The sequence below is a fragment of the Serratia sp. CY47280 genome (assembly GCF_052168655.1).
Lineage (GTDB): Bacteria > Pseudomonadota > Gammaproteobacteria > Enterobacterales > Enterobacteriaceae > Serratia > Serratia bockelmannii.
Genome location: NZ_JBJNMG010000001.1, coordinates 906275 through 962190, shown reverse-complemented (window position 1 = coordinate 962190; position 55916 = coordinate 906275). Strand labels below are relative to the sequence as shown.

The following is a 55916-nucleotide window of genomic DNA, read 5'->3' as shown; positions in this document are numbered from 1 at the left end:
CCAATAAAATAACAGTATTGCGTTGCAACCCACAGCGGCGACATGAAACCCGATCCCAATTGTATTTTTACGCGCGAATTCTAGGAGCTTGGCGGGGGATAATCAATGACCAAAGGCCGTTTATTCAAACCTTTATTCATAAGGACGCATAATTCATTTCTATAAAGAACGTGGGGTTATTAACGGCTTTACGTTTATTACCAAAAGAAATCAACAGCATAGTTACCGGTAACACTCTGCGTCAGGCAAGCCATCGTTTTGGAGGAACTCCGCTGAGCAGTAAAAGGGCCTGTGAGGGGGAGAAACGCGATGAGTCTATAATTCATAAAAATTAATGATGTATTTGCGGCAAAAAGGCTGAGGTGAAGTGCCGTTGTCCGTTCGCGAGCCCTTTAAGCGTCGGTTTTAGCGCATCGTAACGATGCGCCGCTGACGAGTAGGGAAGAGGGATTGTTGTCGTTGTAGGTTTAATGAATGTTAAGACCGTAGACGAACAGCCACGAAAACAGCAGCGCCAGCAGGCATGCCATAAAAACGATGGAGATCATTTCCTTCACAACTTCATTCCTTTTCCCGTGAGTCAAATTTACTTCTCTTTGTTTTTGCGCGAAATTTTAGATCGTCATGGGTAAAAATCCTAGTTTTAATCCCGTTTTTTTCTCTGGCATTGCGGCGTAAGCCGCGTCGATAGGCCGTGGCGACGCCGGAAAAGCAGGGGACGTTAACTCGTCGTAGCTATTGCTGAACGCTGTGGGGCTGACTATATAAAATAGGGACTGTGTGACGTCGAAGGCAGCCAGGCGTGTCTCTTAAGGGGGGCCGTTCATCTGTCTACGGCGCTTTCCTATGAGATGAGGAGTCGGCAATGAGCACAAAACCCACTATCGTGCTGGTACATGGATTCTGGGGCGGCGCCGCGCACTGGAGTAAGGTTATCATCGAGTTGTCACGCAGGGGCTATTCGGCGATTCATGCGGTAGAAATGCCGTTGACCTCGTTGGCTGAGGATGCGGAACGTACGCGTAAGATGGTCGCGCAGCAAGCGGGACCGGTAGTGTTGGTAGGGCACTCTTACGGTGGTGCCGTGATCACGGAAATGGGCAACCAGCCTAACGTGGTTGGCTTGGTCTACATCGCCGCGTTTGCGCCGGATGCCGGTGAAAGTGCCGGCGGTATTACGCAAGCGCATCCTCCTGCGGCAGTCGAGAATTTGACCCCGGACAGCGACGGTTATCTGTGGATCAAAACCGACAAGTTTCACGAAAGCTTTTGCCAGGATCTGACCGCCGACGAGGCGCTGGTGATGGCGGTGGCGCAGAAGGCTCCGCTGGCTGATACCTTTGGTAACACCCTCGGTGAACCTGCCTGGAAACATAAACCGTCATGGTATCAACTCTCCAGCGACGATCGCATGATAGCCCCGGAGAATCAGCGACGTATGGCGCAGCGGCTGCAGCCTAAGAAAGTGATGGTACTCAATGCCAGCCACGCCTCGCTGGTCTCTCACGCCGAGGAGGTGGCGAGTTTGATTGACGAAGCGGCCGGTTCGCAATAAAGCAAGAGCCGAAAGGTTCTTCGGAATAAAAGGTGACAGACTATTCCTCCGCTGCCTATTACGCCGGGCTAAAGAGCCGGCGTAATAGGGGCCCATTAAGGATAAACGCTGATATCGCTATCGATATTAATGATTAACAGCATCATCAGCACGACGGCGGTGGCAATAATGGCGTAGATGTCTGCCTTACGCATATCGCCTTAACGCCCGTTAACCCCGATCATTTCTATTGCCGCACGATGCAGCCTCTGAAAATAATCATCGGGCTGTTTTTCTATCTCCTGGATAAGGCTGGCGAGCAGGTTCTGTTTGGTTATCGGCTTGTTGGCGGTCAGCACCAGAAGCACGTTTTTGCCGAGCAGGCAGCATATTTGCTTATGGTATTCATCAACGTCGTGTTTGTTGAGGCCATAGAGGGTGTAGTCGATCATGATGTTTAACCTGCTGACAGGTAAATGCCCGCCGCAGCGGGCTGAGAAGCCATAGAAAAATAAAATGAGGAAAATTTCGCTTAGGAAAGGTCCCAAGCGATGGGATAACGATAACTGAATGGGAATATTCCTATCAAGCCGTGTGGACGTGGAAGTGAATGTTTAGGAATAACCTCAGAAGAACAAATAATAGAGAGGGCCGTTCTGGGGAACGCGACTTATTATTGACATTGTTATTGTGTAAAAAACAAACACGGATGATGTAAATATAATGCGGAAAAGAAACAGCCGGAAAACGGCGTTTTCCGGCTGTGGTGACATTCACGCGATGTTATTCACACGGTCTGCTTGCGAAACAGTTCGCGGAATACCGGATAGATATCGTCCGGTTCGCGGATATGCTGCATGGCGAAGTTGTCGAACTTCGCCTGCAGATCCTCATATTCACGCCACAGCGTTTGGTGAGCGCGGCGAGTGATCTCTATGTAGCTATAATAACGCACCATCGGCAGGATCTTCTTCGCCAACAGTTCATGGCACAGCGGTGAATCGTCGGCCCAGTTGTCGCCGTCCGAGGCTTGCGCGGCGTAGATATTCCATTGCGCCGGGTCATAACGTTCTTCGACGACGTCGTTCATCAATTTCAGCGCACTGGAGACGATGGTGCCGCCGGTTTCCTGTGAATAGAAGAACTCCTGTTCATCCACCTCTTTTGCCTGGGTGTGATGGCGAATATAGACCACCTCAACGTTTTTGTAGGTTCGGCTCAGGAACAGATAAAGCAGAATGTAAAAACGCTTGGCCATGTCTTTGGTCGCCTGATCCATCGAACCGGACACGTCCATCAGGCAGAACATCACCGCCTGGCTCGAGGGCTCCGGCCGGCGCTCATAGTTTTTGTAGCGCAGGTCGAAGGTATCGATAAACGGCACGCTTTCGATTTTCTTGCGCAGTTCGGCAATTTCTTTGCGCAGCCGCTCCTCTTCCAGCAATTGCACGGGTTCGGTGTTTTCCAACTGGGTCAGCGCGTCTTCCAACTCGTGCAACGCGCGTCTTTTACCGGCGGTCATGGCGGTACGCCGCGCCAGCGAGTTCTGCAGCGAACGCACGACGCTGATGTTGGCCGGCACGCCGTTGGCGGTATAGCCGGCGCGATGGGTTTTGAACTCGGTCAATTGCTTGTACTGATTCTTCTTCAAGTTGGGCAGGGCGAGATCCTCGAACAAAAGATCGAGATACTCATCTTTGGATATCTGGAAGACGAATTCATCCTGGCCCTCACCGTCCTGACTGGCGTTCCCTTGGCCGCCGCCACCGCCTGCGCCGCCCTGAGGCCGCTCAACGCGATCGTTCTGCACGAAGTGGTCATTGCCCGGGTGAACGCGATGGCGAGTGCCGCCGCGCCCCTGATGAAACATCGGTTCGTTGATATCGTCAGTGGGGATGGAGACCGACTCCCCGCTGTCTACGTCGGTGACCGAACGCTTGTTGATGGCTTCGGCAATCGACTGTTTGATTTGCGACTTGTAACGGCGCAAGAAGCGCTGGCGGTTCACCATGCTCTTGTTTTTGCCGTTCAGCCGTCGGTCAATGAAATAGGCCATACTTCCCCCAAACGACGTTGCCAACTCTTCATGTCCCGGCCGCGGCAGCGCAATGTGCCAGCCCCTCCGTGGGCTGCGCTGCAACGTCCATGACTGTGGACATGGCCCTGATAATGCCGCTTACCTGAGGCGTTATGAGGATTTTCTGACCCGCAGATACCATTCACACAGCAGGCGCACCTGCTTGCGGGTATAGCCTTTCTCCATCATGCGGTCAACGAAGTCGTCGTGTTTTTTCTGCTCGTCCGTCGACGTTTTGGCGTTGAACGAAATCACCGGCAACAGCTCTTCGGTATTGGAGAACATTTTTTTCTCGATCACGGTGCGCAGCTTCTCGTAGCTGGTCCAGTTCGGATTGCGGCCGTTGTTGTTGGCACGAGCGCGCAGCACGAAGTTCACGATTTCGTTACGGAAATCTTTCGGGTTGCTGATACCGGCCGGTTTTTCAATTTTTTCCAGTTCGGCGTTCAAAGACTCACGATCGAACAGCTGACCGGTATCGGGATCGCGATACTCCTGATCCTGGATCCAGAAGTCCGCGTAGGTCACATAACGGTCAAAAATGTTCTGTCCGTATTCCGAGTAGGATTCCAGATAGGCGGTCTGGATCTCTTTGCCGATAAACTCGGCGTATTTCGGGATCAGATAGCCTTTCAGGTGTTCCAGGTATTTCTCGGCCAAATCCTGCGGGAACTGTTCGCGTTCGATCTGCTGCTCCAGCACATAGAACAGGTGTACCGGGTTGGCCGCCACCTCTGCGTGATCGAAGTTGAATACCCGCGAGAGGATTTTAAAGGCGAAACGGGTGGAGAGGCCGTTCATGCCTTCGTCAACCCCAGCGTAGTCGCGGTACTCCTGATAGGACTTGGCTTTCGGATCGGTATCCTTGAGACTTTCGCCGTCATACACGCGCATTTTCGAGTAAATGCTCGAGTTTTCCGGCTCTTTCAACCGCGACAGCACGCTGAACCGCGCCAATGTTTCGAGGGTGCCCGGTGCGCAGGGCGCGTGGGTCAGCTCACTGTGATCCAGCAGCTTGTCGTAAATTTTGATCTCTTCAGACACGCGCAGGCAGTAAGGTACTTTGACGATGTACACGCGGTCGAGGAACGCTTCGTTGTTCTTGTTGTTGCGGAAGGTCACCCACTCGGATTCGTTGGAGTGCGCCAGAATAATGCCGCTGAACGGCAGGGCGGAGATGCCTTCAGTGCCGTTGTAGTTGCCTTCCTGGGTCGCGGTCAGCAGCGGATGCAGCACCTTGATCGGCGCTTTGAACATCTCGACGAACTCCATAATCCCCTGGTTGGCGCGGCACAGGGCGCCGGAGTAACCGTAAGCGTCCGGATCGTTCTGCGCGTGGTTCTCCAGTTTACGGATATCCACTTTACCGACCAGCGCCGAGATGTCCTGGTTGTTTTCATCGCCCGGTTCGGTTTTGGCGATGGCGATCTGTTCCAGAATGGAAGGGCGCACCTTCACGACTTTAAATTTGGTGATGTCGCCGCCGAACTCATGCAGGCGTTTCGCCGCCCACGGCGACATGATAGTGCCGAGGTAGCGACTCGGGATGTTGAACTCTTTCTCCAGGATCGAGGCATCTTCCTGCGGGTTGAACAGGCACAGCGGATGATCGTTGACCGGGCTGCGCTCGCCATTGGCGCTGAGGGTGTAGATGGGCACGCGCTGCATCAACGCCTTAAGACGTTCTGCCAGCGAGGACTTACCGCCGCCCACCGGGCCCAGCAGGTAAAGGATCTGTTTCTTCTCTTCCAGGCCCTGCGCGGCGTGTTTCAGGTAAGAGACGATCTGTTCGATGGCCTCTTCCATGCCATAGAATTCCTCGAAGGCCGGATAGCGTGCGATCACGCGATTGGAGAACAGGCGCGACAGGCGTGATTCTAGCGCAGTGTCGACCATCACAGGTTCACCGATAGCCATCAGCAGACGTTCGGCCGCGTTGGCATAGGCACTGCGATCTTGCCGGCAAATGGTAAGAAATTCCTGCAGTGTGAACTCTTCGTCCTTGGCAGCTTCGTAGCGCTGGCGATAGTGGTCAAATATGTTCATGATGCCCGTCCTTTCGTTATTAGCACAGGTTAAAGAGAGCGTGTGATAGTGTTCTGGCCCCCAGAAGATGAGAATACGCCTGAGTACAGCAACCCGTATGCCAACTTGGTGCGCTTATTATCGCGAGTTGCGCTGTATGCCACTGGGCCCAGGATAAATTCGCCTTCTGATTTAAGCTTAGTTTGCTTGCCGGAAAATTTCCTGCCGCAGAAAAAGCTTTTTTTAAGTCATATCAATGACTCAGTTATTACCGTGTTAGCCAAATGCCTTGTCTGGCGCGGCCTGCGGGATAAAACGTCATCGTTCCGCCATGATTAATTCATAATTCCGCTATAAGTTATTCGATCTTGGTCGTTTTCTATTGTAAAGATTAGGCGCGCAACTAAATTTTCACATAAACTATTGCGGCTATTAACCCTGTAATTTATGGAAAAAGAACCAGTGAAGATTTCAAAACTCAAAACGCTAGCAATTATCGCTTCCGCAATGGTTTGTGCGCAAAGTGCTCAGGCGGGGACCTGGTCACTTGGCGCTGCCGCGCTGGTTAGCCCGGACGCGTATCGCGGTTATCAGGACCGCGTTTATCCGGTGCCCGTCATCGACTATGAAGGTGATGACTTCTACTTCCGTACTCTGACCGCCGGTTACTACCTGTGGAAAGATCAAGAAAACCAGCTGAGCATCATGGGTTACTACACGCCATGGGGCTACCGTCCGGGCGACAGCGACGACGATCGCATGAAGCGCCTCGACAAGCGTCGCGGCACGCTGATGGCCGGCCTGGCCTATTCGCACAACGCGGAGTGGGGCACTATCCGTACTACTTTCACCGGCGACACGCTGAACAACAGCAACGGGCTGGTGGGCGATGTGGCTTACCTGTACAAGTTTGATCTGGACGCATTGACGCTGGTCCCGGGCGTGGGCGTAATGTGGAACAGCAAGAACCAGAACAAATATTACTACGGCGTCAGCGCCAATGAATCCCGCCGCAGCGGCCTGGATAGCTACACCCCAGGCGATAGCTGGGCACCGTATCTCGAGCTGAGCGCCAATTACCAGATCAACAAGAGCTGGAACGCTTTCTTCGTCGGCCGCTATGTGAAGCTGTCGGATGAAGTAAAAGACAGTCCGATGGTGGATAAATCCTACACCGGTTTGTTGATGACGGGTGTGAGCTACACCTTCTAATCACGCATTGCACGATTATCGTGCATGGCGTGCATTAAAAAGGGGCGCAAGCGCCCCTTTTGCACATCTGCAGTGCGCTGCCGCGCACGATCCCCTCAGGCTTTTTTACGGCTGCGGAAGGTGACTCCCAAACGGGCGGGTTGCTCGCCGGCGGCGATCAGCGGTTTGCTGACGCGCCCGGTCTCGATACAAACCATGGTCTTGTAACCGTCGTTCGGCATATCCCCCATGCTGCAGGAGAGTTCTGCGCCGGGGTTCCAGGCGATGACGTCGCTCATATGATGGTGGTGAACCTCGATGGTGCGTGCGAGCGCCGGATCGCGGATCTGGCTGAAGGCCTCCGGGCGAGTATAGACACGGTCGGTTTGGCCGACGAAGGTCACTTCACCTGCCTGACGTGCCTCTGCACCGCCCGCCACCTTGTCGATATAAGGCTCGCCCAGACCCGCCACGCTGACCCGTTCGATGTCGCCGACCTGGAAGTAGCTATGTAGCGCCGCCGTGGCCTGATAATCGCCGTGCGATTCCAGTTCGATCTCGCACTCTGCACCCAGTTTGAAGCGGGCAATCAGCGTGAAGGCGTGCGGCCACAGTTTTCGGGTCTGCTCATTGTCTTTCAGCGTGAAGGTCAGAATGACGCCGTTGTCATCTTCATCGTGCGCCGTCAGGCTCCAGGGTTGGTTACGGGCAAAGCCGTGGGAGGGTTGCGCCACTGGACCGAACCACGGCCAGCAGATCGGTACCCCACCGCGGATGGCCTTGCCTTTGGCAAACGGGGTATTGTTGCTGAGCCAAATTACCGGCTGCTCACCGCTGGGCTGCCAGGCCAGCAAATGGGCGCCCTGCAGCGCGACGGCCGCGCGCACTTTCGGGTGCGAGACCACCACCACGCCCAGCTCATCGAGCTGACGTTGGCTGATGTAAGGTGAAATCTGTTCGGAAACGGGCAGGGTGAAAATTTTCTCGTTCATTTCATGACCTATTGTTTGCCGGAGAGACAAATAAAAAAGGGCGACAAAAATGTCGCCCTCATTATCAGCTTAACATCATGCCATTACTTGGAGATGTGAGCGATCAGATCCAAAACCTTGTTGGAATAACCGGTTTCGTTGTCGTACCAGGAAACCAGCTTCACGAAGTTGTCGTTCAGTGCGATACCGGCTTTGGCATCGAACACGGAAGTCAGCACTTCGCCGTTGAAATCGGTGGAAACCACGTCGTCTTCAACGTAGCCCAGAACGCCTTTCATAGAACCTTCAGCGGCGTCTTTGATGGCTTTCTTGATTTCTTCGTAGGTAGCCGCTTTTTCCAGACGTACGGTCAGGTCAACAACGGATACGTTAGGCGTCGGTACGCGGAACGCCATACCGGTCAGTTTGCCTTTCAGCTCTGGCAGAACCACGCCAACCGCTTTCGCTGCGCCGGTAGAAGAAGGGATGATGTTCTGGGATGCGCCGCGGCCGCCGCGCCAGTCTTTGTGGGACGGGCCATCAACGGTTTTCTGAGTAGCGGTGGTCGCGTGAACGGTGGTCATCAGACCTTCAACGATACCGAAGTTGTCGTTGATGACTTTAGCCAGTGGCGCCAGGCAGTTGGTGGTGCAAGAGGCGTTGGACACGATGTCCTGGCCGGCATATTTGTCAAAGTTAGCGCCGCGCACGAACATTGGGGTCGCATCTTTGGATGGGCCAGTCAGAACCACTTTTTTAGCGCCGGCGGTGATGTGTTTACGCGCGGTTTCGTCGGTCAGGAAGATACCGGTCGCTTCAGCAACCACGTCAACGCCTACTTCGTTCCACTTCAGGTTAGCCGGGTCTTTCTCTGCGGTAACACGGATGGTTTTGCCGTTAACAACCAGGTGGCCGTCTTTAACTTCTACCGTACCGTTGAAACGGCCGTGAGTAGAGTCATACTTCAGCATGTAAGCCATGTACTCTGCGTCCAACAGGTCGTTGATTGCAACGATCTCGATGTCAGAACGCTCTTGAGCAGCACGGAAAACAATGCGACCGATACGGCCAAAACCGTTGATACCTACTTTGATAGTCATATATTCCACCAGCTATTTGTTAGTGAATAAAAGGTTGGTTGTAAAATTACAAAAACCTTACCCAGCGTCAAGCGGAATCGTGTCAATTCTTGCGGCAAGTCAAACCAGAAGGGTGGTTTTGCACGCTTATTGCACAGTCCATTTGCGCTTGGCCTCATCCGTTATATGGGGACAAGCCGCCAAGTATAAAGTCAGCATACGCAAGATGTGTGATCGCTATCACATATCATCGTGACGTAGCCTTTATGGGCTACAGTTTAGGCCAAAAACCCCTGCAGCGGTGTTAATTTTTTGTTATTATTAATCATTGTTTTCGTTGACATTATCCACATTCAGAGATAAGCACAAATGGCTAAAGAGACAACCCCCGGTCATCCGGTCACGGAACTGAATGAAATCCAACGTTATGTGACGCAACAGCGTGGTACCGAAGCGCCGTTCAGCGGCAAATTGCTGCACAACAAGCGCGAGGGCGTGTACCATTGCCTGTGCTGCAACCAGCCGCTGTTCTATTCCGAAACCAAATACGATTCCGGCTGCGGTTGGCCGAGTTTTTATGAGCCGGTTTCCGCCGATGCAATCCGCTATCTTGATGATAATTCGCATAATATGCATCGTGTTGAAATCCGCTGCGGCCACTGCGACGCGCACCTGGGGCACGTTTTCCCCGATGGCCCGCAGCCGACAGGCGACCGCTACTGCGTCAACTCCGCCTCGCTGAGTTTCACCGATGGCGAAAATGGCGACCAAACGGCCGGTTAAGTGGTAATTTAACTAACAAAATCGATTCAGCTAATTATTCATCCGTAAGCGAGAAGGGCTCTGATGGACGTGAAAGATCTGATTGCGGCGATGACGCCCGAGATATACCAGCGCCTGGTACTGGCGGTTGAGCTGGGTAAATGGCCGGACGGCGTGGCGCTGACGCCGGAACAGAAAGAAAATAGCTTGCAGGCGGTGATGCTGTGGCAGTCGATGCACAACGTCGATCCGCAGCACATGAGCATCGGTACCGACGGGCAGATTGTGATGAAGAGCAAGCAAGAGCTGAAACAGCAGTTCGTTGCCGAGCCGCTGGCCAAACTCAAACCGCAGTAACGCGACCCTAAAGCGGGGCGATGTCGCCATCGCCCCGTCGACTCACCGTTTTTCGCCCTTTATGCCCAGCGATTCCGCCAGCTGCTGCGCCAGCCTGTTGTTGTCGTCCGCGCCGTATTCCCAGAACATCGCACCGCCTAATCCCTGGCTTTTGATGTATTCGGCCTTGATGGCCACCGAACGCGGGTTCTCGTAGGAGATGGCAAACAGCGGCTTGCCTTCGGCGGATTGCAGCGTCAAGTATGGCACTTTGGCGTCGTCATCCCAGTGTTCGCGAAAACGATGCTGCGGATCGTTGAGCAATTTGCTGACGATATCGTGGTATTTAAAGTAAGTGTCTTTGCTGAGATCCAGCCCCAGCGCGTTGAACAGGGCGGTTTCGCGCGCGCTGAAGTCAGGCTGCGTCACCGGATGCTTGGCGGCGTCCGGTTTGTCCCAGTCGATGCCCGCCTCGGTCGCCCGTTTCGGCACCCGGCCGTAGAAACCGATGCCCAGGTTCATCTGTGCCGGTTTCAGTCCGGCAGCCAGATAATGCTTTACCACGAAATCGGCGCTGTAGCGGTCGGCGGCCGCCACGGTTGGCCAACGCGTTGAATCGTACAGGTTGGCATTGAAGTACTGTGTGCCGTAAGCCATGTCGTAAGTCATCAGATTGATGTAGTCGAGGTAAGGGGCAATGCTTTTCACATCGACCCATTCCTGTGGGCTTTTGACGTTGGCCCCGACGGCGATGGTTAACAGCTTGCCTTGCCCCAGCGCTTGGTGAAGCTCTTTCAGCAGCAGGGTGAAGTTATCGCGATCCGCCGGTTGGCTTTCCACCAGCCCCCAGGCGCCGTTCACCGGGTATTCCCAGTCCAGATCGATCCCATCCAGCCGGTACTGTGCGATCACCTGCAGCGCGGAGCGAATGAATATCGCCCGGTTTTCCGCGGTAGCGGCGGCGGCGGAGAAACCGCGTGCGCCCCAGCCACCGACCGACAGCAGCACTTTCAGCTCGGGGTTCTGTTTGCGCAGCACCGGCAGCCGTTGCAGATCGGCCGTGACTTTCGGCGACAGGTAGATCTGGTGGCGGCGAGCGGGGTCTTTCAGCGCCGCATTGGTTTCGTCTTTCTCGCCGTTGTAGATCAGGCCGAACGAATAGTTGAGGTGGGTGATTTGCGTGACGTCCAGCTTATCGATATCGCCACCGGGGCCGGCGGTGACGTCGCCGCCGCCGTTGAAGTAGCCGACGGAGAGATAGGCCGCCTGGGCCGTGCTTGCGCCAGCCATAGCCAATTGCACCGCCGCCAGCAAAGGCAGCAGTTTTCGGGTTATTTTCATGTCAGTCTCCTTGTGGTCGGCAAGGCCGACCGTACCGCCAGGGGCGGGCACAATAAAGCCGGGCTCAGTGGGCCCCGGATGCGTATAACCGATTGACGCCAAAAGCGTCGCAGTCATAACAGCAAAAGCGCCTGCCGGTCACAAGCCGTTGGGGAAGAAGAAAGGCGGTATTGTGAGCAGCGTCGATAATTTCGCCGCCGCGCAGAGAGGGCGCCGGTGGCGCCCGAGCGGATTTAGTTGGCGAGAAACTGTGACAGGGTAACTAGCTGCGCGCCGGCGCGCGCCATGTCCTGCAGCGCTCGCTCACTGTCGTCCGGCTGCAGATTCACGCCGCGGCAGCCGTCGACGATCACTTGCGTCGGATAGCCGGCAGCCAGCGCATCCAGCACGCTGAACTTCACACAATAGTCGGTCGCCAGGCCCATGACAGCCAACCGCCGGACGCCCTGCGATTGCAGCCAGCCGTGGAGTTCGGTTTGCGCACGGTGGCCGTTATCGAAGAACGCGCTGTAGCTGTCGATGTTCGTATCTTGCCCTTTGCGAAAGACGGCATTGATGTGTTGCCGCTGTAACTGGGGATGAAAATCGGCGCCGTGGCTCCCTTGCACGCAGTGCACCGGCCACCATACCTGCGGCAGGCCTTCCAGCTCACCGAGGGTGCCGACCTGCGCATCGGAGTTCACCGCAAAGCTGCGGTGATTGGCGGGGTGCCAGTCCTGGCTGGCCACCACCGGCTCGCCCCGCGCCAGGCAGGCGGCGATCGCCTGATTGGCGACCGGGATGACGGCGTCGCCCGCCGTGACCGCCAGCGCGCCGCCGGGGCAGAAGTCGTTTTGCAGATCGATCAACAACAGGGCCGTTTTCATCGCCGCTCCAGAGTTCAGTCGATTAACCGTTGATGCTCAGCTCGCCGCGCAGATCTTGCTGCATCAGGGCGCGGATTTGTTCCGGCGTCAGCGGCTGGCTCAACAGATAGTGCAGCTTGGTCAGGGCGGCTTCCACCGTCATGTCGAAACCGCTGATAACCCCGGCGTGCGCCAGCGCGTTGCCGGTGGCGTAGCCTTCCATATTGACGCGCCCGGAGATGCACTGCGTCAGGTTGACCACCACGATGCCGCGTTCGGAGGCCGCACGCAACTCGTCGATCAGCTCGGCCTTCTGCGGCGCGTTGCCGACGCCGTAGGAACGCAGGATCAGCGCCTTGACCGGCTGCAGCAGGAAGTTACGCACCACCGCGCCGGAAATGCCCGGATAGATAGTGACCACGCCGATCGGCTGCGGCGTGATGTCGTGCACTCGTAACCCGCCGTTGCAAGTCGGGCTGTCGATGCCGTGCTGGCGACGAATGTGGATACCGGCTTCCAGCAGCGGCGGCAGGTTGGGTGAAGCGAAAGCGTCGAAGCCGTCGGCGTGCGCCTTGGTGGTGCGGTTGCCGCGGAACAGCTTGTTGTTGAAGAACAGGCTGACTTCGTTCACCGGATGGTTGGCTGCCAGGTACAATGCATTCAGCAGATTGGTTTGGCCATCGGAGCGCAGCTCCGCCAGCGGAATCTGCGAGCCGGTGACGATCACCGGCTTAGCCAGGTTCTCCAGCATGAAGGAAAGCGCCGAGGCGGTGAACGCCATGGTGTCGGTGCCGTGCAGGATCACGAAGCCGTCGTAGCGATCGTAGTTCTGCTTGATGTCGTCGGCGATGTGCTGCCAGTCTTCCGGCGTCATGTCCGAAGAGTCAATCAATGGCGCGTATTCATGAATGGTGAAATCCGGCATTTCCGGCCGATGGAATTCCGGCATCAGCGCCAGTTGGCGCTGCAGGTGGCCGGAAACCGGGATATAGCCGTGATCGGAGCGCTGCATGCCGATGGTGCCGCCGGTGTAGGCGACGTAAATGGATTTCTTTTGCATGGTCATGATTTTAACAAAGATAAGATGGGCTGAATTATAGGGGCATGGCGGCAGAAAAAAAGCCCGGCGATGGCCGGGCTGTAGAATTATTTGTTAGCGGACTTCTCCGCAGGTCAGACAGATCGCGTAACGGTTCTGCGGATCGTTCAAGTTATTGAACAAACCCGGCTGCTCTTTCACCGCATTGGCGACCGAGGCCAGCGGGGCAGGCAGCATGGCCTGAATCGCCGCCGGCAGCATGGCGTGAATGGAAACGCCGAACTGGCTGAGCACCATATCGCTCAGGCTCGGGGTATCGACGAACCAGTCAAGCTGCCACTGCTGCAGCTTCGCCAGCTCAGCGGCTTTCTTCACCGCGTCGTCGAAATCGCCCAACTGATCGACCAGGCCGTTGGCCTTGGCGTCGCTGCCGAGCCACACATGGCCCTGCGCGATTTGGTCAACCTGCTGCGGGGTCATCTTGCGTGATTTGGCGACCAGATCGAGGAAGTTCTTATACCCGTTTTCGATATTCAGCTGCATCATCTGTGAGAACTCCTGCGGCAACGCCTTGGTGACCGCGATATCGGCCAGCGGCGAGGTCGCCACGCCGTCGGTGTGCACGCCCAGCGTATCCAGGGTTTTCTCGTAGGTATTGATGATGCCGAAAATACCGATGGAGCCGGTCAGCGTGCTCGGGCTGGCGATGATGTAGTCGGCCGGCGTCGAGACCCAGTAACCGCCCGACGCGGCCATGCCGCCCATCGACACCACCACCGGTTTGCCGGCGGCGCGCACGGCGGCCAGCTCGGAGCGGATCACTTCGGACGCGCTGACGCTGCCGCCAGGGCTGTTGACGCGGAACACCACGGCTTTGACGGCCGGATCCAGACGGGCCTGACGCAGCTCGGCGGCGGTGGTGTCGCCCCCAACGTTGCCCGGCGTCTGCGGGCCGTCCATGATGGCGCCGTTGGCGAACACCACGGCGATCTTGCCACCCTGGTTGGCGTCCGGCTTCGGCTGGTAGTCGTAGATGCTGATGGCGTTGAAATCGTTCGCCTGTTTGTCCCAGCCGAAGGTTTTGACCAGCTGATTTTCGATCGCGGTGCGCGACGCCAGCTCGTCCACCAGCTTATTGTCCAGCGCATAGCGGGCGGTGTCGCCGCCTGCCGCCTGCAGGCCGCTCAGCACGCCGGCGGCGCCGGGGAACAGCTGCTGCGGCGTCAGCTGCCGGTTGGCCGCCACGGTTTCCAGATAGTTCTGCCACAGGCCGCCAATCCAGCGGCTGTCCGCTTCACGCGCCGCCGGGGACATGTCGTCGCGGATCAGCGGTTCGACCGCCGATTTATAGGTGCCGACGCGGAAGATATTGGTGGTGACCTTGAGCATGTCCAGCAACGACTTGTAATACAAGTTGTTGGTGGCGAAACCGTGCAGATCGACCGCGCCCTGCGGCGACAGGTAGACCTTGTTGGCGTAGCTGGCCAGGTAGTATTGCGTTTGATTGTAACTGTCGCCGATGGCGAAGATCGGTTTGCCGCTGTCGCGGAACTCGCGCAGCGCTTTGCCGATATAGCGCAGCGACGGCTGATCGGCACCGGCAAAGTCATTCAGCTGCAACACCATGCCGGTAATGTTTTTGTCGTCTTTGGCCTTGCGGATGCTGTCGACTACGTCGAACAGCGAGTTTTCCTGCAGGCGGCTGCTGGAGGCGCCCAACAGTTCGCGGCCCCATTGCCGCACTCGGTTGTTTACCGAAGGCTGATCGACCACCACGCCGCTTAAATCGACCAGCAGCGCGCCGCGCGCCGGGGCCGTCGAGGTGGAGGAACTTTGGAAGGACAGATAGATGCCGACCCCAACCAGGATCAGCAAGACCAGGAACAGGTTAAGGATCAGTTCCCTGATAAAATTCAGCAGACGCCATGTCCACCGGAAAATGCCGGCAATAATTTGCCACAATGTGCGCATGTGCTCTCCAACAAGAGTCGAGAATGTTCCGCTATCCTAATGAGCGGCCGGGTAAATGTCAGCTTTAAATCGTGGCACACAGACGCTATCGCCGAGGCTGTAACTCGTCGTTTAGCTATGTTAACGTGGCCGGAATGAAAATTGTTATCAGGAGTTTACGATGGATGCTCTGGATCTTTTATTGAATCGTCGCTCGGCTTCGCGCCTGGCGGAACCGGCGCCGGCGGGGGAAGTGCGCCAAAATATCATCAACGCGGGCCTGCGTGCACCCGATCACGGCGCGCTGCAGCCGTGGCGTTTCGTGATGATCGAGAATCAGGGCCTGGAACGCTTCAGTCAGCTGCTGCAGGCGGCGGCGAAGCAGGATCAGCTGGACGAGGCGGCGATCGAAAAAGCCACCAAGGCGCCGTTCCGCGCACCGCTGATCATCACCGTCATCGCGCACTGCACGGAAGAGACCAAAGTGCCGCGCTGGGAGCAGGTGGTTTCCGCCGGTTGCGCCGTGCAGGCGATGCAGATGGCGGCGCTGGCGCAGGGCTTTAACGGCATCTGGCGCACCGGCGCCTGGACCGAGCATGCGCTGGTGCGTGAAGCCTTCGGTTGCCGCGAGCAGGACGAGATCGTCGGCTTCCTCTATCTGGGGACGCCGCAGCTGAAGGCTGCCACCAAGGTGACGCCGCCGGACAGCACGCCTTTCGTCAGCTATTTCTGAGTTTTTTCCAACGGGGCGCGGTGAAAATGCGCCAAACCCCGCAAAATTGCATGGTTTCTGAGCAGGCCGTTCGCTTATCGGCGGCCCGCTCTTATCAATCCCCTCGGCAAGCGCTACCCTATGTTATCTTGAGTGCCGTTACCGAAGGGAGTGGACTATGACATCGCCAGCGATCCGTTTAACCCAGTACAGCCATGGCGCTGGCTGCGGCTGCAAAATCTCACCGAAAGTTCTCGAAACCATCCTGCATAGCGAGCGGGAAAAGTTTGTCGATCCGCGCCTGCTGGTCGGCAATGAAACCCGCGACGATGCGGCGGTGTACGACATTGGCAACGGCGTCGGTATCATCAGCACCACCGACTTCTTCATGCCGATCGTCGACGATCCATTCGATTTCGGCCGCATTGCGGCTGCCAACGCCATCAGCGACGTGTACGCCATGGGCGGCAAACCGATCATGGCGATCGCCATTCTCGGCTGGCCGATCGCCAAGCTGCCGCCGGAGGTGGCGCAGCAGGTGATCGACGGCGGCCGTTTCGCCTGCCAGCAGGCGGGGATCGCGCTGGCCGGTGGCCATTCCATCGATGCACCGGAACCTATTTTCGGCCTGGCGGTGACCGGCGTGGTCAATACCGAGCGGGTGAAGAAAAACAGCGCGGCACAGGCCGGATCAAAACTTTATCTGACCAAGCCGTTGGGCATCGGTGTGCTGACGACCGCCGAGAAGCAAAGCAAGCTGCGCCCTGAGCATCAGGGCCTGGCGACTGAAGTGATGTGTCGCCTGAATAAACCGGGTGCTGATTTTGCCGAGGTGGCGGGCGTCACAGCGATGACCGACATCACCGGCTTTGGCCTGCTGGGTCACCTGAGCGAGGTATGCCAGGGCTCCGGTCTGCAGGCGACGGTCTGGTTTGATCGGGTGCCGAAACTGCCGGACGTCGAGGCGTATATCGCCGAGGGCTGTGTGCCGGGCGGCACCGGGCGCAACTTCGACAGCTATGGCCATCTGGTGGGCGAGATGAGCGATTTGCAGCGCCAGCTGCTGTGCGATCCGCAAACCTCCGGCGGCTTGCTGTTGGCGGTATTGCCGGAGGCGGAAGCGCAGGTGCTGGCGATTGCCGAACAGCACGGTATCACGCTCAACGCTATCGGTGAATTGCATGTGGCATCGGCCGATAAGCCGCTGATCGAGGTCGCGTAGTGTCCAACATGCAAGGAAGGGCGGACAGCGACGATTACCAACGCATTTTCCTGCAGGACGTGCCGCTGATTGACGTGCGCGCACCGATCGAGTTTCAGCAGGGCGCCTTCGCTCAGGCACTGAATCTGCCGCTGATGATCGACAGCGAACGCCAGGCGGTCGGCACCTGCTATAAGCAGCATGGGCAACAAGCGGCGATCGCGCTCGGCCACAGCCTGGTGAACGGCAAACTGCGCGAACAGCGCACCGCCGCCTGGCTGGCGGCCTGCGCAGAGCGGCCCGAAGGCTATATTTACTGCTTCCGCGGCGGGCTGCGCTCGCAGCTGGTGCAGCAATGGCTGCATGAGGCCGGCGTCGAGTACCCGCGTATCATTGGCGGTTATAAGGCGCTGCGCAATTATTTGCTCGGCGTGCTGGCGCAAAGCGCGGCATTGCCGATGGCCCTGGTGGGCGGCAATACCGGCAGCGGCAAGACGTTGCTGGTCAACGAACTGGCCGACGGCGTCGATCTGGAAGGCGTGGCGCGCCATCGCGGTTCATCTTTTGGTCGAACGCTGGCGGGCCAGAGCTCGCAGATCGATTTTGAGAATCGTCTGGCTGTGTTATTGCTGAAAAAACAGCATGGTGGCAGCCGCCGTTGGGTGCTGGAAGACGAAGGGCGGATCATCGGCAGCAACAATCTGCCGCTGCCGCTGTTCAATGGGATGCAGCAGGCGCCGGTGGCGGTGATCGACGATCCGTTCGACATTCGTCTGGCGCGTCTGCAGGCGGAATATATCGACGGCATGCGCGAACAGTTCGAACAGGCCTATGGTGTGGAAGACGGCTGGCGACAGTACGACGACTATCTGCACCACGGCCTGTTCGCCATACGCCGCCGCCTGGGGCTGGAACGCTTCCAGCAGCTGACGCAACGACTGGAAGCGGCGCTGCGGGCACAGCGGCTCAGCGGCCAGGGCGAGGCGCACCGCGAGTGGCTGGCGCCCCTGTTGCAGCAGTACTACGATCCGATGTATTGCTATCAGTTGGAAAAGAAAGCCCAGCGGATTGTCTTCCGTGGGAACTATGCAGAAGTAAGAGAATTCTTGATGACGTTCAGCCAGAAAAACGGTGAATAATGCGACTGTTCATAGCCGAGAAACCGAGTTTGGCGCGCGCCATTGCCGACGTCTTGCCCAAGCCGCATCGCCGCGGCGACGGGTATATCGCCTGTGGCAACAACGACGTGGTGACCTGGTGCGTCGGCCACCTGTTGGAGCAGGCTCAGCCTGACGCTTATGACAGCCGCTATGCGCGCTGGTCGTTGGCGGATCTGCCGATCATTCCCGAAAAATGGCGGTTGCAGCCGCGGCCTTCGGTCAGTAAACAGCTCAACGCCATTAAAAAGTTGCTGCTTGAAGCCGATGAAGTGGTTCACGCCGGCGACCCGGATCGCGAAGGGCAACTGCTGGTGGATGAGGTGCTGGACTACCTGGATTTGACGGCGGAGAAGCGCCAGAACGTGCGCCGCTGTCTGATCAACGATCTCAACCCGCAGGCAGTGGAGCGCGCGGTCGAGCGTCTGCGTGACAACCGAGACTTTATCCCGCTGTGCGTGTCTGCGCTGGCACGTTCGCGCGCCGACTGGCTGTACGGCATCAATATGACCCGCGCTTATACGCTGCTGGGCCGCAACGCCGGTTACGACGGCGTGCTGTCGGTGGGCAGGGTGCAGACGCCGGTGCTGGGATTGGTGGTGCGGCGCGATGAAGAGATCGAAAACTTCGTGCCGAAAGACTTCTTTGAGGTCAAGGCGCACATCGTTACGCCGAAAGAAGAACGCTTCGTGGCGCTGTGGCAACCCAGCGACTCCTGTGAGCCTTATCAGGACGAAGAGGGGCGTTTGCTGCACCGGCCGTTGGCGGAGCACGTGGTCAAGCGCATCGAGGGCCAGCCGGCGCTGGTCACGTCCTATAACGATAAACGGGAATCAGATACTGCGCCGCTGCCGTTTTCGCTCTCCACGCTGCAGATCGAAGCGGCCCGGCGTTATAACCTCAGCGCCCAACAGGTGCTGGACGTTTGCCAGCGGCTGTACGAAACCCATAAATTGATCACCTATCCGCGTTCCGACTGTCGCTACCTGCCGGAAGAACATTTCGCTGGCCGCCATGCGGTGCTGAACGCCATCAGCGTGCACCAGCCTGAACTGTACCCGCAGCCGGTGATCGACAGCGATCGCCGCAACCGCTGCTGGGACGACAAAAAGGTCGATGCGCACCACGCTATCATTCCTACCGCCCGTGCCGGCAAGATTAACCTGACGCAGGATGAACGGAACGTGTATGGGCTGGTGGCGCGCCAGTATCTGATGCAGTTTTGTCCGGATGCGGTGTTCCGCAAATGCGTGATCGAGCTGGATATCGCCGGCGGCAAATTCATCGCCAAGGCGCGTTTCCTGGCGGAGGCCGGTTGGCGTACGCTGCTGGGCAGCAAGGAACGCGACGAGGAAAATGAGGGCGCACCGTTGCCGGTGGTGGCTAAAGATGATGAGCTGCTGTGTGAGCGCGGTGAAGTGGTGGAGCGCCAGACGCAGCCCCCGCGGCCGTTTACCGACGCCAGCCTGTTGTCGGCCATGACCGGCATCGCGCGGTTCGTACAAGATAAAGCGCTAAAGAAAATCCTGCGAGCGACCGATGGTTTAGGTACGGAAGCGACGCGAGCGGGGATCATCGAATTGCTGTTCAAACGGGCGTTTCTGTACAAGAAGGGACGCTATATTCACTCCAGCGAAACCGGGCGCGCGTTGATTCACTCGCTGCCGGATCTTGCTGCGCGTCCTGATATGACGGCAAACTGGGAAGCCACGCTGACGCAAATCAGCGAGAAATCCTGCCGCTATCAGGACTTTATGCAGCCGTTGGTCGGCACGCTGCAAGAGCTGATTTATCAGGCCAAGCAGAGCCGGGCGAGCATGGCGTTTCGTGGATTGCCGCCGCCGCCCTCCAGCGGGGGCAAAAAACGCAGGAAAAGCGCCGGCAAGGCGCAGGAGAAAAGTGAATGAAGCGTGGACTCAATGGGGTGCTGGCTGCCGCTGCCCTGGCGTATTGCGGCCTGGCGGCCGCCAACCGGGGCGATGTGGACGTGGTGTTGCCGGTTTCGCCGGAGATTTGGGGCACGGCCAAAAGCGGCGTCAACCCGCCGCCGGCGCAGCCCTGCAACCGCTGTTGCGTCTACCAGAACCAGAACTATTCCGAGGGCGCGGTGCTTAAAGTGGAAGGGGAAGTGCTGCAGTGCGTGCGTGAGCCTAACACCATCGGCACCAACCCCTTGATTTGGGTGCGATTGAAGAAGTGACGATGTAACCTATCGCCGCGCTCAGCGTACATCGCCTTGCGCGGCGATATAGCCCGCCAGCAGTGGAACGTCAGCGGGTGCCAGAGCGTATTCCTGCGCCTGTTGCGGCGTGACCCAGACCAGCGCCGAGTGGCAGCGCTGTTGCAGTTCACCGGAGAACTCCGCGACTTGCCAGGCGTGCAGCCGGATGAGGAGTTCGCCTTGCTGCCACTGATTGCTGCCCACATAGTTGCCGATACGGGCGCAAATTCCCAATTCTTCATCCAGCTCGCGCGCCAGCGCCTCTGGCTGGCTTTCGCCGGCTTCAACCTTGCCGCCGGGGAATTCCCACAGACCGGCCTGGTCGCTGCCTGCGCCGCGCTGGGCCAGCAAAATGCGGCCATTTTTTTCCAGAATGGCGGCCACCACGTCGATAATTTTCATTGGCTTCACAGAGTAAAACCCCGGCGAGCGCCGGGGTGATGGGGTTACAGCGTAAATTCCGCCCAGACCGGTGCATGGTCGGAAGGTTTCTCCATACCACGGGTTTGGTAATCGATGCCGGTGGCGATGCAGCGCGAAGCTAGCGGGGTGCTGGCGAGCAGCAGATCGATACGCAGGCCGCGGTTGTCGTCGAACCCTTTGGAGCGGTAGTCGAACCACGAGAATTCGTCGCTGCGCCCCGGGTTGGCGTGGCGGTAGGTATCCACCAGGCCCCAGTTCAGCAGGCGGTCCATCCATTCACGTTCTTCCGGCAGGAAGGAGCATTTACCGGTACGCAGCCAGCGTTTGCGGTTGTCTTCGCCGATGCCGATATCGTAATCGCTGGGGCTGATATTCATGTCGCCCATGATCAGCACCGGGGATTCTGCCGACAGCTGTTGCTCCAGGTAATTTTGCAGGTCCTGATAAAACCGCGTTTTAGCCGGGAATTTGATCGGATGGTCGCGGCTTTCACCTTGCGGGAAGTAGCCGTTGATCACCGTCAGCGTGCCCTGTGGCGTAGCCAGATCGGCCATGATGATGCGACGCTGCGCATCTTCTTCATCGGTCGGGAAACCGCGGCGCACGGCCAGAGGCTCCGCTTTGGTCAGCAGCGCCACGCCGTAATGGCCTTTTTGCCCGTGATAGAATACGTGGTAGCCGTGTTGGCTGACGTCTTCCAATGGGAACATGTCATCGTGAACTTTGGTTTCCTGCAGACCGATCACGTCGGGCTGGTGCTGTTCGATAATTGCCGCCAGCTGATGCGGACGCGCGCGCAGTCCATTGATATTAAAAGAGACAAACTTCATGAGCGGTGCCGTTTTCACGAGAAAAATGTGCTGTGATAGTAGCAGAGTTTGGCGGGAAATGTAACGCAGACAGCGGCGGGACCGCTGACTGCGCAGCGGGTTTATTTCGCCCAGCGGTCGTAATTTTTAGGTTGATAGTCGTCAAACTGTTGCAGCAGCGTTTGTGCCGATTCACTGATGTGCAGGGTACCGAGATAGTCGTGGCGCATGAAACCCTGATCGGCGACGTGCTCGAGGAACTGGCTCAGTGGGCGGTAGAATCCGTTGACGTTCAGCAGGCCGACCGGCTTGTTGTGATAGCCGATTTGCCCCCAGGTCCAGATTTCAAACAGCTCTTCCAGCGTGCCGATGCCGCCGGGCAGGGCGATAAAACTGTCCGCCAGCGCCGCCATACGGGCTTTGCGCGTATGCATATCGGGTACCACTTCCAGTTCGGTCAGGCCGCGATGCGCCGTTTCCGCTTCCACCAGGCGCTCGGGGATAATGCCGACAGCTTCACCGCCCGCTGCCAACACCGCGTCTGCCACGATCCCCATCAATCCTTTTTTGCCGCCGCCGTAGATTAAACGGCGCCCCTGAGCGGCCAGCAGCTGCCCCAGTTGACGAGCCTGCTCGGCATAAGCGGGATTGACGCCCTCACTGGCGCCACAAAAAACGCAAATATTGTTTCGCATCCACCTGTTCCTTACTGCACTAAAGAAGCCAGTGGTATAGCGAATTGTCGGCCGGAGTTCAAGTTACGGGCGGAGGAGAGAAATAAAACGTCTGGATAGAAGCGGTTAATAAGGGGAGATAACTTGATTTATTGATACGAGAACATTGGATGCAACGAGTTTTAAGTAGGGTTTGGATTTTTCTGCAGGAGATGGTGGTGGGGGAAGGATGATTCGTCGCTGTGCGACTCACCCTGCGGGCCGCGCTGAAGCGCGTTGTCTCACTGCGTGAGACTCGAACCTTGGTCGAAGCTTCTCATCCTTCCCCAATACGGAACATTATGGAGGCGATGTGTTTTTAATTTGGTTTGGGGATTTTTGCAAGAGATGGTGGTGGGGGAAGGATTCGAACCTTCGAAGTCTGTGACGGCAGATTTACAGTCTGCTCCCTTTGGCCGCTCGGGAACCCCACCATGGTATTCATGGATTTACTGATTTTTTAAGGAATGGGCTAAATTCCTATTGTGTGCTTCTAAGGATTACCGCGCTAAAGCGCGTTGTCTCGCTACGCTCGGCTCGAACCTTGTCGAAGCTTCTCATCCTCCCCCTCGGCGTTTAATGAGATTTCAGCTTTCGCTTCAAGTTCATCAACAAAGAGAAGATGGTGGTGGGGGAAGGATTCGAACCTTCGAAGTCAGTGACGGCAGATTTACAGTCTGCTCCCTTTGGCCGCTCGGGAACCCCACCATATACATGGCTATTTAACTGGCCTTGCTTGCGAGAGCGCTGTCTCGGTAAGCGGGGCGCATCATATCAAATGAAGCGGATGTGTAAAGCATTGAAATGCAGAAAATGAATCGTTTGCCGTTTTTTTATTCTTGGCGGTGCATCCCTGAACGAAATGCACCGATTTATTGAGCGATTACAGAATAACGGTGCGGTTGCCGTAGACGAAGACGCGCTGCGCCAACACCTGATAAAGCGCGCGGCTGAGCACGTTTTTCTCTACGTCGCGGCCGGCGCGCATCATATCCTCGGCGGAATAGGTGTGATCGACGTGGATCACGTCCTGCATGATGATCGGGCCTTCGTCGAGATTGTCGTTAACGTAGTGGGCGGTGGCGCCGATGATTTTTACCCCGCGCTCATAGGCCTGGTGATAAGGGCGTGCGCCGATAAACGCCGGCAGGAACGAATGGTGAATGTTGATCACCTGGTTCGGATAATGTTGCACGAAGGCCGGCGTCAGCACGCGCATATATTTGGCCAACACCACGTAATCCGGCTGATATTGATCGATCTTGGCCGTCATTTCGCGGTCATGCTGCTCCCGCGTCAAGCCTTCGTGGCTCACCAGATGGAAAGGAATATCGAAACGCTCCACCAGCGTTTGCAGCGTGTCGTGGTTGCCGATCACGGCGGCAATTTCAACGTCGAGGCCACCATAGGCGCTTTTCATCAACAGATCGCCCAGGCAGTGGGCCTCTTTGGTGACCAGCACCACGATGCGCCGGCGCCCGGTGCTGTGCAGCTCGCGCAGCGAACCTTCCGGCAGCGCGCTGTCCAGATCGGCCAGCAACGTGTTGTCGTTGAAAATGCCTTCCAGCTCGGTGCGCATAAAGAAACGCCCGGTGCGGTGATCGACGAACTCATTATTCTGGACGATATTGAGTTCGTGCTTGTAACAGATGTTGGTGATCTTGGCGATCAGCCCTTTGGCGTCCGGGCAGATGGTGCGTAACACTTTTCGTTGTACATTTTGGTGTGGCATGGGTTTGAGGATCCTGTCTGATACTGAACGGCCTGTCTGCGCAGGCGTAAACGTGAAGCGCCGGCCGGTTAGCGCCCGCAGCACTTCTTATATTTTTTCCCTGAGCCACAGGGACACATCGCATTTCTGCCGGGCTGGGGTTTGGTACCGTCGATATAATACCAACGTTGATCGCGACGAAGGAAGCGTGAGCGCTCATGCATCGCTTGCGGTTCGCCGCTTTCGCCATCGGTAAAACGGGCGATGAATTCGACGAAGCCTTCATCCGGCTCATGACCGGCTTTCTCTTCCACGACCGTCAGGCCCAGCCATTCGGTATTCTTAAAACTGTCGACGATTGCATTGCGCCACGCTTCGGCACCGCAGTCGGGGTGCCAGGTGGCGATCAGATAGTCGACGTTATGACTCACGTAGGCGGTGAAGCGTGAACGCATCAGCTGGCCGGGCGTCGGCGCTGGCTGATTGCCGCTGATAAAAGGGGCGCAGCACGCGTTATACGCCAGTCCGCTGCCGCATGGGCATAATTCGGGCAAAATAACTCCTGAGAACACGAGGCAGAAAATGAATTTAGCGCATATGTTACCTAACAATATTCGTCAGTGACAATCTACCCTGAAAGCAGAGAACACCTTTCACCCTGAGGATGGCGCGATGCGGCAAATCAAGATCGGACTGGCGCTGGGAGCGGGCTCGGCCAAAGGCTGGGCGCACATCGGCGTGATCAATGCGATAAAGAAACTGGGGATTGAGGTTGATGTCGTTGCTGGCTGCTCTGTCGGCGCGTTGGTGGGCGCGGCGTTCGCCAGCCATCGTCTGCCGGCGATGGAGCAGTGGGTGCGATCGTTCAGCTATTGGGACGTCATTCGCCTGATGGATTTTTCCTGGCAGCGCGGCGGCCTGTTGCGCGGCGAGCGGGTGTTTAACGCCGTCGGACAGCTGCTGAGGATCAATGATATCGCCGATTGCGCGTTGAAGTTCGGTGCCGTGACCACCAATCTCAGCACCGGGCGCGAGCTGTGGCTGACCGAAGGCGATATTCATCAGGCGATACGCGCCTCCTGCAGCATGCCTGGCCTGTTGGCGCCAGTATGGGCCGACGGCTATTGGCTGGTGGATGGCGCGGTGGTCAATCCTGTGCCGGTGTCGCTTTGCCGCGCCATGGGCGCCGATATCGTCATCGCGGTCGATCTGCAGCATGATGCGCATCTGATGCAGCAGGATCTGTTCTCGATACGTATCGAGGAAGAAAGCCCGGGCGATGCGCCTGCGGCGACCTGGCGCGGGCGTCTGCGGGAACGCATCGGCAAAATGCGACAGCGCAAACCGGCGACGGCGCCGACGGCGATGGAGATCATGAGCACCTCGATTCAAATGCTGGAAAATCGTTTGAAGCGTAATCGGATGGCGAGCGATCCGCCGGATGTGTTGATTCAACCTTTTTGTCCGCAAATCTCGACGCTGGATTTCCACCGCGCCGATGAAGCGATCGCAGCGGGGTTGCTGGCGGTGGAAAAACAACTGGATCGGTTGTTGCCGTTGATAAAAAATAGATAATTCTCGGTTCTCGGTTGGCAATGCGCGGTCAGTCTGTTTCAGACGAGCATAAGTGACCTTTTTGAGCCACTATTACACTATGGAAAGGGACGAGGCTCGGCTGATGGCATTACCACTTACTCACAAGCGCATCTTGATCGTTGAGGACGAACAGGTTTTTCGTTCAGTGCTGGTCGGTTATTTGGCCTCACTGGGTGCTGAAACCGGCGAGGCGACCAACGGTATACAGGCGCTGGGTGCCGTCGATGACTTCAAGCCGGATCTGATCCTGTGCGATCTCGCGATGCCGGAAATGGGGGGGATCGAATTCGTAGAGCACCTGCGTTTGCAGGGGCTGCAAATCCCGGTGCTGGTGATCTCGGCCACCGACAAGATGGCTGACATCGCCAAGGTGCTGAGGTTGGGCGTGCAGGATGTGCTGCTCAAGCCGCTGACCGATCTCAATCGCCTGCGTGAAGCGGTGTTGGCATGCTTATACCCCAATATGTTCACTTCCCAGGCGATTGAAGAGGTTGAACTGTTTCAGGACTGGGATGCGTTGAGCAAAAATCCCTCCGAAGCCGTCAAACTGCTTAAACAATTGCAACCGCCGGTACAGCAGACTATTGCGCATTGCCGGATCAACTATCGGCAGTTAACCACCGGCGAAAATCCTGGCCTGGTGCTGGATATCGCCGCTTTGTCAGAAAAGGATCTGGCATTCTATTGCCTGGACGTCACGCGCGCCGGCGATAATGGCGTATTGGCGGCATTGCTGTTGCGTGCATTATTTAATGGGCTGCTGCAAGACCATCTGGCTAATCAACAGCATCGTCTGCCGCAAATGTCGGCATTGTTAAAGCAGGTTAATCAATTATTGCGGCAGGGGAAATTAGACGGTCAATTCCCGCTGTTGCTGGGATATTATCACGCCGAAAATAAAAACCTGATTCTGGTTTCTGCCGGGCTGCATGCCAACGTCAATACCGGTGACAATCAAATCCAGCTGAGCAATGGCGTGCCACTGGGGACGCTGGGGGCCACCTACATGAATCAGATCAGCCAGCGCTGCACTGCCTGGCAGTGTCAGGTATGGGGAAGCGGTGGTCGGTTGCGACTGATGCTCAGCGCTGAATAACAGGCAACGAACGGCGAGATCTTAAGCTATTCACTTATCGGTAATTAAACCGTTTATTTATTCTCCCGATTATCCGAACGGGTAATAGTCCTAAATGTTTTCTATTTGTGTTCTGGTTAATGCCAGGCGCGCATAAGCTGGTATACTCCGAAGGTTTTTTATATTGAGCCCAAGCTCATAAAATGAGCGCTTTAGCTTCAAGAGAGGAAATAATGCCTGCTGTAAATCGCAAAGTCAGAAAAGCCGTGATCCCGGTTGCAGGCTTGGGTACGCGGATGTTGCCGGCCACCAAAGCCATTCCGAAAGAAATGCTGCCGCTGGTTGATAAACCGCTGATCCAATACGTCGTTAATGAGTGCATTGCGGCGGGGATTAACGAGATTGTGCTGGTCACCCACTCCTCCAAGAACTCGATCGAAAACCATTTTGATACCAGTTTCGAACTTGAAGCGATGCTGGAAAAACGCGTCAAGCGGCAATTGCTGGATGAAGTGCAGTCGATCTGCCCGAAAGGCGTTACCGTGATGCAGGTTCGTCAGGGCAATGCCAAAGGCCTGGGGCACGCGATTATGTGTGCCTACCCGATGGTGGGCGATGAACCGGTGGCGGTGGTGTTGCCGGACGTGATCCTCGACGAATACAGCGCCGATCCGAAAAAAGACAACCTCCGCGAAATGCTGCAGCGCTTCGAAACTACCGGCGTCAGCCAGATCATGGTTGAACCCGTGCCGCATAAAGATGTCGGAAACTACGGCGTAGCCGACTGTAAGGGCGTTGCTTTGCAACCGGGCGAAAGTGCGCCGATGGTGAGTGTGGTTGAGAAACCTTCGCCGGATAAAGCCCCTTCCAACCTGGCGATTGTCGGTCGTTACGTGTTATCCGCCGATATTTGGCCGCTGTTGGCTAAAACGCCCCCTGGCGCCGGCGACGAAATTCAGCTGACTGACAGTATCGAAATGTTGATGCAGCAGGAAACGGTGGAAGCGTATCACCTGAAGGGCGTAAGCCATGACTGTGGTAACAAGCTGGGATACATGCAGGCTTTTGTAGAGTACGGCATGCGTCATGCCAGCCTGGGCAAAGAATTTTCTCAGTGGCTGCAACAGGTTGTTGCCGCTGACAAGAAGTAATTTGATCTTTCGTCTTAATTTGAAAAACTAGGATTTTCACATGAAAGTAACAGTTTTTGGTATTGGCTATGTAGGGCTGGTGCAGGCCGCCGTACTGGCTGAAGTTGGCCATGACGTTATGTGCATTGACGTCGATGAGCGAAAAGTCGAAAACCTGAAAAAGGGCAATATTCCGATTTTTGAACCGGGCTTGACGCCGCTGGTGCAGAAAAACTATGAGGCTGGGCGCCTGCATTTCACCACCGATGCCAAAGCGGGCGTGGCGCACGGGAATATCCAGTTTATCGCCGTCGGCACGCCGCCGGATGAGGACGGCTCCGCCGATCTGAAATATGTCACCGCGGTTGCACGTACCATCGCTGAACACATGATCGATCGCAAAGTGGTGATCGATAAATCCACCGTGCCGGTCGGTACGGCGGACAAGGTGCGTCAGGTGATGGCGGAAACGCTGGCTAAACGCGGCAGCAACGTGGCGTTCGACGTGGTATCCAACCCTGAATTCCTGAAGGAAGGCGCTGCGGTAGCTGACTGCATGCGCCCTGAACGCATCGTGATCGGTACCGATAATAAAGAGGTAATCGAACCGATTCGCGAACTGTACGAGCCGTTTAACCGCAATCACGATCGTATGATCATGATGGATATCCGCAGCGCAGAGCTGACCAAATACGCCGCCAACTGCATGCTGGCGACCAAAATCAGCTTTATGAACGAAATGTCCAATCTGGCGGAAATGCTGGGTGCGGACATCGAGAAAGTGCGTCAGGGCATCGGTTCCGACTCACGCATCGGTTATCACTTTATCTACCCTGGCTGCGGCTACGGTGGTTCTTGCTTCCCGAAAGATGTCCAGGCGTTGATCCGCACGGCGGAGCAGATCGGTTACCAACCGAAGCTGCTGCAGGCGGTAGAGCAGGTCAACTACCAACAGAAAGATAAGTTGAACAGCTTTATCAAAGATTACTTCGGCAGCGATCTGAAGGGGAAAACCTTTGCGCTGTGGGGCCTGGCGTTCAAGCCGAATACCGATGACATGCGTGAAGCGTCCAGCCGCGTGCTGATGGAGCAATTGTGGGCTGCCGGCGCCACCGTTCAAGCCTACGATCCTGAAGCGATGAACGAAGTTCAGCGCATCTATGGCCAGCGCGACGACTTGAAGCTGATGGGGACCAAAGAGGCTGCATTGCACGGCGCCGATGCTCTGGTGATCTGCACCGAATGGCAGAATTTCCGCGCACCGGACTTCGATGTGATCAAGAGTGCGTTGAAGCAGCCGGTGATCTTCGATGGACGTAACCTGTACGATCCGGAGCGTTTGGAGAATCGCGGCTTTATCTATTACGCGATTGGCCGCGGCGCCTCGATTAAACCGGTTATTTAAGGAGTGGGCATGAAATTCCTGGTTACAGGCGCCGCAGGGTTTATTGGTTATCACGTTGCAGAGCGTTTGTTGACCGCCGGGCATCAGGTTGTCGGCATCGATAACCTGAATGACTATTATGACGTGGGCCTGAAAATGGCCCGTCTGGACAGACTGGCGGATAAGCCGGGATTCCGCTTTATCAAGCTGGATTTGGCCGATCGTGAAGGGATGGCGGCATTGTTCGCCGAGCATCAGTTCCAACGAGTCATTCATTTGGGGGCACAAGCCGGCGTGCGTTATTCGTTGGTTAACCCGTTGGCTTATGCGGACGCCAACCTGATCGGCCATTTGAACGTTCTGGAAGGCTGCCGCCATAATAAGGTCGAGCATTTACTTTATGCTTCCTCCAGCTCTGTTTATGGCCTCAATCGCAAGTTGCCGTTTGCTACCGAAGATTCTGTCGATCACCCTGTGTCACTGTATGCGGCCACCAAAAAAGCCAATGAGCTGATGTCACACAGCTACTCTCATTTATACGGTCTCCCGACGACGGGGTTACGCTTCTTTACCGTATATGGTCCCTGGGGGCGTCCGGATATGGCGCTGTTCAAGTTTACCAAGGCCATATTGGCGGGGGAGAGCATCGATGTATATAACCACGGTGAAATGCACCGTGACTTTACCTACATCGATGATATCACCGAGGCGATTGTGCGGCTGCAGGCGGTTATTCCGCAGGCAGATCCGTCATGGAGCGTTGAACAGGGATCGCCAGCGACCAGTTCCGCACCGTATCATGTTTATAATATCGGCAATAACACCCCTGTTAAACTGATGGAATATATCACGGCACTGGAGCAGGCTTTGGGGGTAACTGCCCGCAAGAATATGCTGCCGATGCAACCTGGCGACGTGATGGATACCAGTGCGGACACCGCAGAGCTTTATCGTGACATTGGTTTTAAACCGGAAACCAGCGTTGAAGAGGGTGTAAAGCGCTTTGTTGATTGGTATAAGGCATTCTACCAGGTTCAATAATTGAACGAGGGTAAATGCGATAAAGGGGCCTTAGGGCCCCTTTTTTTCATTGGGGCTCCATGCAGGGAAGAAAATGCGAATTAGGATATTTACTAAAAGGAGAGGGGTGAGGTGGGATCACGTCGATAAGCTTTAAAATGAAAAGGCCCCCCAGAGGGAGCCTTTCAGATACGGACTGAATCGCTATTACAGCAGGAAATCGTCCAGAGATTTACCTTGCTCTTCGATAGCTTTCTTAATCACCGCAGGCGTACGGCCTTGGCCGGTCCAGGTTTTCAGTTCGCCATTTTCATCTTTATATTGGTATTTAGCAGGACGTGCTGCACGCTTTGCTTTGCCGGCAGCCTTGTTGGCAGCCATGGTTTGCAGCAGCTCATTTGGATCGATACCATCAGCAATCAGCATTTCGCGGTATTGCTGCAGTTTACGAGTGCGTTCTTCGATTTCTGCTTGAGCCTGGCTGTCTTCTTCGCGACGTTCGTTCACAACAACTTCCAGTTTCTCGAGCATTTCTTCCAGCGTTTCCAGTGTGCATTCTCTTGCCTGGGCGCGCAGAGTGCGGATGTTGTTCAAAATCTTTAATGCTTCGCTCATTGTCCTAGTCTCAAATTATATTGGTGGGGGGCGTCTCGATAATAATAGAGTGCTATTTTCTTTTCTGCAATAGCCAAATTGACTTGAATACTCAAATTTACCTTTTAAAAAACCGTTAATCGGATCTGTCCGACTAATATAGGAAGGGCTGTTAACTATTATCCTCACCGCACTTAAGTCAAAATTTCAGCAGGCATGCTTTAAAAGGCGCGTGTCGCAAGGCTTTCATCGATAAGTTATCGTCGTAATTTATATCAATATTACAATGAGTTCTGTGGGCTTAATCACGCCATGGTAAGGCAGACATTGTAAACAATAGGGGTATATAGGTAAAGGTTGCGTCAGGAAACGTCGGGGGGATAGCGAAGGTGATTAAATGCCCTGTATTGGCCTCACGTATAATAGACAAGCACTCTCCCGCGGCTGCGGTGCCTGCCGCAGTGAAAGAGGTTATGCATTAATGGGCAAATGTTCGGGGTTAACCATTAGCAAGAATTAATAGTGATGACAGGCATACATTATCCTGTAAATAGCTGTAAAAAGAACGGGCCGACAGAACGATATGTTTCGCTTGAAAGCGCATTATTACGGCGAACGCAATATTCGTTCGCTTTGGGCTGAGCCGGGGGGCGGCTTATGGTACACTTACCGTCCTAATCAACATTTGAATATTTCTTATACCATCGGAGTTGCGGGGCCATGGCTCAACTTTATTTTTATTACTCTGCGATGAATGCCGGCAAGTCCACCGCGCTGCTACAGTCTTCATATAACTATCAAGAACGTGGTATGCGCACGCTGGTGTTCACCGCGGAGATCGATCACCGCTTTGGCGTCGGTAAAGTCAGCTCGCGCATCGGTTTATCCTCGCAGGCCCAGCTCTATAACAACGACTCGATGCTGTACGCCATGATTCAGCAAGAGCATCAACAGCAGCCGGTGCATTGTGTGCTGCTGGATGAAAGCCAGTTCCTGACCAAGGCGCAGGTTGAGCAATTGTGCGATGTGGTGGACCAACTGGACATTCCCGTATTGTGCTACGGCCTGCGTACCGATTTTCTCGGTGAGCTGTTTACCGGCAGCCAATATTTGCTGGCCTGGGCCGATAAGCTGGTGGAATTGAAAACCATCTGTCACTGTGGGCGCAAAGCCAACATGGTGTTGCGGTTGGATGAAAACGGCCAGGCGATGCACGCTGGTGAACAGGTGGTGATTGGCGGTAACGAGAGCTATGTCTCCGTCTGTCGCAAGCATTATAAAGAGGCGATTCACTCCTTGGAGTAGGAGCGAAAATGCCGCCAGCGCCCGCTGAGGCGTTTTGGCGGCGGGATAAGAAAAACCGCGCGCCAGGCGCAATAAAAAACCCGCCGTTTGGCGGGTTTTTTTATCGGTTCACGGAACCGTTATTTCTTGGGCTTCTTTACCGCGGTTTTGGCTGCAGCCGGAGCCGCCGCTTCCTCGTCGACCGCTTCGCTGAATTCGCGGCCGTAGAAGGTATCCAGCATGATTTGCTTCAGTTCGGCAATCAGCGGGTAGCGCGGGTTGGCGCCGGTGCATTGGTCGTCGAATGCGTCTTCCGACAGCTTGTCGACTTTCGCTAGGAAGTCCGCCTCCTGCACACCCGCCTCACGGATGGAGGTTGGGATGCCCAACTCGGTTTTCAGCTCGTCCAGCCAGGCCAGCAGTTTCTCAATCTTCTGCGCGGTGCGGTCGCCCGGTGCGCTCAGGCCGAGGTGGTCGGCGATTTCAGCGTAGCGGCGGCGCGCCTGAGGGCGGTCGTACTGGCTGAAGGCCGTTTGCTTGGTCGGGTTGTCGTTCGCGTTGTAGCGAATGACGTTGGAAATCAGCATTGCGTTGGCCAGGCCGTGCGGAATGTGGAACTCCGAACCCAGCTTGTGCGCCATGGAGTGACAAACCCCGAGGAAGGCGTTGGCGAAAGCGATACCGGCGATGGTGGCGGCGTTGTGCACGCGTTCACGGGCAACCGGGTTTTTCGCGCCTTCTTTATAGCTGGCCGGCAGATACTCTTTCAACAGTTTCAGCGCCTGCAGCGCCTGGCCGTCGGAGTATTCGTTCGCCAGCACCGACACGTAGGCTTCCAGCGCGTGGGTTACCGCATCCAGACCGCCGAAGGCGCACAGGGATTTTGGCATGTTCATCACCAGGTTGGCGTCGACAATCGCCATGTCCGGGGTCAGCGCATAGTCGGCCAGCGGGTATTTCTGTCCGGTGGTGTCGTCGGTCACGACGGCGAATGGCGTGACTTCCGAACCGGTGCCTGAGGTGGTGGTGATGGCGATCATCTTCGCTTTCACGCCCATTTTCGGGAACTTGTAGATACGCTTGCGGATGTCCATGAAGCGCAGCGCCAGATCCTCGAAGTGGGTTTCAGGATGTTCGTACAGCACCCACATGATTTTCGCGGCGTCCATCGGCGAACCGCCGCCCAGCGCGATGATGACGTCCGGTTTGAAGGAGTTCATCTGCTCGGCGCCTTTGCGCACGATGCTCAGCGTCGGATCGGCTTCCACTTCAAAGAACACTTCAGTTTCGATACCGTGAGACTTCAGAACCTTGGTGATCTGGTCGGCATAGCCGTTGTTGAACAGGAAACGGTCGGTCACGATGAAGGCGCGTTTCGCCCCGTCGGTCGCCACTTCTTCCAGCGCGATAGGCAGTGAGCCACGGCGGAAGTAGATCGATTTCGGAAGTTTATGCCACAACATGTTTTCTGCTCGCTTCGCTACAGTTTTCTTGTTGATCAGGTGTTTAGGTCCGACGTTTTCAGAGATGGAGTTACCACCCCAGGAACCGCAACCCAGCGTCAGCGAAGGCGCAAGTTTGAAGTTGTACAGGTCGCCGATACCGCCCTGAGAAGCCGGGGTGTTGATCAGAATGCGAGCCGTTTTCATTTTATCGCCGAAGTAGGCGATGCGAGCCGTTTGGTTATCCTGGTCGGTGTACAGGCAGGACGTGTGGCCGATACCGCCCATGGCGACCAGTTTTTCGGCTTTGGCGACGGCGTCTTCGAAGTCTTTGGCACGGTACATCGCCAGGGTAGGCGACAGTTTTTCATGTGCGAAAGGTTCAGACTCGTCGACCAGCTTCACTTCACCGATCAGCACTTTGGTGTTGGCCGGCACTTTGATGCCGGCCATTTCGGCGATTTTCGGTGCGGATTGCCCGACGATGGCCGCGTTCAGGCCGCCGTTTTTCAGGATGATGTCCTGCACCGCTTTCAGTTCTTTACCCTGCAGCAGATAGCCGCCGTGGGAAGCGAAGCGCTCGCGTACCGCATCATAGATAGCGTCAACGACGATGACCGACTGTTCGGAAGCGCAGATAACGCCGCTGTCGAAGGTTTTGGACATCAGGATAGAGGCGACCACGCGTTTGATATCTGCGGTTTCGTCTACCACGACCGGCGTATTGCCGGCGCCGACGCCGATTGCCGGTTTGCCGGAACTGTAGGCGGCTTTCACCATGCCCGGACCACCGGTGGCGAGGATCAGGTTGATGTCAGGGTGGTGCATCAGCTGGTTGGACAGTTCGACGGTAGGTTGGTCGATCCAACCGATAATGTCTTTCGGCGCACCGGCGGCGATAGCGGCTTGCAGCACGATATCGGCGGCTTTGTTGGTGGCATTCTTCGCACGCGGGTGCGGCGAGAAGATGATGCCATTGCGGGTTTTCAGGCTGATCAGCGCTTTGAAGATCGCGGTAGAAGTTGGGTTGGTGGTAGGCACGATACCGCAAATCAGGCCGATAGGTTCGGCGATGGTGATGGTACCGAAAGTGTCATCTTCAGACAGGATGCCACAGGTTTTTTCATCTTTATAGGCGTTGTAGATGTACTCGGAAGCGAAGTGGTTTTTGATCACTTTGTCTTCGACGATACCCATTCCGGATTCTTCCACGGCCATTTTGGCCAATGGGATACGGGCATCAGCAGCGGCGAGGGCGGCAGCGCGGAAGATTTTATCCACTTGCTCTTGAGTGAAGTTGGCATATTCGCGCTGGGCTTTTTTGACACGTGCGACAAGCTCGTTCAGTTCAGCGACATTCGTTACAGCCATAATGCTCTCCTGATAATGTTAAACTCTTTCAGTAAATAAGCCGTGCGAGCCACTAGTATAGTCGTAACGGGGATAAGCGGTGATGAGAATACCGGGGTCTTCCCGCGTTATTTCTTCGCATGCTGCTGATTTGCTTAAAGAGCTTCACCCTACGCCAACCGGAGGGGCAGGCAGTGAGGAGAAGGGAACCGGCGATGCTGCTGCCGACTTTGTTCTACTCCCTGACTACGACTAAGAGCTTACCCACTGTTGGGTAGTTGATTTGTGATCTAAATCATGAAAACTGCAAGCTGACACCTTTCAGCTTGCTGGTGTTGGGAATTATTCTCGATAACTGTGAGCGGTGACTCTTTTTTCAACATAAAAAATCAAAAGGCCATACATCACTTTAACAAAGGGCATTTGTTTTGTTGCATAACCTGCTGGTAGTCAAAAATGCTGCTCTGGCCGGATGGATTACCCGCGGCAATTCCATTACATTAGCGCGCATAGGCAGCACACCTTTTTATAGTACTTAATGCGGAGCCATCTGTGGGCCAATCTCTGTTGGATCTTTCCGGCTTTATCAAGTTCTTTGTCGGTCTGTTTGCGCTGGTCAACCCGGTGGGCATCTTGCCGGTGTTTATCAGTATGACCAGTTATCAGGCGGAAGCGGGGCGCAACAAAACCAACCTGACCGCCAACCTGTCGGTCGCCATCATTCTGTGGACCTCGCTGTTCCTGGGCGAAGGGATCCTGCGGATGTTCGGCATCTCTATCGATTCGTTCCGCATCGCCGGCGGTATTCTGGTGGTGACCATCGCCATGTCGATGATCAGCGGCAAGCTGGGGGAAGACAAACAGAACAAACAGGAGAAGTCGGAGAGCGCGATCCGCGAAAGCATCGGCGTGGTGCCGTTAGCGCTGCCGCTGATGGCGGGGCCGGGGGCGATCAGTTCTACCATCGTCTGGAGTTCACGTTATCACAACTGGCAAAGCCTGCTCGGTTTTACGGTGGCGATCGCCTTGTTCGCCTTTTGCTGCTGGCTGTTGTTCCGCGCCGCGCCGCTGTTGGTGCGTTTGCTTGGGCAGACCGGCATCAACGTGATCACCCGAATCATGGGCCTGTTGCTGATGGCGCTCGGGATCGAGTTTATCGTTACCGGCATTAAGGCGATATTCCCCGGCCTGTTGTAATACCCTTTGTTTAGCCGCGCACCTTTCGCGTTGGCGCGGCTAAAATTAATTTTAAAATTTAAATTATTTATTGGTTCGCATTATTATAGTGCAGAGGATGAATAAAATTTATTCGGTTGCACCCTTATGTTGCATAAATCTCATCTTGCTGTGCAAAAAAAACGCTAAGCATTATTTCAGACACTTTTCCTCCCCCATTTCCGCGCGTTTTGTCCCCGTTCAACGGTAAAGCTGTTGTTAAATTAATCACATCATTCTGTGGGGCTTGTCTCACTTTCATCCAGGTGTTATTAGTGATTAACCGACCATAGGCAGGTGTTTGTTCTTTGAATGGCTGGATTGTTAACTGAATGTTTCTTTGTGCGGCGGTGAGATGACGCTGACGGTTTCAAACGAAATGATTTTGGTTTTTTTATCTTTAAAATCAAAGTGATGATTTTGTTTTTTCGGTGCCCCGCTCTCGGGGAGCGGATCGGGCTTCGTGCGATAAAAGAGAATTGCTTAACATTTTCGTAAAATTTATTGGCTATGGAATTTGGCTTCTGCTAATTTCCGAGCAACTTTCCCGTGGTCAATTAACTGAAATGCGCCATAAAAACGGGAATGATTTTTGCTGGTATCCGTTTATTTAGAATTCTTATAAACACTTCACAAACTTCGATAAGCGATGCTTGTCGGTGAAAAGGAGCCTCGATTATGCAGCAAACCCTGAAGCGTACTTCTTTGACCTTGTTGATTAGCGGCGCGCTGAGCGTCGGCGTCATAAATAACAGTTTGGCGGCGGAAGTGCCGGCCGGCGTTCAGTTGGCGCAGCAACAGAATATTGTGATCAACAACGGCAGCGAAGTGGCTTCATTGGATCCGCATAAGGTCGAGGGGGTACCGGAAAGCAATATCATTCTTAACCTACTTGAAGGGCTGGTGAGCACCGACGCCAACGGGCATGTGGTGCCGGCGGCGGCGGCGAGCTGGGAAAACCAGAATTATCAGCAATGGACCTTCCACCTGCGCCCCGGCGCGGTGTGGAGCGACGGCACCCCGGTGACCGCGCAAGACTTCGTCTACAGCTGGCAGCGCCTGGCCGATCCGAAAATCGCCTCGCCTTACGCCAGCTATCTGCAATACACCAAAGTCGACAATATCGACGACATCCTGACCGGCAAGAAGCCTCCGCAGACCCTCGGCGTCAAGGCGCTGGACGACCAGACGCTGCAGGTGACGCTGAGCGAACCGGTGCCGTATTTCATCAGCATGCTGAGCCACACGTCGCTCAAACCGGTCAAACGGGCGGTGGTGGAGAAATTCGGCGATAAATGGACGCTACCCGCCAACTACGTCGGCAACGGCGCTTACCGCCTGAAAGAGTGGGTGGTGAACGAGCGCATCGTGCTGGAGCGCAGCCCGAGCTACTGGAACAACAAGCAGACGGTGATCAATCAGGCGACCTTCCTGCCGATTACTTCGGAAGTCAGCGACGTCAACCGCTTCCGCAGCGGCGAGATCGACATCACCAACAGCGCGATCCCGCCGTACCTGTACGTCAAGATGAAGCGCGAAATGCCCGAACAGCTGCACGTTAACCCTTATCTGTGCACCTTCTATTACGAGCTCAATAACAAGCGGGCGCCGTTTACCGATCCACGCGTGCGTACGGCGGTGAAGATGACGCTGGATCGCGACATCATCGCCAACAAGATCATGGGCCAGGGACAGATCCCGGCCTACAGTTTCACGCCGACCTTTACGGAGGGCGCGAACTTTACGCAGCCCGCATGGGCCGGCTGGAGCCAGGAACAGCGCAACGCCGAAGCCAGGAAGCTGCTGGCTGAGGCGGGCTACAGCGATGCCAAACCGCTGAAGTTCTCGTTGCTCTACAACACCTCCGATCAAAACAAACAGCAGGCGATCGCCGCCGCATCGATGTGGAAGAAGAACCTCGGTGCGGAGGTCACGCTGCGCAATCAGGAGTGGAAGACTTCATTGGAGAGCCGCCATCAGGGGCAATACGATGTGGCGCGCGCCACCTGGTGCGGCGATTACAACGAACCCAGTGCGTTCCTGAACCTGGTGCTGTCCAACAGCAGTATCAATACCGTGTTCTATAAGAGCCCGGCGTTCGACGCCATCATGGCCGCTACGCTGAAGGCGCCGGATGAGGCCGCGCGCGCCGCGCTCTATCAGCAGGCGGAAGCTCAGCTGGACAAAGACTCCGCGTTGGTCCCGGTTTATTACCGCGTCAGCGCACGGTTGATCAAGCCGACGGTAGGCGGGTTCACCGGCAAAGACCCGCTGGACTATACCGACGTTAAAAATCTGTACATTATCAAGCAGTAAAGGGGTATTCCTTGCGCTAACTCGCGGAGGAATATAGGGAAGGCCGGCCGCCGCATTCGTTCCGCGGCGGCGGGAAAACAGAGTCCGCTTACGGGCAACGCAGGTTCCACGAAGAGCCTGTGATAATAAAAACTGGAGTCGATAAGTATGACCAACATCACGAAGAAAACGCTCATTGCCGCCGGCGTCATCGCCGCGCTGGGCATCACAGCAACCACCTCCGCCTTTGCCGCCGACGTTCCTGCCGGCGTGCAACTGGCCGACAAGCAAGAAATTGTCAAAAATAACGGTTCCGAAGTGCAGTCGCTTGACCCACATAAAATCGAGGGCGTGCCGGAAAACAACGTCACCCGCGATCTGATGGAAGGCTTGGCGAACAACAGCCCGGACGGTTCCATCGTGCCGGGCGTCGCGGAAAGCTGGGATAACAAAGATTTCAAAGTCTGGACCTTCCACCTGCGTAAAGACGCCAAATGGTCCAACGGCAAGCCGGTGACGGCGCAAGATTTCGTCTACAGCTGGCAGCGCGTAGTGGATCCGAAAACTGCATCGCCTTACGCCAGCTACCTGCAGTACGCCCATGTGGAAAACGTCGATGACATTATCGCCGGTAAAAAAGACAAGTCGACGCTGGGCGTGAAGGCCATCGACGACCACACCTTCCAGGTGACCCTGAGCGAGCCGGTGCCTTATCTGGTTGAAATGACCCCACACTACGCCATGAAGCCGGTTTACAAAGACGCGGTGGAGAAGTTTGGCGAGAAGTGGACGCTGCCAGCCAACTACGTCAGCAACGGCGCTTACAAACTGAAAGACTGGATTGTCAACGAACGCATCGTACTGGAACGCAACCCGGAATATTGGGATAACGCCAAAACCATCATCAATAAAGTGACGTTCCTGCCTATTTCGTCGGAAGTGACCGACGTTAACCGCTACCGCACCGGCGAAATCGACATGACCTACAACAACATGCCGATCGAACTGTTCCAGAAGCTGAAGAAAGAGATCCCGAAAGAGGTGCATGTCGATCCTTACCTGTGCACCTACTACTACGAAATCAACAACCAGAAGGCGCCGTTCACCGATGCGCGCGTGCGTGAAGCGCTGAAGCTGGGCATGGACCGCGACATCATCGTCAACAAGGTGAAAAACCAGGGCGATCTGCCGGCCTACAGCTTTACGCCGCCATACACCGACGGCGCCAAGCTGACTCCGCCGGAGTGGTTCGGCTGGACGCAGGAAAAACGCAACGAAGTGGCGAAGAAACTGCTGGCGGAAGCCGGCTACGGCCCGGGTAAACCGTTGACCTTCTCCCTGCTGTACAACACCTCCGATCTGCACAAGAAGCTGGCGATCGCCGCCGCGTCCATCTGGAAGAAAAACCTGGGCGTGGACGTGAAGCTGGTGAACCAGGAGTGGAAAACCTTCCTGGATACCCGTCATCAGGGGACCTATGACGTGGCGCGCGCCGGCTGGTGCGCCGACTATAACGAGCCGAGTTCGTTCCTGAACATGATGCTGTCCGACAGCAGCAGTAACACCCCGCACTATAAGAGCGCCGAGTTCGACAAGCTGATGGCCAACGTGTTGACCGCGAAGAGCAAAGACGAGCGCGCCGATCTGTATCAGAAAGCGGAAGTTCAGCTGGATAAAGATTCCGCCATCGTTCCGCTGTATTACTACGTGAACGCCCGTTTGGTGAAACCTTACGTCGGTGGCTACACCGGCAAAGACCCGCTTGATAACGTGTACGACAAAAACCTGTACATCATCAAGCATTGATACGGTAAGAGCCGGCGGCGCAGGCCGCCGGCCCATGTTGAGAATAATAAGCCGTCATCAGGCTGTCGCACAGGGTTAGGGCAATGCTTAAATTTATACTTCGTCGCTTATTGGAAGCGATCCCGACACTATTTATCCTTATCACCATCTCATTCTTCATGATGCGCCTGGCGCCCGGCAGTCCATTTACCGGGGAACGCGCATTGCCGCCGGAAGTTATGGCGAATATCGAAGCCAAATATCATTTGAACGACCCGATCTGGAAACAGTACGGTCATTATCTGGCGCAGCTTGCGCAGGGAGACTTCGGCCCGTCCTTTAAATACAAGGACTATTCGGTCAACGATCTGGTCGCCAGCTCTTTCCCTGTTTCCGCCAAACTCGGCCTGGCCGCGTTTTTACTGGCGGTGGTGCTGGGCGTGAGCGCCGGCGTGATCGCCGCGTTGAATCAGAACACCAAATGGGACTACACGGTGATGGGGTTCGCCATGACCGGGGTGGTGATACCCAGTTTCGTGGTGGCGCCGCTGTTGGTGCTGATCTTCGCCATCACGTTGAAATGGCTGCCGGGCGGCGGCTGGAACGGCGGCGCGCCTAAGTTCATCATCTTGCCGATGGTAGCGCTGTCTCTGGCCTATATCGCCAGCATCGCCCGTATCACGCGCGGCTCGATGATTGAAGTGCTGCACTCCAACTTCATTCGCACCGCGCGCGCTAAAGGCTTGCCGATGCGCCGTATCATTTTCCGCCACGCGCTGAAGCCGGCGCTGTTGCCGGTGCTGTCCTATATGGGCCCGGCGTTCGTCGGGATCATCACCGGTTCGATGGTGATCGAAACCATCTACGGCCTGCCGGGGATCGGCCAGCTGTTCGTTAACGGCGCGCTGAACCGCGACTACTCCCTGGTGTTGAGCCTGACCATTCTGGTGGGCGCTTTGACCATTCTGTTCAACGCGATCGTCGATGTGCTGTATGCGGTCATCGATCCGAAAATCCGTTATTAATCTGGAGCACGCGAATGATGTTGACTAAAAAGAACAGCGAAGCTCTGGAACACTTCAGCGAGAAGCTGGAAGTGGAAGGACGCAGCCTGTGGCAAGACGCGCGCCGGCGCTTTATGCATAACCGTGCGGCGGTCAGCAGCCTGTTCATCCTGGTGTTGATCACGCTGTTTGTGGTGCTGGCGCCGATGCTGTCGCAATTTGCCTACGACGATACCGATTGGGCGATGATGTCCGCCGCGCCAAGCCTGGAATCGGGGCACTATTTCGGCACCGATTCCTCCGGGCGCGACCTACTGGTGCGCGTGGCGATTGGCGGGCGTATCTCGCTGATGGTCGGCGTGGCGGCGGCGCTGGTGGCGGTGATCGTCGGCACCCTGTACGGCGCGATGTCCGGTTATCTGGGCGGCAAGATCGACTCGGTGATGATGCGTCTGCTGGAGATCCTCAACTCCTTCCCGTTCATGTTCTTCGTGATCCTGCTGGTGACCTTCTTCGGCCAGAATATCCTGTTGATCTTCGTGGCGATCGGTATGGTGTCGTGGCTGGATATGGCGCGTATCGTGCGCGGCCAAACGCTCGGTCTCAAGCGTAAGGAGTTCATCGAAGCGGCGCTGGTGTGCGGCGTCTCCACGCGCAACATCGTGCTGCGGCATATCGTGCCTAACGTGCTCGGCGTGGTAGTGGTGTACGCGTCGCTGCTGGTGCCGAGCATGATCCTGTTCGAATCCTTCCTCAGCTTCCTGGGGCTGGGCACGCAGGAGCCGCTGAGCAGTTGGGGCGCATTGCTCAGCGACGGCGCCAACTCAATGGAAGTTTCACCGTGGTTGCTGCTGTTCCCGGCGGGTTTCCTGGTAGTCACTCTGTTCTGTTTCAACTTTATCGGCGATGGCCTGCGTGACGCCCTCGACCCGAAAGATCGTTAAGGAGTGCAACCATGAGCACCATTGAACATCCTCAACTGCAAACCGGCGCCGGCGTCAAAACGTCGCCGCTGCTGGACGTGAAAGACCTGCGCGTCACGTTTTCCACGCCGGACGGCGACGTGACGGCGGTAAACGATCTGAACTTCGATCTGCGCGCCGGCGAAACGCTGGGCATCGTCGGTGAATCTGGCTCAGGCAAATCGCAGACCGCGTTCGCCCTGATGGGGCTGCTGGCGAGCAATGGCCGCATCGGCGGCTCGGCCAAATTCAACGGCCGCGAGATCCTCAACCTGCCGGAAAATCAGCTTAACAAGCTGCGGGCCGAGGAGATCTCGATGATCTTCCAGGACCCGATGACCTCGCTCAACCCTTATATGCGCGTTGGCGAACAGCTGATGGAAGTGCTGATGCTGCATAAGAAACTGAGCAAAAGCGAAGCCTTCGAAGAGTCGGTCCGCATGCTCGACGCGGTGAAAATGCCGGAGGCGCGCAAGCGCATGCGCATGTACCCGCACGAGTTTTCCGGCGGTATGCGCCAGCGCGTGATGATCGCCATGGCGTTGCTGTGCCGGCCGAAGCTGCTGATCGCCGACGAGCCGACCACCGCGCTGGACGTGACCGTCCAGGCGCAGATCATGACGCTGCTCAACGAGCTGAAGCGCGAGTTCAACACCGCCATCATCATGATCACCCACGACCTGGGCGTGGTGGCCGGCATCTGCAACAAGGTGCTGGTGATGTACGCCGGCCGCACCATGGAATACGGCAGCGCACGCGAGGTGTTCTACCAGCCGAGCCATCCGTACTCCATTGGTCTGTTGAATGCGGTGCCGCGTCTCGACGCCGAAGGCGAAGCGTTGTTGACCATTCCCGGCAACCCGCCGAACCTACTGCGGTTGCCGAAAGGCTGCCCGTTCCAACCGCGCTGCCCGTACGCCATGGAACAGTGCGCGAGCGCTCCGCCGTTGGAGCAATTTGGGGAAGGGCGCCTGCGCGCCTGCTTTAAACCGGTGGAGGCGTTGGTATGACAGCGGTAACCGACAAGAAAGTGCTGCTCGAAGTCGCCGATCTGAAAGTGCACTTCGACATTCATGATGACAAACAGTGGTTCTGGCAGCCGCCGAAAACCCTGAAGGCGGTCGATGGCGTCACGCTGCGGCTGTTCGAGGGGGAAACTCTGGGCGTGGTTGGCGAATCCGGCTGCGGCAAATCCACCTTCGCGCGCGCCATCATCGGCCTGGTGAAGGCCACCAGCGGGCGCGTCGCCTGGCTGGGCAAAGATCTGCTGGGCATGAGCGACGCCGACTGGCGTAAAACCCGCAGCGATATCCAGATGATCTTCCAGGATCCGCTGGCTTCGCTCAACCCGCGCATGACCATCGGCGAGATCATCGCCGAGCCGCTGCGCACCTACTACCCGAAAATGCCGCGTCAGGAAGTGAAGGACAAGGTCAAGGCGATGATGCTGAAGGTCGGCCTGTTGCCTAACCTGATCAACCGCTACCCGCACGAGTTCTCCGGCGGTCAGTGCCAGCGTATCGGCATCGCGCGCGCGCTGATCCTCGAACCGAAGCTGGTGATCTGCGACGAGCCGGTCTCCGCGTTGGACGTGTCGATTCAGGCGCAGGTGGTGAACCTGTTGCAGCAGCTGCAGCGCGAGATGGGGCTGTCATTGATCTTTATCGCCCACGATTTGGCGGTGGTGAAGCACATTTCCGATCGCGTGCTGGTGATGTACCTGGGCCATGCGGTGGAGCTGGGCACCTATGATGAGGTGTACCACAACCCGCAGCACCCTTACACCAAAGCGCTGATGTCGGCGGTGCCGATCCCGGATCCGGACAAGGAGAAGGAAAAACAGATCCAGCTGTTGGAAGGGGAGCTGCCTTCGCCGATCAACCCGCCGACCGGCTGCGTGTTCCGCACCCGCTGCCCGATCGCCGGGCCGGAGTGCGCCAAGACGCGTCCGCTGCTGGAGGGCAGCTTCCGCCACGCGGTATCCTGCCTGAAGGTCGATCCGCTGTAATGCGCCGCTAGCCGGCAACAAAAAGCCCCGCTGAATAAGCGGGGCTTTTTTATCCGATGCGCTGGCGGCGAATCACTCTTTCCACAGAATGTGGCACAGCTTGTGGTCTTTCTCGCGGCAGATCAGCACGCGGGCGAACACGTCGTTGATTGGCTCGCCGTCGCTGTCCGCCAGACCGATCACCACTTCGGCGAAGAAGTCTGGGTTCAGATCGTAGTCCACGTGCTCGCTCCAGTCTTCGGAGGGATCGTACAGTTCTGCGCCGCCGCGCTCTTCAAACTGCAGATTGAACAGCAGAATATCCGCCGGATCCAGATTGTCGCCGGCCAATTCGAGAAAGATGTCGTAGGCCTGTTCCAGCGTTTCGTCTTCGGTAAGGCGGTTATTCAAATCCATAAAAAAATCCTGATAACAAATGATTTGGCGCTATTAAAGCACGCTCGTTGCGGCTTTTACAGCAGCGGGCTGAAAAAGTAGAACAGGCGCTCAACCAGGCGATGCCAGAACGGCCGCTTCAGCCACTCTTTGGCGTTCAGCAACTGGGAACGGGCGATGTAATCTTCCTGCACGCAGGCCAGATCGCTGCCGAAGCCGTCGTCGTCGATCACCAGGGTGATTTCGAAATTCAGCCACAGGCTGCGCATATCCAGATTGACGGTGCCGACCAGGCTAAGCTGGCCGTCAACCAGCACACTCTTGGTGTGCAGCAGACCGCCTTCGAACTGATAAATTTTCACTCCGGCTTCCAGCAGCTCGGAGAAGAACGCGCGGCTGGCCCAGCGCACCATCATCGAATCGTTGTCGCGCGGCACGATGATGCTGACCTCGACGCCGCGCAGAGCGGCGGTGCAGATGGCGTGCAGCAGATCGTCGCTCGGCACGAAGTACGGCGTGGTCATGATCAGCTGCTCGCGCGCGGAATAAACCGCGGTTAGCAGCGCCTGGTGGATCATTTCCTCGGGGAAGCCGGGGCCGGAGGCGATCACCTGAATGGTGTGGCCGCTTTCCTGCTCGAACGGCATGATGTTGACGTCCGGCGGCGGCGGCAGAATGCGCTTGCCGGTTTCAATTTCCCAGTCGCAGGCATAGACGATGCCCATGGTGGTGGCCACCGGGCCTTCCATGCGCGCCATCAGATCGATCCATTGGCCGACGCCCGCATCCTGTTTGAAGTAGCGCGGATCGACCATGTTCATGCTGCCGGTATAGGCGATATAGTTGTCGATCAGCACCACTTTGCGGTGCTGACGCAGATCCATGCGGCGCAGGAACACGCGCAAGAGGTTGACCTTCAACGCTTCGACCACTTCGATGCCGGCGTTGCGCATCATCGCCGGGTAGGGGCTGCGGAAAAATTGCAGGCTGCCGGCGGAGTCCAGCATCAGGCGGCAGTGTACGCCGCGCCGGGCGGCGGCCATCAGCGATTCGGCCACCTGATCGACCAGGCCGCCGGGCTGCCAGATATAGAACACCATTTCGATGTTGTGGCGCGCCAGCTCGATGTCGCGGATCAGCGCTTTCAGCGTGTCGTCGGTGGTGGTGAGCAGCTGCAGCTGGTTGCCCTTGACGCCGTCGATGCCCTGGCGGCGGTTGCACAGCTGGAACAGCGGTTCGGCGACTTTACTGTATTCGGTGGCGAAGATGCGACGGCTCTCTTTCAGTTCCTTCAGCCAGCGCGCGGTCGACGGCCACATGGCCTTGGCGCGTTCGGCCCGGCGCTTGCCCAGATGCAGCTCGCCGAACGATAAATAGGCCACGATGCCGAACAGCGGCAGAATATAGATAACCAGCAGCCAGGCCATGGCAGAGGGAACCGCACGGCGTTTCATCAAAATGCGCATCGTCACGCCGGCGATCAGCAGCCAGTAGCCGAACACCATGAGCCAACTGATTACGGTATAAAATGTTGTCATAAAGGCGAAAAATCCCGTTCGCAAACCACCAATGATGAGTGTACGCACAGATCGGGCAAGGCGAAACCTTTTATCGGCGCTTATGTTACATAAATATGATGAAGTTAAGGCACTTGCCGAAATTGAAAGGGGGGCTTTTGCCGGTGCGACGTCCGGTATGTTGCCGATAACGGCGGCTTGGATCACGGGCGGAAAGGGCTATAATGCCCGCGGTTGGCATTAGACGAACGAGTGACGGAATTATGAGACGCAGTAGAAATGAAGTGGGCCGTTGGCGCATGTTGCGACAGAGCCAACGTCGCCGGCATCGCTGGCTGGAACGCCAGTCGTGCAGCAATCGCCATATTATCCGGGTGCGGCGCCGCCTGGACGATCAGCATCGGCGTGCGTTGCTGTTTGCGGTATCCTGCGAGTGGTAAAACGAAAACAGTCCCGAGAGGGACTGTTTTGTTATGGCGTCAGGGTTATTTGCCGAGGTAGGCGTTGAGCATCCAGACCTGTTTTTCCTGCTCTTTGATATAATCGCTCATCAGTGACGCGGTGCCTTCGTCGCCAGCGTCTGCCGCTACCGTCAGCAGTTCACGCTGCTGCTGCAGCAAGATTGAATACCCTTCCAACAGGCCGCGCAGCGTGCCCTTATCATCGGTCACGTTGGTGTGTTCCTTGATGTCGGCGGTTTTCAGATAGTCGCTGAAAGCGTGACGCGGCTGCGAGCCCAGCGTCAGGATACGTTCCGCCAGCTCATCCACCTTGGTCAGCAGATCGTTGTAAGTTTCTTCGAATTTCGCGTGCAGCTCAAAGAACTGCGGGCCGGTAATATTCCAGTGATAGCCGCGCACGTTCATATACAGCACCTGATAATTCGCCAACAGCGCATTCAGCGCTTCGGCGAGTTTTGCCGATTGTTTACTGTCGAGGCCGATATGGGTTTTCGCTGCTTTCTTCGCCGTTGCCATAATAATCTTCTCCTGATTATTCGTTCCAAGGGTAGACAGAATCAATTTCCATAGCTGTTACAGTAACCGGATTTATCGCAGGGTTAAACACGATAACAGGCATCATTACCATCGCTTAAACCGATGACGATAAATCCGTCGAGCAAATTGCCGAATCAGTTTACGCAGGATCCGCCGGCGAAAAAAGCCGCTTTTATCGGTTACTTGCGCAGCGCCAGTTTTACCACGCCGGCGCCCAGCGCCATTAACAGCGCGGCGGCGATCAGCACCGTAATAAAGGCGCGATCGAAGGCCAAACGCGCCAGCTGCGTCAGCTGCTGCGCGCGATCGGCCGCCATTCCGGCGGCCAGCCGCAGGGCTTCGTCGATACTGTCGTAGGCCAAATCGCTGACCGGCAGCGCCGCCGGCAGCGCCAGGCTGTGACTGTAAACCGCCGTCATCAACCCACCGAGCAGCGTCACGCCCAGCACGCCACCCAGCTCGTAGGAGACGTCTTCGATAGAGGCCGCCATGCCGGATTTCTCCTCCGGCGCGTTCAGCATGATGGCGGTGGACGCGGCGGTGATCACGCCGCCGAGGCCAAAGCCCACCAACGCCAGGCTTACCAGCTGCGGTGCCATGCTGCTTTGATACCACAGGGCGAGGCCGGCGATGCCGAAGGCGGTCAGGACGAAACCGCCGAGGATGATGCTGCGCTCACCGTAGCGCGGCAACAGTAAACCGGCCATTGGCCCCGCCAGCGCCGAGGCCAGTGGGATCGGCAAGATGAACAGCGCTGCCTGCAGCGGGCTGAGGCCGAGCACCAGCTGCAAGCGTTGGCTGAGCACCAGCTCGACGCCGATCAGGGCCACCATCGACAGCAACGCCACGCCGATGCCGCCGGCGAACAGCCGGTTGCGGAACAGGGAGAAATCGATCATCGGGTGAGCGCTGCGCTGCTGACGACGCACAAACAGCACCAGGAACAGGATGCCGATCAGGGCCGCTGCGAGCAACGCGCTGAGGTCAGGCGCCGGCTTGCTCAGTTCCTTCAGCGCATAGATAGCGCCGACCAGACCGATCATGATCTGCACCGAGCCGACGATATCGGCGGGGCGCGGGTTATCGCCGCCGCAGCGGGGGATCAGTTTCCACGCCAGCGGCCAGACCAGCAACACCACCGGTACGTTGATCAGGAACACCGATCCCCACCAGAAATACTCCAGCAGCAGGCCGCCGACCACCGGGCCGATGGCCGCGCCGCCGGAGGCCACCGAGGCCCAGATGCCGATCGCCAGCGCGCGTTCGCGTTCGTCGGTAAAGACGTGACGCACGATGGACAGCGTGGCGGGCATCATCATTGCCGCGCCAACGGCGAGGAATACCCGCGCGGCGATCAGCCACTCGGCGGTGGGCGAGAAAGCGGCGCACAGCGACGCGACGGCAAACACCGGCAGCCCGGCGAGAAACAGCCGCTTATGGCCGATGCGATCGCTCAGCATGCCGGCGCCGGGCAGTAGCCCGGCGACCACCAGCGGGTAGGCGTTGACGATCCAGAGTTTTTGCGAGGCGCTGGCGTCCAGCGCCTGGGTTAAGCGTGGCAGAGCGGTATAGAGCACCGTCATGTCGATAACAATCAGGAACAGGGCGCTGGCGACCATTGTCAGGATTAACCAGCGGTTCTTGGCGTACATAAGTCATAATCCAGTTAACGTGGGCGGCGCGAAGGCGCCGCCATTGTGGTAACCCTCCGGCGATGCCGGGTGGTATACTGGCGATAATATATATCCATACGTTCGTATTGAAAAGAAGGGTTTCTTAATGGGACGTCAACGCAGCATCGATCGCGACAAAGTTTTGGACACCGCCGAAGAGATCGTCGCCACCCAGGGCGCCGCCGGCTTGACCATTGACGCCGTCGCCAAAGCGATGGGGATCTCCAAGGGCGGGGTGCAGTACTGTTTCGGCAGCAAAGACGCCCTGATTGATGCCATGTTCGATCGCTGGGGCAGTGCCTATGAGACGCTGTTCGCCGCTATCGCCGGTGACGATCCTTCGCCGCAGACCGGCGTGCGGGCGCATATGTTGGCGACGCAAAGCTCGGATCAGACCGCCAGCGCCAAGGCCGCCGGGCTAATGGCGACGCTGATTCAAACGCCGGAGCATCTGGCGAGCACGCGTGAATGGTATCGCAGCCGCATCGCCGGTTTGGATTTGACGACGGAAGAAGGCAAGCGCGCGCGCCTGGCGTTTCTCGCCACCGAAGGCGCCTTTATGCTGCGTTACTTTGGTTTGATGGATATCGACCAGGCGGAATGGGAAACGATGTTCACCGATATGCAGGCGTTGATTTTAACTGAGGGTGCCTATCGCACTGATAGCTAGTAAAGCCCGCAGTGAAAGGCGTATGTTTATCGCACAAGATATTCCCTCGAAGAACTTTTTAGCCAGCCACTCCGTGCTGGCTTTTTTTTTGCCTGCGGCAAGCTTCGGAGCAAAGGCCCCTGCGTGCAGGGGGCTCCGGACATTACTTGCGCGCGTCCAACAGTTGCTGGGCATTCTCTGTGGTAACGACGGTCCACGGAATGTAGTAATGCTTCTGCGTGCCACCCTCCCATTTCAGATCCTTGGCGTACTGCTTCCAGATATCCGACTGTGGTTGATAGCTTTCACCTTTCACGGCGCGCAGCGCGACGTCAATGGAACCCTGCATCTGGCCTTTGGCATCTTGCAGAATAGAGACCATTTCACCGGCCTGCACCGCATGAATCGCGTCGGAGACGCCGTCAACGCCGGCAATCGCGAAGTCCTTCACATTCAGGCCTGCGCCTTTGATCGCTTCGATAGCGCCCAGCGCCATCTCGTCGTTTTGACCAATCACGCCGTTGATTTTACCCCGGTGCTTCTGCAGCCAGTTTTCCATCAGCGGCTGCGCTTCCGCGCGTGACCAGTTGGCCGTTTTGCGCTCAAGTACCGTGACCTGGCCGGCGCCGCACTCGGCAATCGCTTTATCGTTGCCCTTGCCGCGCTGGATCTCGCCGCTGCCGCCTTTCGGGCCTTCGATAATCACCACGTTCACCTTCTGGTTCTTGCAGTCGAGTTTGTCCAAGACGGCTTTGGCTTCCAGATACCCCCCCAACTCGTCATTAGACACCACTTCAGACGTCATCGCGTCCGTGTTCAGGCGCGCGTTGGTGACCACCACCGGGATTTTGGCTTCGTTGGCATTAGTGACGATATCGATATTGGCCTCAAAATCCATCGGGTTGACGATAATGGCATCGGCGCGCGTTTGGATAGCGGTGGCGGCCTGATCGTTTTGCACCGATGCATCATAACGCCCATCGTAGAAGGTCAGCACGGCTTCGCCGCTTTTCACCGCCGGGTGTTCCTTCCCGAACCTTTCCATCAATTGCACGAACTCGGCTTTGTTGCCGTACATCAATACCGCGATTTTTACCGGGGCGGCCTGAGCTGCCGACAGGCTACCGAGCATCATGGCAGAGGCAAACAACGCTATCTTGGTCTTATTCATGGTTTTCTCCTGGTAGAGTTGGGTCTGATGTTATTAATCGCGCTGTTGCTTACGCGATGGGTCGAGCAATACGGCAAGAACGATCAATGCGCCTTTGATAATTTGTTGGTAATACGATTGCACGCCGAGCAGATCGAGGCCGTTATTCATCACCCCGATAATTAGCACGCCGAAGAAGGTGCCGACCAGCGTACCGACGCCGCCGGCCATGCTGGTGCCACCGATCACCACCGCCGCGATGGCGTCCAGCTCATACCCTGCGCCGGCGTTGGTCTGCGCCGAACCGGTGCGTGCGGTGAGGATCAGGCCGGCGATGCCGGCCAGTGCGCCGCACAGCGTATACACCAGTATTTTGATGCGGGTGACGTTAATCCCCGAGGTGCGCGCGCTTTTCGGGTTGCCGCCGACGGCGTAGATGTAACGCCCGAAGAGGGTTTTATTCAGCACCAGCCAGGCGAGGGCGAACAGCACGATGAAGATGATGACGGGCACCGGAACGCCGCCGACATAGCCATTGCCTAACCAGCGGAAATCGCTGTTCAATTGCGATACTGGATTGCCGTTGGTGGTCAACATGGTTAACCCGCGCGCCGCGGAGAGCATGCCCATGGTGACGATAAACGGCTGCAACCGGTAGCGAGCCAACACGGTGCCGTTCACCAGGCCGCAGACGATGCCGATGCCCAGCGCCACGATCAGCGGCGCCATGACGGCGGTCGCGGTGTCGCCGATAGCCAATCCGCTGTTGTTGGTGGCGAAACGGGCGGCGACGATCCCGCTTAACGCCAGCACCGAGCCCACGGAGAGATCGACGCCGGCCGTAATGATGACGAAGGTCATGCCGATCGCCAGAATGCCGTTGATCGAGACCTGGCGCAGGACGATCAGGGTGTTTTCATTGCTGAGAAAATAATTGCTGCTCCAGGCCCCTTGAGCGACCTGATATTCGCCAATCAGCGCCACGATCAGGCACAGGGCGAAAAAGGCGATGATAATGCCGTATTTGTGCATACGGCGCTTATTGCGGGTGAAAAATGAAATTCCTGGTGATAAGGAGTGGGCGCTGCTCATTTTTTTTCTCTCTCTGTTAAACCGCAAGTTTCATCAGTGCTGCCTGGGTCGCATCGGCTGCCGAAAGCTCGCCGGCCAACTGCCCGTCACGAAACACCAATATGCGATCGCTCATGCCGATAATTTCCGAAAGCTCGGAGGAAACCATGATGATCCCTTTGTTTTGCAAGGCGAACTCCGACATAAATCGGTAGATCTCTTTCTTGGCGCCGACGTCGATGCCGCGCGTCGGCTCGTCGAGCAGCAAAACCTCCGGATCCAGCAGCGCCCAACGGCCCAGCACCACTTTTTGCTGGTTGCCGCCGCTCAGGTTACCCACGGGTTGTTCGCCATCGTGGGTTTTAACGTTGAAGCGCTGGATCATGTCGCGGGTTCGCGCCTGCTCCCGTTTCTCGCTGACAAACCCCATCCGGCTGATGCCGGCAAAAGAGGCGATATTGATGTTTTCACTGACGGAACGGCACAGCACCAGGCCGGTTTCCTTGCGATCTTCCGTCACGTAGGCAATACCGCTGTCGATGGCCTTGCGCGGAGAATGGCGGTTCAGCGTCTTGTCACCCAAGCGGATCGTGCCGCTGTCGGCATGCTGAATGCCGAAGATAAGATCGAGAAACTCGCTGCGGCCCGAGCCCACCAGGCCGTAGATGCCCAGGATCTCACCGTGCTTCAGTTGCAGGCTGATATCTTTTATCTTGCTGCGCCAACACAGGCCGTTGACCTCCAGCAAGACCTCTTCGCCGGGCTGGTTGAATTTGGCGAACTCGCTGTCGTACTCGCCTCCGATAATGTGTTCGATCAGCTGCTCACGGGTAATGTCAGCGATATAGCCTTCATGGATATAGGCGCCGTCGCGGAAAATGGTGTAGCTGTCCGCGATTTGGAATATCTCTGACAAACGGTGAGAGACGTAGATAATGCCTTTACCTTTCGCCGCCAGTTGCTGAAGCGTCTGAAAGATTTTTTGCGCATCCTCCTCGCCAATCGCCGAGGTGGGTTCATCCATGATGATGATGTCGGCATTGGCATGCGACAGCGCTTTGGCGATCTCGACCAACTGCTGCTCGGCGACGCTCAGGTTGCGCATTTTCTCTCGGGCGTCGATCTTGAAGTCGAGTTCCTTGAGCAAGCTGGTGGTGCGTTGATTGAGCGTAACGAAATCGACGAACCCCAAGCGTCTCGGCTCGCGGCCCAGCCAAATGTTTTCGGCCACCGTCAGATCCGGGATCGCGCTCAGTTCCTGCTGCACGATGGCGATGCCGGCGTTGAGGGCTTCCCGGGGATGATGAAATTCACAGCGTTGGCCATTGATAAAAATGTCGCCGCCATCGGGTTGAATAAAGCCCATCAGAATGCTGAGAAAGGTGGATTTACCCGCGCCGTTGCCGCCGCACAGGGCATGGATGGATCCACGCCGCAGGCAAAACTCCGCATTCTTGAGCGCCACGACCGGGCCAAAAGCTTTCCTGACGCCGCTGACCTCCAGCAGGTAGGCGGGCGCTTGCGTCTGGGGATCTCGCGTCACAGTTGCACCTCCGGATAGGTCTGCTGCAAGCGTTGCAGGTACCGTTGATAAAGCGTCTCGTATTGCGCTTGTCTGCCAGCATGTGGCCGTGTGCGCGTGGCCTCATCCAGCGCAACGAAACGCTGGCACAGTTCGGCCAGCAACGCGCCGGCGTTCCGCTGCGGATCGTCGGCCAACGTCGTCGCCCACATCGCCTGAATGGCGCCGCCCAGCGCGGCGGTCTCTTTGGCTTTCAGACAGACTACCGGGCACCCCATCACGTCCGCGACGATTTGTCGCCAGGCGGCGCTGCGGGCGCCGCCGCCGGTGAGGCGGATCTCGCGCGCTTCAATGCCCTGACGGCGAAACAGCTCGATGCCATAGCGCAACCCATACGTAGCGCTTTCGACTACCGCCAGGCAGAGATTGGCACGGGTAAAATTGTCGCTATCGAGGTTATGCAGACTGGCGCGCGCGTGGGGCAACGGCGGAACACGTTCGCCATTGAAGAACGGCAGCATCTCGACACCGCCTGCGCCGGGCGGGGCCTGCGCCAATAAACTGTTAAAGCCGGCAAGGTCTTCGTCCAGCAGCGTTTGTACCGCAGTGGTGGCCGAGGTGACATTCATGGTGCAAATCAATGGCAGCCACCCATTGGTGCTGGAGCAGAAGCCGGCAATCATGTCCGATTCCGCCGTGACGGGGGCGGCAGACCAGGCGAATAGCGTGCCGGAGGTGCCCAGACTCAGGGTAAGGGTGCCGGCCTCGATGTTGCCGGAACCGATGGCCGCCATCATGTTGTCGCCGCCGCCGGTCGATACCCGAACTGCCGGGCCGAGGCCGAGTTTTTCCGCGGCGGCGGGGCGCACCGTGCCGATGCAGCATTCCGCGCTTTTGAGCGGCGGCAGGGCTTGCCACAGGCGGCCGCTGTCGTCGATGAGATCGACCGCGGTTTTGCTCCAGCGACGGGTGCGTACATCGAACAACCCGGTGCCGGAAGCGTCGCCATATTCCGCTACGCGCTCCCCGGTCAGCCAGAAGTTCAAATAATCATGAGGCAACAACACGGTGTGCAGTTTTGCCCAGAGCGCCGGATGGTGTGTTTTGAACCAAAGGATTTTTGACGCGGTATAACCGGTGGCGATCCGCAGGCCGAGTGTTTCCAGCGAGCCGTTGGCTCCGCCGAGCTGTTGCAGGAGCCGTTCGTTTTCCTCTGCGGTTTCGGTATCGCACCACAGCTTGACGCTGTGCAGCACGTTGCCGTCTGCGTCCAGTGGCACAAACCCATGTTGTTGGCCCGAGACCCCCAGAGCATGAATCTCCCGTGCATCAACGCCGGCGTTAGTCACGGCTTGGCGAAAAGCGATGACTAACGCCTCAATCCACCAGTCGGCCTCTTGTTCGCGCCGGCCATTGGCTTGGCTGATGAGACGGTGAGGGGCGTTGCCCTCACCGAGGATCACGCCCTGTGTGCTGTCGACAATCACGACTTTCGTGCCTTGCGTACCGCAGTCTATGCCAGCATAGAGCGCCATAGGATCACTCCATTTCCAGCATGATTTTGATGTCCGAGGCATGTCCTGCCGCCGCGCGCTCGAAAGCGGCTACGCTGTCGGAAAACTTGTAGGTTTGGCTTATCAACGGTTGGACGCGCAATTTGCCGCTGCTCAACAGCCGCAGCGTGCGCGGGTACATGTTGGCGTAGCGGAAAATGGTCTTGAAGGTGATTTCCTTGGCCTGCGCGGCGACGATATCCAGCGGCGCGGCATCGATCGGCATGCCGACCAGCACGGCGGTCGCCCCGGGCGCCGCATGCTCGGCCAGCGTAGCGATAGCCGGTTTGGCGCCGCTGCATTCAAACACGACATCGGCGCCATTGCCGCTGGTGAGCGCGGCCACTTTCCCCGCCAGGTCGCCGGTTTTGATATTGACGGCGTGCAGCCCCTCATAACTGGCCGCCACGGCGAGTTTTTCGTCAAACAGGTCGCAGATAATGACGTCCGAACAGCCGCCCGCCAGCGCCGCGAGGGCGGTGACCACGCCGATCGGCCCGGCGCCGATCACCAGTGCGATATCGCCGGGTTTGATCCTGGCTTTGGTGGCCGCTTGCATGCCGATGGCTAAGGGTTCCACCATGGCGCCCTCAGCGAAACTGACGTTGTCCGGCAATCTGAACGTGAAGGCGGCGGGGTGGATGACGGTTTCGCGCAGGCAGCCGTGCACCGGTGGCGTCGCCCAGAAGCGAACGGCGGGATCCAGATTGTAAATCCCGGCGCGCGTCTGCGCCGAGTTGAGGTCGGGAATGCCGGGCTCCATGCAAACGCGATCGCCGACGCTGAGGTGAGTGACGTTTTTACCGGTCGCGAGCACCACGCCGGCGGCTTCATGGCCGAGCACCATCGGGGCGTTAACCACGAACGGGCCAATGCGGCCATGTTGGTAATAGTGCACATCGCTGCCGCAGATGCCCACGGAATGAATTTTTATCTGCACATCATCGGGCCCCAGCGTTTCGGCAAGCTGGACGTCCTCGATAGCGATTTCCCCCGCTTTGGCCAACACTAATGCTTTCATATTGCCTCCTGGTGAATCATTTTTATGGTAACGGTATCATTTCAATGCGGCGATAGTGGGCTAAAGCGGGGGGTTAAACTGTGATCGATGTTGGAATTACTCGACGGGAGTTAATTTTGCTGGTGGGTTGTTATTCAATATAGGGA

At 56.9% G+C, this 55916-nt stretch carries 50 protein-coding genes, 2 tRNA genes and 1 other RNA gene (1 of these 53 cut by a window edge); 24 read left to right on the top strand and 29 right to left on the bottom strand.

The window, feature by feature from the left end:
- On the bottom strand, positions 1 to 44 hold the 5' end (the start) of the coding sequence (locus ACJ8J4_RS04575) for a GhoT/OrtT family toxin (protein ID WP_025303098.1). The gene continues 133 nt to the left of window position 1, outside the view; only the first 44 of its 177 coding nucleotides appear in the window; the start codon lies at positions 42 to 44; its stop codon lies off the left edge, out of view.
- A gap of 821 nt (positions 45 to 865) precedes the next feature.
- Here ACJ8J4_RS04575 and ACJ8J4_RS04570 point away from each other — a divergent pair.
- Entirely contained in the window at positions 866 to 1555 is a 690-nt protein-coding gene (locus ACJ8J4_RS04570) for an alpha/beta hydrolase (RefSeq protein WP_043142997.1), read from the top strand.
- Between the two features lie 200 nt (positions 1556 to 1755).
- Here ACJ8J4_RS04570 and ACJ8J4_RS04565 read toward each other — a convergent pair whose 3' ends face one another.
- From ACJ8J4_RS04565 to yeaG, 3 genes are all read right to left on the bottom strand, one after another.
- Positions 1756 to 1986, bottom strand: coding sequence for a hypothetical protein (locus ACJ8J4_RS04565; RefSeq protein ID WP_004932237.1), 231 nt, complete (start codon positions 1984 to 1986; stop codon positions 1756 to 1758).
- A 335-nt stretch (positions 1987 to 2321) separates the two neighbouring features.
- Positions 2322 to 3590 carry a YeaH/YhbH family protein gene (locus ACJ8J4_RS04560; protein ID WP_004932234.1) on the bottom strand — a complete coding sequence of 423 codons (1269 nt, stop codon included), beginning with the start codon at positions 3588 to 3590 and terminating at the stop codon, positions 2322 to 2324.
- Positions 3591 to 3722: 132 nt separating this feature from the next.
- Complete coding sequence (yeaG, locus tag ACJ8J4_RS04555; RefSeq protein ID WP_025303096.1) at positions 3723 to 5657, bottom strand: protein kinase YeaG; 1935 nt, start codon at positions 5655 to 5657, stop codon at positions 3723 to 3725.
- 426 nt (positions 5658 to 6083) lie between these two features.
- Here yeaG and ACJ8J4_RS04550 point away from each other — a divergent pair, with 426 nt between their 5' ends.
- Positions 6084 to 6848, top strand: coding sequence for a MipA/OmpV family protein (locus ACJ8J4_RS04550; protein ID WP_025303095.1), 765 nt, complete (start codon positions 6084 to 6086; stop codon positions 6846 to 6848).
- A 95-nt stretch (positions 6849 to 6943) separates the two neighbouring features.
- Here the strand turns inward: ACJ8J4_RS04550 and ACJ8J4_RS04545 are convergent, their stop codons facing one another.
- Positions 6944 to 7819 carry a D-hexose-6-phosphate mutarotase gene (locus ACJ8J4_RS04545; protein WP_025303094.1) on the bottom strand — a complete coding sequence of 292 codons (876 nt, stop codon included), beginning with the start codon at positions 7817 to 7819 and terminating at the stop codon, positions 6944 to 6946.
- An 83-nt stretch (positions 7820 to 7902) separates the two neighbouring features.
- Positions 7903 to 8898 carry a glyceraldehyde-3-phosphate dehydrogenase gene (gene gapA, locus ACJ8J4_RS04540; protein WP_004932222.1) on the bottom strand — a complete coding sequence of 332 codons (996 nt, stop codon included), beginning with the start codon at positions 8896 to 8898 and terminating at the stop codon, positions 7903 to 7905.
- A gap of 348 nt (positions 8899 to 9246) precedes the next feature.
- Between gapA and msrB the strand changes: the two genes are divergently transcribed.
- Both msrB and ACJ8J4_RS04530 read left to right on the top strand, forming a co-directional pair.
- Complete coding sequence (gene msrB, locus ACJ8J4_RS04535) at positions 9247 to 9660, top strand: peptide-methionine (R)-S-oxide reductase MsrB (RefSeq protein WP_004932219.1); 414 nt, start codon at positions 9247 to 9249, stop codon at positions 9658 to 9660.
- 63 nt (positions 9661 to 9723) lie between these two features.
- Positions 9724 to 9996, top strand: a complete 273-nt coding sequence (locus tag ACJ8J4_RS04530; protein ID WP_025303093.1) for a YeaC family protein — start codon at positions 9724 to 9726, stop codon at positions 9994 to 9996.
- A gap of 42 nt (positions 9997 to 10038) precedes the next feature.
- On the opposite strand, the gene ACJ8J4_RS04525 is transcribed toward ACJ8J4_RS04530, so the two are convergent.
- The 4 genes from ACJ8J4_RS04525 to sppA form a co-directional block, all read right to left on the bottom strand.
- Positions 10039 to 11316: a glycoside hydrolase family 18 protein gene (locus ACJ8J4_RS04525; protein WP_025303092.1), complete on the bottom strand. Its 1278-nt coding sequence runs from the start codon at positions 11314 to 11316 to the stop codon at positions 10039 to 10041.
- A 233-nt stretch (positions 11317 to 11549) separates the two neighbouring features.
- On the bottom strand, positions 11550 to 12182 hold the full coding sequence (gene pncA / locus ACJ8J4_RS04520; protein WP_049203352.1) for a bifunctional nicotinamidase/pyrazinamidase: 633 nt from the start codon (positions 12180 to 12182) through the stop codon (positions 11550 to 11552).
- A 22-nt stretch (positions 12183 to 12204) separates the two neighbouring features.
- Positions 12205 to 13221: an asparaginase gene (gene ansA, locus ACJ8J4_RS04515; RefSeq protein WP_025303090.1), complete on the bottom strand. Its 1017-nt coding sequence runs from the start codon at positions 13219 to 13221 to the stop codon at positions 12205 to 12207.
- Positions 13222 to 13314: 93 nt separating this feature from the next.
- Positions 13315 to 15171 carry a signal peptide peptidase SppA gene (gene sppA, locus ACJ8J4_RS04510; RefSeq protein ID WP_033643311.1) on the bottom strand — a complete coding sequence of 619 codons (1857 nt, stop codon included), beginning with the start codon at positions 15169 to 15171 and terminating at the stop codon, positions 13315 to 13317.
- A gap of 160 nt (positions 15172 to 15331) precedes the next feature.
- Between sppA and ACJ8J4_RS04505 the strand changes: the two genes are divergently transcribed.
- From ACJ8J4_RS04505 to ACJ8J4_RS04485, 5 genes are all read left to right on the top strand, one after another.
- A complete protein-coding gene (locus tag ACJ8J4_RS04505) occupies positions 15332 to 15883 on the top strand; it encodes an NAD(P)H nitroreductase (RefSeq protein WP_004932204.1) in 552 nt (183 codons plus the stop codon).
- 157 nt (positions 15884 to 16040) lie between these two features.
- Entirely contained in the window at positions 16041 to 17084 is a 1044-nt protein-coding gene (gene selD, locus ACJ8J4_RS04500; protein WP_025303088.1) for a selenide, water dikinase SelD, read from the top strand.
- 8 nt (positions 17085 to 17092) lie between these two features.
- Positions 17093 to 18202 carry a tRNA 2-selenouridine(34) synthase MnmH gene (gene mnmH, locus ACJ8J4_RS04495; RefSeq protein WP_038629396.1) on the top strand — a complete coding sequence of 370 codons (1110 nt, stop codon included), beginning with the start codon at positions 17093 to 17095 and terminating at the stop codon, positions 18200 to 18202.
- Positions 18202 to 20127, top strand: coding sequence for a DNA topoisomerase III (locus ACJ8J4_RS04490; RefSeq protein WP_043142985.1), 1926 nt, complete (start codon positions 18202 to 18204; stop codon positions 20125 to 20127). The genes mnmH and ACJ8J4_RS04490 overlap by 1 nt, the downstream gene beginning before the upstream one ends.
- The gene (locus ACJ8J4_RS04485) at positions 20124 to 20420 is read left to right on the top strand and encodes a YnjH family protein (RefSeq protein WP_025303085.1); all 297 of its coding nucleotides are present in this window, start codon (positions 20124 to 20126) and stop codon (positions 20418 to 20420) included. The genes ACJ8J4_RS04490 and ACJ8J4_RS04485 overlap by 4 nt, the downstream gene beginning before the upstream one ends.
- Before the next feature lie 21 nt (positions 20421 to 20441).
- On the opposite strand, the gene ACJ8J4_RS04480 is transcribed toward ACJ8J4_RS04485, so the two are convergent.
- From ACJ8J4_RS04480 to ACJ8J4_RS04445, 8 genes are all read right to left on the bottom strand, one after another.
- Positions 20442 to 20843, bottom strand: coding sequence for a pyrimidine (deoxy)nucleoside triphosphate diphosphatase (locus ACJ8J4_RS04480; protein ID WP_049209192.1), 402 nt, complete (start codon positions 20841 to 20843; stop codon positions 20442 to 20444).
- A 44-nt stretch (positions 20844 to 20887) separates the two neighbouring features.
- A complete protein-coding gene (gene xthA, locus ACJ8J4_RS04475) occupies positions 20888 to 21694 on the bottom strand; it encodes an exodeoxyribonuclease III (protein ID WP_025303083.1) in 807 nt (268 codons plus the stop codon).
- 101 nt (positions 21695 to 21795) lie between these two features.
- Complete coding sequence (locus ACJ8J4_RS04470; RefSeq protein WP_004932190.1) at positions 21796 to 22368, bottom strand: TIGR00730 family Rossman fold protein; 573 nt, start codon at positions 22366 to 22368, stop codon at positions 21796 to 21798.
- Between the two features lie 192 nt (positions 22369 to 22560).
- A non-coding RNA gene (locus ACJ8J4_RS04465) (RtT sRNA) lies at positions 22561 to 22688 on the bottom strand.
- 47 nt (positions 22689 to 22735) lie between these two features.
- Positions 22736 to 22820: transfer RNA gene (locus tag ACJ8J4_RS04460), tRNA-Tyr, on the bottom strand.
- A gap of 189 nt (positions 22821 to 23009) precedes the next feature.
- Positions 23010 to 23094, bottom strand: a tRNA-Tyr gene (locus ACJ8J4_RS04455).
- Between the two features lie 175 nt (positions 23095 to 23269).
- Positions 23270 to 24118 carry a formyltetrahydrofolate deformylase gene (gene purU / locus ACJ8J4_RS04450; protein WP_004932187.1) on the bottom strand — a complete coding sequence of 283 codons (849 nt, stop codon included), beginning with the start codon at positions 24116 to 24118 and terminating at the stop codon, positions 23270 to 23272.
- Between the two features lie 68 nt (positions 24119 to 24186).
- A complete protein-coding gene (locus ACJ8J4_RS04445; protein WP_025303082.1) occupies positions 24187 to 24651 on the bottom strand; it encodes a YchJ family protein in 465 nt (154 codons plus the stop codon).
- A 118-nt stretch (positions 24652 to 24769) separates the two neighbouring features.
- Here ACJ8J4_RS04445 and rssA point away from each other — a divergent pair, with 118 nt between their 5' ends.
- From rssA to ACJ8J4_RS04420, 5 genes are all read left to right on the top strand, one after another.
- Complete coding sequence (gene rssA, locus ACJ8J4_RS04440) at positions 24770 to 25672, top strand: patatin-like phospholipase RssA (protein WP_149570639.1); 903 nt, start codon at positions 24770 to 24772, stop codon at positions 25670 to 25672.
- A 103-nt stretch (positions 25673 to 25775) separates the two neighbouring features.
- Positions 25776 to 26789: a two-component system response regulator RssB gene (gene rssB / locus ACJ8J4_RS04435; RefSeq protein WP_025303080.1), complete on the top strand. Its 1014-nt coding sequence runs from the start codon at positions 25776 to 25778 to the stop codon at positions 26787 to 26789.
- Between the two features lie 212 nt (positions 26790 to 27001).
- Positions 27002 to 27919 carry a UTP--glucose-1-phosphate uridylyltransferase GalU gene (gene galU / locus ACJ8J4_RS04430; protein WP_025303079.1) on the top strand — a complete coding sequence of 306 codons (918 nt, stop codon included), beginning with the start codon at positions 27002 to 27004 and terminating at the stop codon, positions 27917 to 27919.
- 40 nt (positions 27920 to 27959) lie between these two features.
- Positions 27960 to 29303: a UDP-glucose dehydrogenase family protein gene (locus ACJ8J4_RS04425; protein ID WP_197832024.1), complete on the top strand. Its 1344-nt coding sequence runs from the start codon at positions 27960 to 27962 to the stop codon at positions 29301 to 29303.
- A 9-nt stretch (positions 29304 to 29312) separates the two neighbouring features.
- The gene (locus ACJ8J4_RS04420) at positions 29313 to 30323 is read left to right on the top strand and encodes an NAD-dependent epimerase (RefSeq protein WP_025303077.1); all 1011 of its coding nucleotides are present in this window, start codon (positions 29313 to 29315) and stop codon (positions 30321 to 30323) included.
- Positions 30324 to 30509: 186 nt separating this feature from the next.
- Here ACJ8J4_RS04420 and hns read toward each other — a convergent pair whose 3' ends face one another.
- A complete protein-coding gene (gene hns / locus ACJ8J4_RS04415; protein ID WP_004932170.1) occupies positions 30510 to 30917 on the bottom strand; it encodes a histone-like nucleoid-structuring protein H-NS in 408 nt (135 codons plus the stop codon).
- Positions 30918 to 31616: 699 nt separating this feature from the next.
- Between hns and ACJ8J4_RS04410 the strand changes: the two genes are divergently transcribed.
- Positions 31617 to 32201 (top strand): thymidine kinase, encoded by a 585-nt coding sequence (locus ACJ8J4_RS04410; RefSeq protein WP_015378091.1) that lies wholly within the window; start codon positions 31617 to 31619, stop codon positions 32199 to 32201.
- 119 nt (positions 32202 to 32320) lie between these two features.
- On the opposite strand, the gene adhE is transcribed toward ACJ8J4_RS04410, so the two are convergent.
- On the bottom strand, positions 32321 to 34993 hold the full coding sequence (gene adhE / locus ACJ8J4_RS04405) for a bifunctional acetaldehyde-CoA/alcohol dehydrogenase (protein ID WP_025303076.1): 2673 nt from the start codon (positions 34991 to 34993) through the stop codon (positions 32321 to 32323).
- 531 nt (positions 34994 to 35524) lie between these two features.
- Here adhE and ACJ8J4_RS04400 point away from each other — a divergent pair.
- The 7 genes from ACJ8J4_RS04400 to oppF all read left to right on the top strand — a co-directional run bounded on the left by ACJ8J4_RS04400 (position 35525) and on the right by oppF (position 44241).
- Positions 35525 to 36169: a YchE family NAAT transporter gene (locus ACJ8J4_RS04400; RefSeq protein ID WP_015378089.1), complete on the top strand. Its 645-nt coding sequence runs from the start codon at positions 35525 to 35527 to the stop codon at positions 36167 to 36169.
- A gap of 696 nt (positions 36170 to 36865) precedes the next feature.
- Positions 36866 to 38503 (top strand): ABC transporter substrate-binding protein, encoded by a 1638-nt coding sequence (locus ACJ8J4_RS04395; RefSeq protein ID WP_197835980.1) that lies wholly within the window; start codon positions 36866 to 36868, stop codon positions 38501 to 38503.
- Positions 38504 to 38650: 147 nt separating this feature from the next.
- Positions 38651 to 40288 carry an oligopeptide ABC transporter substrate-binding protein OppA gene (gene oppA / locus ACJ8J4_RS04390; RefSeq protein WP_025303074.1) on the top strand — a complete coding sequence of 546 codons (1638 nt, stop codon included), beginning with the start codon at positions 38651 to 38653 and terminating at the stop codon, positions 40286 to 40288.
- Positions 40289 to 40371: 83 nt separating this feature from the next.
- The gene (gene oppB, locus ACJ8J4_RS04385; protein WP_004932150.1) at positions 40372 to 41292 is read left to right on the top strand and encodes an oligopeptide ABC transporter permease OppB; all 921 of its coding nucleotides are present in this window, start codon (positions 40372 to 40374) and stop codon (positions 41290 to 41292) included.
- A gap of 14 nt (positions 41293 to 41306) precedes the next feature.
- Positions 41307 to 42215, top strand: a complete 909-nt coding sequence (gene oppC, locus ACJ8J4_RS04380) for an oligopeptide ABC transporter permease OppC (RefSeq protein ID WP_025303073.1) — start codon at positions 41307 to 41309, stop codon at positions 42213 to 42215.
- Positions 42216 to 42226: 11 nt separating this feature from the next.
- Positions 42227 to 43243 carry an ABC transporter ATP-binding protein gene (locus ACJ8J4_RS04375; RefSeq protein WP_043142468.1) on the top strand — a complete coding sequence of 339 codons (1017 nt, stop codon included), beginning with the start codon at positions 42227 to 42229 and terminating at the stop codon, positions 43241 to 43243.
- The gene (gene oppF, locus ACJ8J4_RS04370) at positions 43240 to 44241 is read left to right on the top strand and encodes a murein tripeptide/oligopeptide ABC transporter ATP binding protein OppF (protein ID WP_025303071.1); all 1002 of its coding nucleotides are present in this window, start codon (positions 43240 to 43242) and stop codon (positions 44239 to 44241) included. Before ACJ8J4_RS04375 ends, oppF begins: the two co-directional genes overlap by 4 nt.
- Before the next feature lie 72 nt (positions 44242 to 44313).
- Here the strand turns inward: oppF and ACJ8J4_RS04365 are convergent, their stop codons facing one another.
- Both ACJ8J4_RS04365 and cls read right to left on the bottom strand, forming a co-directional pair.
- A complete protein-coding gene (locus ACJ8J4_RS04365; protein WP_004932139.1) occupies positions 44314 to 44637 on the bottom strand; it encodes an HI1450 family dsDNA-mimic protein in 324 nt (107 codons plus the stop codon).
- Between the two features lie 56 nt (positions 44638 to 44693).
- Complete coding sequence (gene cls / locus ACJ8J4_RS04360; RefSeq protein ID WP_025303070.1) at positions 44694 to 46154, bottom strand: cardiolipin synthase; 1461 nt, start codon at positions 46152 to 46154, stop codon at positions 44694 to 44696.
- 242 nt (positions 46155 to 46396) lie between these two features.
- Between cls and ACJ8J4_RS04355 the strand changes: the two genes are divergently transcribed.
- Entirely contained in the window at positions 46397 to 46573 is a 177-nt protein-coding gene (locus tag ACJ8J4_RS04355; RefSeq protein ID WP_025159792.1) for a YciY family protein, read from the top strand.
- 45 nt (positions 46574 to 46618) lie between these two features.
- Here the strand turns inward: ACJ8J4_RS04355 and ACJ8J4_RS04350 are convergent, their stop codons facing one another.
- The gene (locus ACJ8J4_RS04350) at positions 46619 to 47110 is read right to left on the bottom strand and encodes a Dps family protein (protein WP_004932132.1); all 492 of its coding nucleotides are present in this window, start codon (positions 47108 to 47110) and stop codon (positions 46619 to 46621) included.
- A gap of 200 nt (positions 47111 to 47310) precedes the next feature.
- The gene (gene smfY / locus ACJ8J4_RS04345; RefSeq protein ID WP_025303068.1) at positions 47311 to 48783 is read right to left on the bottom strand and encodes a multidrug efflux MFS transporter SmfY; all 1473 of its coding nucleotides are present in this window, start codon (positions 48781 to 48783) and stop codon (positions 47311 to 47313) included.
- Between the two features lie 127 nt (positions 48784 to 48910).
- Between smfY and ACJ8J4_RS04340 the strand changes: the two genes are divergently transcribed.
- Positions 48911 to 49474 carry a TetR/AcrR family transcriptional regulator gene (locus tag ACJ8J4_RS04340; RefSeq protein ID WP_025303067.1) on the top strand — a complete coding sequence of 188 codons (564 nt, stop codon included), beginning with the start codon at positions 48911 to 48913 and terminating at the stop codon, positions 49472 to 49474.
- A gap of 142 nt (positions 49475 to 49616) precedes the next feature.
- Here ACJ8J4_RS04340 and ACJ8J4_RS04335 read toward each other — a convergent pair whose 3' ends face one another.
- The 5 genes from ACJ8J4_RS04335 to ACJ8J4_RS04315 form a co-directional block, all read right to left on the bottom strand.
- Entirely contained in the window at positions 49617 to 50624 is a 1008-nt protein-coding gene (locus tag ACJ8J4_RS04335) for a substrate-binding domain-containing protein (RefSeq protein ID WP_025303066.1), read from the bottom strand.
- Positions 50625 to 50657: 33 nt separating this feature from the next.
- Positions 50658 to 51635 carry an ABC transporter permease gene (locus ACJ8J4_RS04330; RefSeq protein ID WP_016927501.1) on the bottom strand — a complete coding sequence of 326 codons (978 nt, stop codon included), beginning with the start codon at positions 51633 to 51635 and terminating at the stop codon, positions 50658 to 50660.
- 76 nt (positions 51636 to 51711) lie between these two features.
- Complete coding sequence (locus ACJ8J4_RS04325) at positions 51712 to 53217, bottom strand: sugar ABC transporter ATP-binding protein (protein WP_197790915.1); 1506 nt, start codon at positions 53215 to 53217, stop codon at positions 51712 to 51714.
- Positions 53214 to 54731: a xylulokinase gene (gene xylB, locus ACJ8J4_RS04320; protein ID WP_169540535.1), complete on the bottom strand. Its 1518-nt coding sequence runs from the start codon at positions 54729 to 54731 to the stop codon at positions 53214 to 53216. The genes ACJ8J4_RS04325 and xylB overlap by 4 nt, the downstream gene beginning before the upstream one ends.
- A 4-nt stretch (positions 54732 to 54735) precedes the next feature.
- On the bottom strand, positions 54736 to 55770 hold the full coding sequence (locus ACJ8J4_RS04315) for an NAD(P)-dependent alcohol dehydrogenase (RefSeq protein ID WP_197758825.1): 1035 nt from the start codon (positions 55768 to 55770) through the stop codon (positions 54736 to 54738).
- Positions 55771 to 55916: the final 146 nt, after the last annotated feature.

What these genes read in the sequence shown, in the direction of transcription:
- oppA (WP_025303074.1), top strand. Translation starts at nt 38,651, where the DNA reads ATGACCAACATCACGAAGAAAACGCTCATTGCCGCCGGCGTCATCGCC.
- galU (WP_025303079.1), top strand. Translation starts at nt 27,002, where the DNA reads ATGCCTGCTGTAAATCGCAAAGTCAGAAAAGCCGTGATCCCGGTTGCA.
- ACJ8J4_RS04560 (WP_004932234.1), bottom strand. Translation starts at nt 3,590, where the DNA reads ATGGCCTATTTCATTGACCGACGGCTGAACGGCAAAAACAAGAGCATG.
- ACJ8J4_RS04420 (WP_025303077.1), top strand. Translation starts at nt 29,313, where the DNA reads ATGAAATTCCTGGTTACAGGCGCCGCAGGGTTTATTGGTTATCACGTT.
- adhE (WP_025303076.1), bottom strand. Translation starts at nt 34,993, where the DNA reads ATGGCTGTAACGAATGTCGCTGAACTGAACGAGCTTGTCGCACGTGTC.
- ACJ8J4_RS04570 (WP_043142997.1), top strand. Translation starts at nt 866, where the DNA reads ATGAGCACAAAACCCACTATCGTGCTGGTACATGGATTCTGGGGCGGC.
- cls (WP_025303070.1), bottom strand. Translation starts at nt 46,154, where the DNA reads ATGACAACATTTTATACCGTAATCAGTTGGCTCATGGTGTTCGGCTAC.
- ACJ8J4_RS04480 (WP_049209192.1), bottom strand. Translation starts at nt 20,843, where the DNA reads ATGAAAATTATCGACGTGGTGGCCGCCATTCTGGAAAAAAATGGCCGC.
- ACJ8J4_RS04545 (WP_025303094.1), bottom strand. Translation starts at nt 7,819, where the DNA reads ATGAACGAGAAAATTTTCACCCTGCCCGTTTCCGAACAGATTTCACCT.
- ACJ8J4_RS04365 (WP_004932139.1), bottom strand. Translation starts at nt 44,637, where the DNA reads ATGGATTTGAATAACCGCCTTACCGAAGACGAAACGCTGGAACAGGCC.
- ACJ8J4_RS04485 (WP_025303085.1), top strand. Translation starts at nt 20,124, where the DNA reads ATGAAGCGTGGACTCAATGGGGTGCTGGCTGCCGCTGCCCTGGCGTAT.
- oppF (WP_025303071.1), top strand. Translation starts at nt 43,240, where the DNA reads ATGACAGCGGTAACCGACAAGAAAGTGCTGCTCGAAGTCGCCGATCTG.
- ACJ8J4_RS04395 (WP_197835980.1), top strand. Translation starts at nt 36,866, where the DNA reads ATGCAGCAAACCCTGAAGCGTACTTCTTTGACCTTGTTGATTAGCGGC.
- mnmH (WP_038629396.1), top strand. Translation starts at nt 17,093, where the DNA reads ATGCAAGGAAGGGCGGACAGCGACGATTACCAACGCATTTTCCTGCAG.
- xthA (WP_025303083.1), bottom strand. Translation starts at nt 21,694, where the DNA reads ATGAAGTTTGTCTCTTTTAATATCAATGGACTGCGCGCGCGTCCGCAT.
- rssA (WP_149570639.1), top strand. Translation starts at nt 24,770, where the DNA reads ATGCGGCAAATCAAGATCGGACTGGCGCTGGGAGCGGGCTCGGCCAAA.
- ACJ8J4_RS04525 (WP_025303092.1), bottom strand. Translation starts at nt 11,316, where the DNA reads ATGAAAATAACCCGAAAACTGCTGCCTTTGCTGGCGGCGGTGCAATTG.
- purU (WP_004932187.1), bottom strand. Translation starts at nt 24,118, where the DNA reads ATGCCACACCAAAATGTACAACGAAAAGTGTTACGCACCATCTGCCCG.
- hns (WP_004932170.1), bottom strand. Translation starts at nt 30,917, where the DNA reads ATGAGCGAAGCATTAAAGATTTTGAACAACATCCGCACTCTGCGCGCC.
- ACJ8J4_RS04375 (WP_043142468.1), top strand. Translation starts at nt 42,227, where the DNA reads ATGAGCACCATTGAACATCCTCAACTGCAAACCGGCGCCGGCGTCAAA.
- ACJ8J4_RS04355 (WP_025159792.1), top strand. Translation starts at nt 46,397, where the DNA reads ATGAGACGCAGTAGAAATGAAGTGGGCCGTTGGCGCATGTTGCGACAG.
- oppB (WP_004932150.1), top strand. Translation starts at nt 40,372, where the DNA reads ATGCTTAAATTTATACTTCGTCGCTTATTGGAAGCGATCCCGACACTA.
- ACJ8J4_RS04330 (WP_016927501.1), bottom strand. Translation starts at nt 51,635, where the DNA reads ATGCACAAATACGGCATTATCATCGCCTTTTTCGCCCTGTGCCTGATC.
- selD (WP_025303088.1), top strand. Translation starts at nt 16,041, where the DNA reads ATGACATCGCCAGCGATCCGTTTAACCCAGTACAGCCATGGCGCTGGC.
- ACJ8J4_RS04340 (WP_025303067.1), top strand. Translation starts at nt 48,911, where the DNA reads ATGGGACGTCAACGCAGCATCGATCGCGACAAAGTTTTGGACACCGCC.
- ACJ8J4_RS04410 (WP_015378091.1), top strand. Translation starts at nt 31,617, where the DNA reads ATGGCTCAACTTTATTTTTATTACTCTGCGATGAATGCCGGCAAGTCC.
- ACJ8J4_RS04565 (WP_004932237.1), bottom strand. Translation starts at nt 1,986, where the DNA reads ATGATCGACTACACCCTCTATGGCCTCAACAAACACGACGTTGATGAA.
- ACJ8J4_RS04350 (WP_004932132.1), bottom strand. Translation starts at nt 47,110, where the DNA reads ATGGCAACGGCGAAGAAAGCAGCGAAAACCCATATCGGCCTCGACAGT.
- sppA (WP_033643311.1), bottom strand. Translation starts at nt 15,171, where the DNA reads ATGCGCACATTGTGGCAAATTATTGCCGGCATTTTCCGGTGGACATGG.
- ansA (WP_025303090.1), bottom strand. Translation starts at nt 13,221, where the DNA reads ATGCAAAAGAAATCCATTTACGTCGCCTACACCGGCGGCACCATCGGC.
- oppC (WP_025303073.1), top strand. Translation starts at nt 41,307, where the DNA reads ATGATGTTGACTAAAAAGAACAGCGAAGCTCTGGAACACTTCAGCGAG.
- smfY (WP_025303068.1), bottom strand. Translation starts at nt 48,783, where the DNA reads ATGTACGCCAAGAACCGCTGGTTAATCCTGACAATGGTCGCCAGCGCC.
- ACJ8J4_RS04315 (WP_197758825.1), bottom strand. Translation starts at nt 55,770, where the DNA reads ATGAAAGCATTAGTGTTGGCCAAAGCGGGGGAAATCGCTATCGAGGAC.
- ACJ8J4_RS04505 (WP_004932204.1), top strand. Translation starts at nt 15,332, where the DNA reads ATGGATGCTCTGGATCTTTTATTGAATCGTCGCTCGGCTTCGCGCCTG.
- xylB (WP_169540535.1), bottom strand. Translation starts at nt 54,731, where the DNA reads ATGGCGCTCTATGCTGGCATAGACTGCGGTACGCAAGGCACGAAAGTC.
- ACJ8J4_RS04530 (WP_025303093.1), top strand. Translation starts at nt 9,724, where the DNA reads ATGGACGTGAAAGATCTGATTGCGGCGATGACGCCCGAGATATACCAG.
- msrB (WP_004932219.1), top strand. Translation starts at nt 9,247, where the DNA reads ATGGCTAAAGAGACAACCCCCGGTCATCCGGTCACGGAACTGAATGAA.
- ACJ8J4_RS04425 (WP_197832024.1), top strand. Translation starts at nt 27,960, where the DNA reads ATGAAAGTAACAGTTTTTGGTATTGGCTATGTAGGGCTGGTGCAGGCC.
- ACJ8J4_RS04490 (WP_043142985.1), top strand. Translation starts at nt 18,202, where the DNA reads ATGCGACTGTTCATAGCCGAGAAACCGAGTTTGGCGCGCGCCATTGCC.
- ACJ8J4_RS04470 (WP_004932190.1), bottom strand. Translation starts at nt 22,368, where the DNA reads ATGCGAAACAATATTTGCGTTTTTTGTGGCGCCAGTGAGGGCGTCAAT.
- ACJ8J4_RS04550 (WP_025303095.1), top strand. Translation starts at nt 6,084, where the DNA reads ATGGAAAAAGAACCAGTGAAGATTTCAAAACTCAAAACGCTAGCAATT.
- gapA (WP_004932222.1), bottom strand. Translation starts at nt 8,898, where the DNA reads ATGACTATCAAAGTAGGTATCAACGGTTTTGGCCGTATCGGTCGCATT.
- rssB (WP_025303080.1), top strand. Translation starts at nt 25,776, where the DNA reads ATGGCATTACCACTTACTCACAAGCGCATCTTGATCGTTGAGGACGAA.
- pncA (WP_049203352.1), bottom strand. Translation starts at nt 12,182, where the DNA reads ATGAAAACGGCCCTGTTGTTGATCGATCTGCAAAACGACTTCTGCCCC.
- yeaG (WP_025303096.1), bottom strand. Translation starts at nt 5,657, where the DNA reads ATGAACATATTTGACCACTATCGCCAGCGCTACGAAGCTGCCAAGGAC.
- ACJ8J4_RS04335 (WP_025303066.1), bottom strand. Translation starts at nt 50,624, where the DNA reads ATGAATAAGACCAAGATAGCGTTGTTTGCCTCTGCCATGATGCTCGGT.